The sequence below is a fragment of the Planktosalinus lacus genome (assembly GCF_014640155.1).
GTDB lineage: Bacteria > Bacteroidota > Bacteroidia > Flavobacteriales > Flavobacteriaceae > Planktosalinus > Planktosalinus lacus.
On the sequence record NZ_BMGK01000004.1, the window covers coordinates 230,685 to 288,355 of the forward strand.

Here is a 57,671-nt window from a genome sequence, read left to right on the forward strand (position 1 = left end):
GTTTCAAACCACAGCAAGCCTCCGGGCTCAGGCGTTCCGGTGGAAGGCATAATGGAAGGGTCAAAGGCATCGAGGTCGATGGTGATAAACACATTGGGGGTCATCTGGCCAATGGCGTCGTCCATCCAATCTTCATAGTTTTCCAGGTCGTGGGCAAAATAGGTTTGGTTTTCGTCCATATACTCCTTTTCGGAAACATCCATCGAGCGGATACCCACCTGAATCAGGTTGGTGGTTTGGCTGGCTTCGTGCACGGCACAAGCGTGGTTGCATTTGCTGCCTTCATACTCGGGGCGCAAATCGGCATGGGCATCAATTTGCACTACCGTAAGGTCTTCAAATGACTCATTGAACGCGCGAATAGTCCCGATGGAAATGGAGTGTTCCCCACCAAAAATGGTCACGAATTTATCCTGCTGGATATAGTTTTTTACGGTTTTGTGCACAGCTTCCACCATTTTTTCGGGAGACGTGTTTTCTGTTACCGGCGGCGCGAGGTACACTCCTTTTTTATACACCTCGCTACGGGTTTCGATGTCATAGAGTTCCATGTTTTCAGAAGCGTGTAAAAAGGCTTCGGGGCCTTTGTCTGCTCCTTTTCCCCAACTGCTGGTTCCGTCATAGGGAACAGGGATTAACACTACTTTGGCCTCGTCAATGCGGGCATACTTGTCCGGGATTCCGGCATAATTTCTCTTAGTCATTGTATCCTAAAATTTTGAGTAAGTCTTCACTTTTTTGTTGTTCACTGAATAGTTTTTTGGTAATCTTTCCGTTTTCATCCCGGTCAATTAAAATGTGTTTGGGCGAAGGAATCAGGCAGTGTTGCAGGCCTCCAAAGCCACCAATGGTTTCCTGATAGGCACCGGTATTGAAGAACCCAATATACAAAGGTTTTTCTTTTTTATACTTGGGCAGGTAAATGCCGTTCATATGCTGCTCACTGTTGTAATAGTCATCGCTGTCGCAGGTGAGCCCGCCCAGCAGGACGCGTTCATATTCATCATTCCAGCGGTTTACGGCCAGCATCACAAAGCGTTTGTTGATGGCCCAGGTGTCTGGCAAGGTGGTGATAAACGATGAGTTGATCATGTTCCACTTCTCCCGGTCGTTTTGTTGTTTTTGGTACAACACTTCATACACAGCACCGCCGCTTTCGCCCACGGTAAAGCTGCCAAATTCGGTGAAAATATGGGGCACGGGCACTTCTTCAGCATCACATACCAGCTTGATTTGATGTAAAATTTCGTCCACCATATACTGGTAATCAAATTCAAATGCAAGCGAGTTTTTAATGGGGAAGCCGCCACCAATGTTCAGGCTGTCAAGCGTGGGGCATACTTTTTTAAGCTGCACATACACCTGCATACATTTAAGCAGTTCGTTCCAGTAATAGGCAGTATCGCGAATCCCGGTATTGATAAAGAAATGCAACATCTTGAGCTGCACTTTCTTGTTGTCTTTGATTTGGCGGTTGTAAAAAGGCAAGATATTCTTATAGCCTACGCCCAGACGGGAGGTATAAAATTCAAACTTGGGTTCTTCCTCTGATGCTATGCGGATGCCTATTTTGTATTTCCCTTTGATTTCTTCATTCAGTAAGCCAATCTCTTCATAGTTATCAATGATCGGGATACAGTTTTTGTGGCCGCTGTTGATGAGGTTGGCAATGTTTGAGATGTATTGGTCACGCTTAAAACCGTTGCAAATCACATAGGTCTGGTCATCGATTTTACCATCTGCCTTGAGCTTGTTGACAATATCAATGTCAAAGGCCGAAGAGGTTTCGATGTGGATGTCATTTTTAAGGGCTTCGTGCAACACATATTCAAAGTGGGAACTCTTGGTGCAGTAGCAGTAATTGTACTTGCCTTTGTATTTGTTCTTTTTGATGGCAGACTTAAACCAGCCTTTGGCGCGGTTGATGTTGTCTGATATTTTGGGCAGATACGTAAACTTTAAGGGGGCGCCATATTCTTCCACCAGTTCCATCAGGTCGATGCCGTGAAACTGGAGTTCGTTGTCTTCAAGTGTGAATTCTTCCTGGGGGAAATAAAAAGTTTGGTCTATGAGGTCTATATATCTTGTCTTCATTCGTGTTAGTAAAATTTCGTATAAATTAATAAAAAAAGTTAGTCAATGCGAAAGTTTGTCGTATAAATTAACGAAACCATAATAAAGTTCAAATGCGAATGGGTGTTAAGACCGCAAAAACCGGTGCCGGGTTTTCGGAGGAACGGGTGAAGCTGTTGTAAAAAATTTGGTTTTTTTGTTTCAACACAACTTTTGAATGCAACTGTGTGTATCTCAAAAGACCAAATTGGTTAAAAAAAATCATAAGGCCATCAATGTGCTCTTGCTAACGTGAAACATAAATGGGTTTAGCACAGTACAAATGAAGTTAAAAAAATTTAATTTTTACTCACACGGAATAAAAAATATTTGTTTTTTACATCATCCCTAAATTGATGACTTCCTGTTTGGTCAAATGCCTCCAGTGGCCTCTGGGCAGGTCTTTTTTTGTGAGCCCGGCATAAGAAACGCGGTCTAATTTGATGACATCATAGCCTAAGCCTTCAAAGATTTTGCGTACAATATTGTTGCGGTTGCTGCTCAGTTGAACGCCGATTTCACTTTTGGGTGCATTCTCCACATAAGAAACGGCATCAATTCTCACTTTTTTGCCTTCCACAGTGGGGCCTTCTTCTATTTTCTGAAAATCTTCAAACTTCAGGTTTTTATCCAAGGACACCTGGTATATTTTTCTAATCATCAAACCGGTATCGGTGAGTTTTTTCTGCATATCGTGGTCGTTGGTAAACAACAACAATCCGGTGGTGTTGCGTTGCAGTCTGCCCACGGGCACCAGTTTGTATTTGGACGCATTGGCAACCAGACCTACAGCCGATTTATGCAGGGTTTCTTCTTTGGTAGAGGTGTCAAAGCCTTTGGGCTTGTTGAGCAGTATGTATTCTTTTTTCTCGGGGCTGATGCGTCTTCCGTCAAACTTAACCTCATCGGTCAATTTAACTTTATGACCCATTTCAGTGACCACCTGTCCGTTGACCTGCACCTGGCCGGTGGAGATATAAAGGTCGGCTTCACGGCGTGAACACATGCCGGAGTTGGCAATGTATTTATTGAGACGTATTTCGTCAGAAGGACCTTTGGACTTAGGGGCTTGTTTTTTTGGGGGTCCCTTTGGAACGAATTTTTTCTTCTTTAGTATGTCTTTGGATTTGGATTTTCCTTCTCGTTTTCCGCCTCGTTTTTCTGGTTCTTTTGCCATAATCCTAATTTTTTTGCAAAGGTAGTTTATTTTATGTCTTTCAATCAACTGTAAGTTACATAATTCTACTGAGCAGTAAGTCAACATCAATGAGCACAATACTGAGGGTTCCCACCACAATGATGAGTTTTAAAATCGCGTGGAGAATCATATAATCGAGTTTTGCCGAAGATTTCCAGAGGTAGAATAAAAAAAGCAACAGCAGGAGCACCGCCATTAAAAAATAATACTGCATAAAGCCTATGTCAAATCTGCTGAGCAACAGATAGATTGGCAGGAGCGTCAACAAGCTTAAAAAAGTGAGTATTTTTTTTGAAAACCGCTCGCCATACACCACCGGTATGGTGTGGTAGTTTTGTGTTAAATCGCCTTTGATGTTCTCGAGGTCTTTGACGAGTTCGCGCATGGAGATGATCAAAAACAAAAAGGTGGCGTGCACAAAAATGACCAAAGCGAAGTTTTGATAGTAAATAAACACCGCAAAAAAGGGTGTAATGGCCAGCACCGAAGCCGTTAAATTACCAATAAAGGGGTATTTTTTGAGCTTGTGTGAATAAAACCAGATAAAGAAAATGTAAAGCGAAAAGAACAGCACGGCCTTAAAAGAGATGTAACTCGCCAGGATTACCGAAAGGAAATTCAGTACAAAATACCCTGAGAGCTTGGTGTTTTGACTGATAAAACTATCGAGATAAGTTTTGTTGGGCCGGTTGATCAAGTCCTTTTCAGCATCATAAAAGTTGTTGATGATATACCCCCCGGCAATCGCCAAGGCAGATGCCAGCACAATGACAAATAAGTTGGGGTCCAACAACACCTGAAACAAAGGTTTCCCGGGCGCCAGGATGTAAATGGACGTGAGGTACTGCGCAATGACGATGATTAAAATATTGTACCCCCTAACAACAGAAAAAAGGCTCAACAACTTGAGCAGGAACTTTTTTTGTTTGCGGTTGAGGAGAGCCATGGGAGTTTAGACGTTTGGTTTGAGATTGAGTTTGTTCAAAGGTAATAATTTGTTATGGTATTATTTTATATCATTAAAATTGAAAATGGTATATTTATAAAATATAATCCTTTCAAGCGGAGTTTATTTTAAAATACAATATGGAGAGCAATCATTTGTAGGTGATTATTGAACATTAAATTTAATCAACATGAAGTCAATTTTTTTAACCTTAACTGTACTCTGTCTATTTCTAAGCTGCACTGATTCTGACGATAGAGAAAAACAAGAAACCCCATTAGTGGGAACTTGGCAAATGATTGAAGCTTATGAACCTTATGGTGAAAACCCGGATGGAAACTGGTATCCAGTAGAAAATGGCCATTTTTACACTTTTAATGAAGACGGCACTATGAGCAGCAATCGTTTCAATTGCTCAAACGGTGTCTATGAAATAGAAACGTACGAAAATATAGAACATAGAAGAATTATCTTTTCATTTAATTGTGAAAATGGTCAACAAGTTGCCAATTTTAGAATGCCATTCATTGAGACCTATTTATTTTTAATTGATGAAATAAGCTGTGATGAAGGATGTGCTGAGAAATACGTTAAAATTACTAACGAATAAGATCTCAAAACTATAAACCACCTCTAGTTATGACAATTCAGCGTATGGTGAGTTTTTTATTTAACTTAACTGATACTACGCGATAGAGATTATTTAAATGCAAGTGCTTATTCAATATTAAAATATATAAATAATGAAAACAACATATTTAATTCTTATTACCCTCTTATGTATAACTACTGCTTGTACAAAAGATGAAAGCGATAAAGAGATGGATCTTATTCTTGGGAGTTGGGAATTGAAAGAAATTTATAATAATGATGGGAGTTCAAGCAATGGCGAATGGCAACCACCCAATACCATTTATAAGTATACTTTTTTAGACGACAACACTTTTACGTCAACCAGATTTATAGAATGTGACTATGGCACTTATACATTTACTGAAGACACTATTGAGTTGAATTTTGGTTGTGAAAATTTTACCACTGGTATAGAAAACCCGCCGGGAGTTTTCAAAGAAAACTATACGTTTGAAAACAATCACTTAATTCTTGTCCCAACTTATCTATCATGTGATGAAGGATGTGGATTGAAATTTAAAAGAATTCAAAACGAGTAATTATACCCGCTTCCAGTTATGACATTCTAGAAGTTGTTGTGTTTTTATTTAGCATAACTGATACTACGGGATAGAGATTATTTAAATGCAAGTGCTTATTCAACATTAAAATATATAAATAATGAAAACAACATATTTAATTCTTATTGCCCTCTTATGCATAACTACTGCTTGTACAAAAGATGATAAAGGGCAAGGAGATATCAATATAGAGGGCGCATGGGAAGTTAAAGCAACTTGGGATCCCTATCCTGAGGATTCAAATACTAATTGGTTTGTTGTAAATTCTGATGTTGATTATTATCATACAATCACTTTTCAAGATGGTTTATTTAACTTCAATTTAATTAATCAGCAAGGTTATGAATGTTATGGAGAATACACATTTGAATATGATAATGAAATTAATAAATACCGGTTATACTTAAATTTAAGTGAATGTAATTTAGGAATTTATGGTTGGATTATATTTTCAGAGTCTGTTGTTGAGCTTGAAAATAATGAATTAATAGTTTTTGAAGGAACTAATGCCTGTGATGAAGGTTGTGGTTTAAAATATAAGCGACTACCTATATAAGTTATGCTAACAGCGATAACCCATTGGATTGATGAGGGATGTGGGTGGAATTTAAAAGAATTCAAAGCAAATAAGTATTCCCGCTTCCAAATATTTAAAAACTATAAACCACTTCGAGTTTATAATCTTTTAGGGCGTTTTTGGCTTTTTCAAGGTCTTCGGTAAAGCCCAGGATATAGCCACCGCCACCGCTTCCGCAAAGTTTCAGGTAGTAAGCATTGGTATCGATGCCCTGCTTCCAAAGTTTATGGAATTGCTTGGGGATCATCGGTTTGAAGTTGTCCAGCACTACATGGGAGAGTTGCTTGATGTTGGAAAACAACGACTTGACATCGCCTTTGAGGAAATCGTCCACACAGGCATCAGTATGTTTTACAAACTGGTCTTTCAGCATGGCACGGAACCCTTCCTGTTTCATGTTTTCCATAAAGATGTGCACCATCGGTGCGGTCTCACCGGTCACCCCACTGTCCAACAAAAACACCGCGCCTTTCCCTTTTTTCAGTTGAGAAGGAATGCCTGCCGGCTCGATATTGTCATGTGAATTGATGAGTATGGGTAAACTCAAGTAGCTGTTCAAAGGGTCCAGTCCGGATGACTTGCCGTGGAAAAAAGATTCCATCGCACTGAAAATCGCTTTGAGTTGTAATAGTTTTTCGCGGGTAAGGTTTTCGAGTACGGTGATTTTGTTGTTGGCATATTGGTCATAAATGGCCGCTACCAATGCACCGCTACTCCCCACGCCATAGCCTTGTGGAATGCTGCTGTCAAAATACAGACCGGCTTCGATGTCCTTTTTTAAACTGTCTAAATCAAAAGTGACCAAGTCAGGTTGTTCCTCTTGCAAGGTTCCCAGATAATCGGCAAAGCGTTTAAGGCCCTGATTTGATTTATGCGTCGCCACGGTGTGGTGTTCATCAATCTTTAGAGCGCCGTTGTAAAAATTATAAGGAATGGATAAACCTTTGGAGTCTTTGATGATGCCATATTCACCAAAGAGTAGAATTTTAGAGTAAAAAAGGGGTCCTCGCATTAATGTTTAATTTAATAGTAAAGATAAAGAATTTCTAACAATACTACATATTTTGATGCAAAGATACTTCTTCTTCTCTATTAATATTAAAAAAATAACTTAAAAATTTAGAACTTTATTTTCTGTAACTCACTAATTTTTAGTATATTTAGTGACATCAATCTCATTTTACTTTTGAGAACTTCTATTAAATATCTGTCTTTACTTCTTCTTTTCATTCCTATTTTCACATGGGGTCAAACACATATTTGGACCGGAAACGGGGGTGACACCAATTGGTTCAATGCTTCAAACTGGGATGCAAACACAGTTCCTGATGCTTCCAGCGAGGTATTGATTCCCGACGGATTTACAGTTGATATCACCACAAACAATGCTTCAGTGGGTTTTATAACCATTCAAGCCAATGCACAATTAGAAGTCAATAACTCCATGACCATCACCACCGGAATTGACATACTGGAAGAGGGCTCTTTTTTATACACCTTAGGAACGCTTTCGGGTGATGCCACCATCACCAATCATGGTACCTTTGAAATTACCGGGGTTCCCAATAAAATCATTAACCAATTGACCATCAACAATGAAAACTTGCTAACGATTACAGATACCGGTATTATCAATGTGCGTGAAAATATGAGTTTCAATAATGCTGAAAATGCCATGATCATAATCAATGGAAGTGGCGGTGCCTGGAGTTCAAATGAAACAGGTGCCACTTTTAATAATTTTGGAACTTTTAAGAGAATGGATATAGGTCAATTTGGTGTTTTTTATTTACTTCTTACTGTCAACAATCACGGCACCATAAATGTCGGAAAAACCCAACACATCTTAGTTTTGGGGCCTCAAAATTCCCTGAATAATTTTGAAACAGGCATATTGACAGGTGAAGGTTCTTTTGACATCACTGCACCTTTTACAAACAACGGAACCATAAGGCCTGAGGGCAATCAGGCTGTTGAGCTCGACTTTGTCAATACATTTTCGCTCTCTCAACAATCGGTCATAGAACTGGATATATTTGGGAACCTGCCTGAAGAATATGATAAACTGGAGGTAATTGACGAACCTTTTATAGAAGGCAACATCGAAATCACCTTACACTATGAACCGGAAATTGATGATACCTTTACCATAATCACAACCAGTTTTGGGATTACAGGATGTGATTTGCCTCCATTCATTTTTGCCACTCATCAAGGGTTCTTATATGAGTTTGAGGTAACTTGCACTTTTGACACGGTCAATCTTAAGGTTATTGACAAAGTGTTGCATACTGATGAATTTGAACAGATAAACCTCAGCGCAACCCCCAATCCGTCTCGAGGCATTTTTAATATTCAGTTTGGCGAAGTTATTTCTGAAGTTGAACTCTCCCTTAGCAACATATTGGGACAAATCCTTTCTAAAAACACTGTTCAAAACACAGATACTTATCAACTCACTATCGATGGCGCCCCAGGCATCTACTTTATCACTGCGAAGACTCCCACAAAGACAGAAAGCTTAAAGTTAATCAAGAAGTAATTTTAACGGCTCCTTGACCTACTTCATCATGTATAAATTCGTTGTTTTTACAATAAGCTGAAAGCTCGGTTTCTATGAATTCTGAAACCAACTCTTTTTCTCCTTCCGGATACAACACATGTACATTGGCTCCGGCATCGAGGGTAAAGCACACCTTACTTCCGGTATCCTTACGAAAGCTCCAAATGCGGTTGATAATCTCCAGGGTGTTGGGTTTCATCAGGATAAAATAAGGCATCGAGGTCATCATCATGGCGTGCAGTGAAAGGGCTTCGCTTTCCACGATGTTGATGAATTCGTTCAGGTTCCCTTCTTTCAATACCGGAATCAGTTTTTGCATATTTGAATTCGCTTGCGCGAAACGCTCTTCAGCAAAGGGGTGGTCGTACATCAGGTTATGACCCACCGTGCTGCTGACTTGTTTTTCGCCTTTATCTACCAGTAGAATGGTATCCTGATAGTTGGCAAAGTTTTTATGTACTTCAAAAGGATATTTTGTGCCGAAAAAGTGACTGCTCCCGGGAATTTGCGGATGCTCGCCCCATACAATCAGCGGACCTTCAATACTGCGACATGCGCTCCCGGAGCCTAAACGTGCCAGGAAAGAGGCTTTTTGATTGAAATATTCGCGGGTCATTTCTCCTGACCCGGTCGCTGAGCGGAGCGATGCACTGAGCCTGTCGAAGTGTCGAAGCTCCATTTCCATTAAACACAACGCCAGAGCACTCATCCCGCTGGCGGAAGAGGCAATGCCACTGCTATGCGGAAAACTGTTGGTGGTTTCCAGCCGGAAACTATAGTCTTTTAAAAAGGGAATGTAGGGTTCTATACGTTTAAAGAAAGTTTCTATTTTGGGTTTAAAACCTTCTTCCCGCTTGCCATCCAGATAAACTTCAAAGTCAAAACCCGCTGTTGTTTTCGGTTCATAAAACAAGGTTGTTTTTGTAAGGCAGTTCGATAACGTAAAACTGATGGAGGTGTTTTTGGGCAACTGTTCGCCATACTTCCCCCAGTATTTGACCAGAGCAATATTGCTGGGTGATTGCCAGCTTACTTTACCTTTTTCAAGGGTGTGGGTATAGGGTTTTGAATAGAAATTGTGTTCGGTCATAGCGGGACAAAGATACATTATTCTTGTTTTAATTTTAAACATTCCGAAACTGAGCACTGCTACTGATCACTGAACACTTTTTCACCACAAAGGCACAAAGTCACAAAGTTTCACAAAGAAGACGATTCAACTTAATCATCGGATATCGCACGCGCCACTAAAACACCGCCCGTCCAACAATTCTGAAAATTAAAGCCCCCGGTAATGGCGTCGATGTTGAGTACTTCACCTGCCAGGTACAGGTTTTTATGAAGTTTGCTTTCAAAGGTCTTGAAATCGATTTCTTTTAATTCCACACCACCGGCAGTGACAAATTCTTCTTTAAAGGTGCTTTTCCCATTGACTTCAAACCGGCTTTGGGTAAGTTGGTGGGCCAGGTTTTGTAACTGTTGTTTGTTGACTTCAGCCCATTTGGTTTCGGCATCAATTCCGGAAGCATTGACCAGGCTTTGCCAAAGGCGTTTGGGCAATTCAAACTGCAGGTACTTTGCTACCAATTGTTTGGCGTTGTTCTTTTTGATTTCTTTTAGTTGTTCCAAAGTTTCGTCAAAACTCAGGTACTCCAGCCAATTGACCTGTAGCGTAAATTTATAGTCTAGTGCATTCAAGTCACGTGCTCCCCAGGCGGAAAGTTTTAAAATCGCCGGACCGCTCAACCCCCAGTGGGTGATGAGTAACGGACCTTCACTTTCAAGGGTTGTCCCCAGAACTTTTACAGAGGCTTGAGTAGAAACGCCCGGCAAGTCAGTAATGCGGTTGTCTTTTATGTTGAATGTAAACAACGATGGCACCGGAGGGACAATGGTGTGTCCCAAACCTTGCAGCAGTTTCCAGATTTTGGGATTGCTCCCGGTGGCGATGACCAGGTGTTTGGCCTGAAAACTCCCTTGTGTGGTTTCCACGTTCCAGAGGTTATTTTCTGTAGCAACTTCTTGGACTGAATGATTTAGTAATACATCAATGCCCAATCGGTTTGTTTCGTTTAAAAAACAGTCGATAATGGTTTGTGAATTGTCGGTCTCAGGAAACATCCTGCCGTCTTCTTCAATCTTCAGCGCAACGCCACGTTTTTCAAACCACGCGATGGTATCGCCGGTCATAAAGTTATGAAACGGCCCGAGCAGTTCTTTTTCCCCGCGGGGATATTTTTGGGAAAGTTCTTTGGGAATGAATTCAGCGTGTGTGACATTGCACCTTCCGCCACCGGAGACACGCACTTTGGTCAGCACTTCCTTACCGCGCTCCAGGATGGCGATTTTAAAGTTAGGGTTTAGTTCTGCCGCATTGATAGCGGTAAAAAACCCGGCAGCGCCCCCGCCGATGATAATTATGTCATAGTGCCCGTTCATCTATTCGTTTGCATAGTGTTCACAAAGCTGCAAGGTGCTTTTGATATCTTCCATGGAGGTTCGCGGGTTTATTAAACACATACGCAACACCACTTGTCCGTTTAAAATTGTAGTAACCAAAAGGGCTTCCCGTGAGGCCACTACCTTTTCAGATATTTTCTGGTTGATTTTATCGAGTTGTTTTTCTGATAACTTCCCGCTGATGGGATGGTACCTGAAATTGATAATTGCCAATGTAGCCGGGGAAACCACTTCCCAGGTGTTGCTTTTACGCAGGTATTCTTCGGTATTCTCTGCCAGTTTGATGTTGTAGTCAATCGCTTTTCGGAACGCTTTCAACCCAAAGGTTTTGATGGACATATAAAACTTCAACGCCCGGAAACGACGCGTCAGCTCAATGCCGTGGTCATAAAAATTGATTTCTGACTCGTTGCCTTCTATATCACGCAGGTATTCCGGTTTTTCAGTAAAGGTTCCTTTCAGCCATTTGTGGTTTCTTACTAAGAGACACCCAATTTCATAAGGCTGGTAAAACCATTTGTGTGGATCGACGGTAATAGAATCTGCTTTTTCGATTCCGGCGAGCAATTGTTTTCCGTTTTTGGCCAGAATCGCAGCACCGCCATAGGCAGCATCGATGTGCAACCATATTTTCTCTTTTTTACAGATGGTTGCCAGTTCGTTAAGCGGGTCCACCGTTCCGGTATTGGTCGTTCCTGCAGATGCGATAAAACAGAAAGGTTGCAAACCTTCGATTTTATCTTTCGCAATAGCGTTTTTTAGTTTGTTGACGGCTACTTTAAATTCGCCGTCTGTGGGAATGATCCGGATTTGCTCTTTTCTAAAACCCAGAACGCGAATGGCTTTGATATTGGAGGAATGCGCCTGGTCTGAAAGATAGATAACCGCTTTGGAAAAATCGTCACCACATTTCACCTTGCGGGCAGTAGCAATTGCTGTAAGGTTAGCCATCGAACCCCCACTGGTAAAGATACCCCCACCTCGTTTTACGGGAAAACCATACATTTTGAGTAGCCAGTTCATCGTGACAATTTCCATTTCGGCTGCTGCCGGGGAAGCTGCCCATCCTCCTGAAAATATATTAAAGCCACTGGCCAAAGCATCACCCATCGCACTTATAAAGTTGCTGGGTCCGGGAACAAATGAATAGGATTTGGGATGGCTCACCACATTGCTTTGGGTCATCACTTTTTGAAGGACAAAGTCCAGAACCTCTCGGGCATCGGTTGGCTTTTCAGGGGCGTCTTCCAGAAACAAAGTGTCCATTTCTTTTCGGGAAGCAGTTGCTACCGGATATTTCTCATTTTGGGTATCAAAATGTTCCACAATGGAATTGACTACCGCATTGCCATAGTCCTGCATTTCTTCTTTGGTAAGTTCTAATTGTTCTGCTTTCGTTAAGATCACGGCTTCATTTTTTTAGGAGTTGCAAAGTTAACGCTTTCCTTTTTAGATAAAGCTGATTTTAAACAGAAATGGATTCCGGTTAAGGTCGAGTCTTTAGGGTTTGTAACCAGAAAACCGTTGGTTTAAGATTCAACCCCATTAATACCCTGAATGAACCAATGATAAGGTTCTATGATTCAAAGTCGCTTCCCCGGCATCCACTTTCCAACGCACTTCAATGGATTCCCCGGCAGTTATAGTAACCACAGCCTGAAGAGAGACTATTGCGTTTGGCAAATGAATTGTTCTACTGGAATTTACTACCTCAACCCCATTTTGATACATACTGTAAGTAGTCCTACTTGTGCTACTTGTTGTACCTGCAGGATATTCTTCCCCGGTATGTGTTCCGGTCATTGTCAAATCTCCTAATGCAGTGCCCACATCTCCCGTAGTTGTAGCACTTGCTACATCTGAAACCGCACCAGAAGAACTCCACATCGCAAATGTGGAAAGAACTCCCAAACTAACAGGAGCAATACCCGTTGAAGCGGTAAGAACAACGTTAGCCCCAAGGGATACTGCTCCCAGCTTTGTAAACAGCCTCCCCTCAAGGTCTGAATCGGCACCAAAAGACACTGCACCGGCACCGGTTCCACCACCAAGCATAGTGCCTTTCATTATGGTGTTAGCGGCCGTAGACATGGCTTCATTTGAAACCCAGAATATATTTTCCGGTTTTGCACCTCCTGTCAATACTATGGTGGTACCCACTCCGGTAGTAAAGGCCCCGGAACCTCTGATAATAAACACCGAATTGGGGTCTCCACCCCCATCCATCGTAAGTATTCCGGCAATGGATGGTGCTCCATTCACGTCATAAACCCCGGGAGACAAAACCTCCCCACTACCAAAAGTTAGTGCGTGTGACACTCCGCCCGGGTATGCCATTAATTCGTCATATAAATTTGCAGCATCAATAACCCCTTGGTCTGAACTAAATGTCTGACTGCTGGATAATTGGGCATTGAATAAAACCAGGTAAGTCCCCGAAGGAGGAGAAATCGTCATTCCGGGCACTAATAAATAAGAAGTAGATGTGGTACTCACACTCTCACCTTCCGTAACCGAGTCAATCATAGGTCCGTCCTGACCTTTAATACCTATCCAATTGGGCACTGAGGGAGTTCCCACATTTATTTGTCCATCATTTAAGGTCAAATTGTAAATCATTAAACCGGAGGCCGGAAGTAAGATAGCATCTCTTTGCGCTGTGGATAATCGCGGCATTAAAAGTCCTTTACTGTTGGAAGAAACATCAAGGATAGAAGAGGCATCCGGCGTGATAGTGCCAATGCCAACTTGAGAATAATGACCGGTTGAAGACAATACTAATAACAGGATTAAGAAAGGTTTTATAGTAATTTTCATAAGTTTTTTATATAAATAACAGTTGGATCTTATTTAGGCTAGCGTTTATTTAGTGTAAATAAAACAGGCCAAAGATTGTATCCGGATAATAAATAGTACTAACTGTAAAATGTGAGGTTGGTGAATTAAAAAACTCAAGGCGAGAGGATCAATAGGGAACCAATTAGTTTGAATTGATTTCTTTAAAAGTGAAGTTCAGAATTTTTTATTGAAATCAAAAGCCTTGAAGCGTCAAAAGTAGACTATTTAAATGAATATCAGATTGTTAAATTCAATTATAATATATCTTTTTTTGATTTGCTATTTGGAGGAAATAAGAATTTGACAGTTAAGACATTCTGTTGGGGTTAAACTTGTTTTAGGCATAAAAAAATCCGGAAGGGCTGCTTCCGGATTTAGGTTATTTTTGGAATGGCAGTTGTTATTTTACAACTATCTTTTTTACTGTTTGGTGCTCTGTTCCGTCAAAGGCAACAAAATAAACTCCGCCAGTCAAATTAAAGTTGATTGTATTGGTTCCTTCCACCACTTTCTGTGTAAAAAGTTCCTGGCCTGAAATACTGTAAAAAGTCACCTGTTCAAAATTGTATAGGTTTTGGAATGTGATTTTGTTGTTTGCCGGGTTCGGATATACTGAAAGTGAACTTAATACAGGGTCGTCAGTGCTTAAGTTTTCACAAAAAACAGGGTCAAAAATGACTTCGCCTAAAGTGGGGTCATCTTCAATATGAAAAATAACATCTTCGGCTTCAGCAAGTGTACCTTCACCTTCTTCTACCCAGCAGTTGTGCTTGGCAGAAATGGTGTTAGGGCTGTTGTTGTATATCGCATAAGTTTCACCACCATTTCCGTTTTCAGAAAACACATTCAAGCCGGGGTTGTCCAGGTCATCACCCAGGTTGGCATCTACTTCGCCCTGAATGGTGATTCCCCAAAGGTTTCTTCTGATTTCGTTTTCGGTTACGTCTACAGTCATTCCACCGGCAGGTGCATTTAAATTGATTCCACTACCTCCCAACATGGGGTCTCCCTGAGTGTCATTGTCTTCTATGACATTGTTTTTAATCAAACCGTAAGTGTTATTCCCTATTAAGGTAATTCCATAACGATTGTTGGTAATGGTATTCCCTTCAATAATCGCTCTCAATGCTCCACCAACAAGATTGGCCACAGCAATTCCACCAGCCTGATCCATTGCTATATCACCAATGATCGTGTTGTTTAGTATTTTCAGGGTGTCATTCAATCGGGTAGCTCCCATATTGATTTGAGGGCGGTTTTGATTGGCTTGATTGTTTCCTTCGATATAATTTCCGTTAATAATGGCAGACACCTCATTGTTGGCACCGGAACTCAAGGCAGGAGTTTCGTTAAACAAAAAAGAGTTGTTTGTAATGACCGGAATTCCTCTTGACATAGACACTACTGCTCCTGTTGAAACACCACCTACATTGAATTGAAGTGTAGCGTTATTGAGTGTAAATGTTTCAGTTAAAACTCTCAAGCCGCCACCATATTCAATAGTAGCATTTTGAATGTCAATTACCGAAAATTCTTCAAAACGAAAACCATCGTAAGGACTTTCACTATCAACAGCTGTAACAAGCACTTCATCTGCTGAAACGTTGAATTCACCAAAAACGGTGACTCTTACTCCGGCTTTAATTTCCAGGGTTAAGTTTGAATCGATTCTAAGAACATCACTTTCTGAGATGGTCAAATCTTCCAGCAAAGTATAAGTAGTTCCTGAAACAGTAATCGTAGCAGGGCTTTCTGTTACTATGTCATCCAAAGTCCAGTCAACCCCTGTATCAGGAGTCGTATATTGTGCAAATGAAAGGCTTATGGATAGTAAAAGTAAAAAAGTAGAAATTTTTTTCATTGGGTAAATATTATTTGGTTTGTAATAAGCTCCAAAGGTAAAGTTTTCCGAGAAAGTCAAAAGGGTCTTATAATAGTTTTAACTTTCATTCTTTAACTGTATTTTTGCTCCAATTTTAAGCGAAAGCCAAGACAGATGAAATACCATTTCAACGACATAGAAGCCAAATGGCGGAAGTACTGGGAAGAAAACCAAACCTTTCAAGCCCAAAACAATAGTGACAAGCCAAAATACTATGTTTTGGATATGTTTCCTTATCCATCGGGAGCGGGACTTCACGTGGGGCACCCGCTTGGGTATATTGCCAGTGACATTTATGCACGCTACAAACGCCACAAAGGGTTTAATGTGTTGCACCCCATGGGCTATGACTCTTTTGGCCTTCCGGCGGAACAATATGCCATTCAAACAGGACAGCATCCTGCAATTACTACTGAAACCAATATCAACCGGTACAGAGAGCAGCTGGACCGCATCGGGTTCTCCTTTGACTGGAGCCGCGAAGTGCGCACCTCCAACCCTGATTATTACAAATGGACACAATGGATTTTCACCGAATTGTTCCACTCCTGGTACAACAAAGACACTGACAAAGCCGAACCCATAGAAACGCTTATCACGCAATTTACCAACGAAGGCAATGAGCTTGTAAACGCTGTTTGCGACGAAGACATCATCCCGTTTACTGCTGAAATGTGGAACGCCTATGATGAAGAGCAACAACAAAAAATATTATTACAATACCGCCTCACCTATCTCGCTGAAACCGAAGTCAACTGGTGTCCTGCACTGGGAACCGTTTTGGCCAACGACGAAATCGTAAACGGTGTCTCCGAACGAGGCGGGCATCCCGTGGTGCGTAAAAAAATGAAGCAATGGAGCATGCGCATCACTGCCTACGCCCAACGCCTGCTCGACGGACTTAACCGGATTGACTGGCCACAACCGTTGAAGGATTCGCAGACGAATTGGATTGGGAGGTCGCAAGGAGCTTCTGTGAAATTTCAAATTCCAAATTCCAAATTCCAAATTTCTGTATTTACTACAAGACCTGACACCATCTTTGGTGTTTCGTTTATGACCCTTGCTCCTGAACACGAACTCGTTGAAAAAATCACCACTCCGGAGCAAAAGGAAGCGGTGGAAGCCTATATCGAGCAGACTGCCAGGCGCAGTGAACGCGAGCGTATGGCTGATGTAAAGACCATTTCGGGGGTGTTTACCGGGGCGTATGCTGAGCATCCGTTTTCAAAAGAGCCTATTCCTATCTGGATTGGCGATTATGTGTTGGCGAGTTACGGCACCGGTGCTGTGATGGCTGTGCCTTGTGGTGATGAGCGTGATTATGCTTTCGCCAAACATTTTAACATCCCTATTCCTAACATCTTTGATCAGGACATTTCTGAAAATGCCTTTACCGAAAAAGAAGGGTTTAAAATTGTCAACTCTGATTTTCTAAATGGGCTTAGCTACAAGGAAGCGAATGAAAAAGCTATTGAAGCACTGGAAAACATAGACCAAGGCACCGGAAAAATAAATTACCGATTGCGCGATGCGGTGTTTAGTCGCCAGCGGTATTGGGGCGAGCCTTTTCCCATTTATTATGTAAACGGATTGCCCAAAACCATCGACCCGGAGCATTTACCCATTCAATTGCCCGAAGTGGAAAAATACCTCCCCACCGAAGATGGCCAACCGCCTTTAGGCCGCGCTGATGTCTGGACCTGGGATGCTGAAAAGTCTGTCGTGGTCAGTAATGAGTTGATAGACAATGAAACGATATTTCCATTAGAACTCAACACCATGCCCGGTTGGGCCGGAAGTAGTTGGTATTTGTTCCGCTATATGGATGCGAATAACGAGGACGAACTTGCAAGTCGGGAAGCATTGGACTACTGGCAAAATGTCGATTTATACATCGGTGGCAGCGAGCACGCCACCGGTCATTTGTTATACTCTCGTTTCTGGACCAAGTTTTTGTATGACCGCGAATTTTTAAAAGTGGACGAGCCCTTTAAAAAGCTGATCAATCAGGGGATGATTTTGGGGGAAAGTGCTTTTGTATATGTTTTACAGCCAAAACTCATAAGTCCAAAAGGCAATGACGATATTAATGTAAATGCTCAAGTACTGATTAGTAAAGAAGTATATGAAGAAATAAATGATGGTGGCAATATCGAATCCCTTCCAAAACCATTATATGATTTTGTTTTTGAAAATGTCAAACACTTTCAAGAATATAACCTTAGAGCAAAAGATTACAAAATAAATTTTGTATGTTTTAAAACAACGATTGATGTAAAATATGTCAACATTTCTAATGAAATTAATTTGACTGGCTTTAGTGAAGATGAAAGATATAAAGCATTAAAAAATGCAAGTTATTTTGATGGAGAAAAAGTCATTAATAATCAAGATGTAAAAGTTGTTCGCGAAGTCGAAAAAATGTCCAAGTCCAAATACAACGTCGTCAACCCCGACGACATTTGCGACCAGTATGGCGCCGACACCTTAAGAATGTATGAAATGTTCCTAGGTCCGTTGGAGCAAGCCAAACCTTGGAATATGGCCGGCATCACCGGTGTGCATAGTTTTTTGAAAAAGTTCTGGAAACTTTATTGTGATGACTACGGGCTTTTGGTTACAGACAGCCCCGCTTCCAAAGACAGTTTAAAAACCCTGCACAAAACCATCAAAAAAGTGGAAGAAGACATTGAGAACTTTAGTTTTAACACTTCGGTTTCTACGTTTATGATTGCGGTGAATGAATTGACGGCTCAAAAATGTACTTCGCGCGAAGTGCTGGAACCCTTGGCTGTTTTGATTTCGCCTTATGCACCTCATATCGCTGAAGAATTGTGGAGCAAACTGGGGCATACAGAAAGTATTTCAACCGCTCCTTTCCCTGAGTTTGATGAAAAGCACCTGGTGGAAAGCACCAAGGAATACCCTATTTCGTTTAACGGAAAAATGCGTTTTACACTGGAATTGCCTTTGGATTTACCCAAAGAAGAAATCGAAAAAGCCGTAATGGCCCACGAAAAAACGCAGCACTATCTTGAAGGTCGCACTCCTAAAAAGGTGATTGTTGTTCCCGGGAAGATTGTTAATATTGTGGGGTAAGACGAAATGACAGCCCAAAAAATCGGCAGGATTTTTGGTGTATGTGAAACAATAAAATTTAAACAAAGAACAAAACAATGATTGGATATTATATTTTAGCGGCACTCATTTTTGGAGTGAGCTTGTATGTAAGCAACCGCTTAAAGAGCAAGTTTAAAAAATACTCAAAAGTTCATTTGCAGAATGGCATGAGCGGTAAAGAAATAGCAGAAAAAATGCTGGCTGATCACGGCATTCGTGATGTACAGGTTATTTCCACCCCGGGAATGCTGACAGACCATTACAACCCGATGAAGAAAACCGTCAACCTGAGTGAAGGTGTTTATATGCAGCGCAATGCCGCTGCAGCAGCCGTTGCTGCTCACGAAGTGGGGCACGCCGTGCAACACGCACAGGCTTATTCTTGGTTGGATATGCGATCCAAACTAGTGCCGGTGGTAAGTGTGGCTTCGCAGTATTCACAATGGGTGATTTTGGGTGGTCTGGTCTTAGCTGCAGGAACAGCTTTTGGAAACACCCTTTTATTGATTGGAATCATAATGTATGGAATGGGAACACTGTTCAGTTTTATTACCCTTCCTGTGGAATATGACGCCAGTAACCGTGCATTGGCCTGGATGACCAATAAAAACATGCTTTCTCAGCAAGAACATGCAGGGGCCAAAGATTCGTTGAAATGGGCAGCACGCACTTATGTAGTAGCTGCTGTGGGTTCACTGGCTACCTTACTCTATTTTATTATGATCTATCTCGGAAGGGAATAATTTTATCAAATCACAAATCATAAGCACCAAAACCCATAAAGGTTTTGGTGCTTTTTTATAATTTAATCTAAATTGACTTATCCGTAAATGTTATCAGGGTTGTAGCCCAGGTAATCCAATTCATATTCTTTAAAGATAATACCATACGCCTCCAACTCTTTTAAAATGGGTTCATAAACCTCTTTTGTGATAGGTAGTTGAACGCCCGGCGTGGTAATCTCTCCATTGAGAATTTTGAGCGTGGCGATGGCAACGGGCAATCCCACCGTTTTTGCCATAGCTGTAAAAGTCTGGTCATCACCTTTTATCACCATATTGGAATCGATTTGATGCTTTTTACCATTGAGTTCATAACCAAATTTGTGGTACATCACAATCATATCTTTGTCTTCGGGTTCCAGCATCCATTTGTCCATCAGGATTTTTTGGAGACATTCAGCCGGAGTGGCATTTTTGAGACCTAATTTTTTGTTGGGGTTAAAAATATCCAGTTCCACCAATTTATCCCACATCAAGTCATCCTGATCAATTTTCAGACTGTGGCGTAGTTTTAATTCCACTGCGTCTGTGGGAGAATAAGGTAAAAAGAGGTTGACAAATTCACGGTAACTCATGTTTTCGGTTTTCTGAAGTCGGTAAGAATCATCAGTCATTCCCAGTTGCACAAACATATTCCAGGCCTTACTGAAGCCCACCCGACGAATGGTTCCCCTGTAAAGGGTGAGAATATCTTCCAATCCATAAATTTCACGATACTTAAGTGAATTCCTGTTGGCATAGCCTTCAAAACGGCCATAACCGTTGATATCTAAAAACTCGGTTCTTCTAAAGAGTCTGTGGTAAGGAATGTATTTGTATTTTCCTTCCTGAATAAATTCGGCTGCACCACCCTGTCCTGCTAAAACGACATTGCGCGGGTTCCATGTAAATTTATAGTTCCAAAGATTGGTATCGCTTTCAGGAGCTACCAGTCCGCCACAAAACGATTCAAAAAGGAGCATCTTTCCTCCTTTTTCGCGAATGCGGTCTATCACCTGCATCGCACTCATATGATCAATCCCCGGGTCGAGACCAATTTCGTTCATAAACACCAACTCTTTTGATTTCACTTTTGAATCTAAATTGAGCATTTCATCACTGATGTAGGATGCGGTAACTAAATTTTTGCCAAATTCTAAACAGTCCTTGGCAACCTCAATATGATAACGCGCGGGAAGCATTGAAATAACGATATCTGCATTATCGATCGCCTCTCTCCGTTGTTTGTCATGAAACACATCAAGCACCATCGCCTTAGCATTTGGGTGGTCATTCAAAAGTGTATTTGCCGATTTGATATTCACATCACCAACAGTCAAAAACAATTGTTCCTCTTCTGATTTATCAAGCAGGTATTTGATCAGGCTACTTGCCGAACGGCCGGCACCAATTATTAAGATATTCCTCATTCTAATTATGTAAATTTGTATTAAGTTTCATCAGGTTACGAATGTACTAAATTGTGAACGTTTCAAAAAAAGAAGTATGCATAAAAATACAGTTATTTTAGGGGTTATATTTGCAATTCTCGCCGTTGTTTTAGGTGCCTTTGGTGCCCATGGATTAAAATCAATTTTATCAACTGAAGCACTGGCTACTTTTGAGGTGGGTGTGAGATATCAAATGTATCATGCACTGGCGTTGATTGTAGTTGGCCTTTCGGGAAAATTAACCGGGAAAATTGTATACACCCTAACAACCTTTTTTACACTTGGAATTCTCTTGTTCAGTGGGTCGATTTACCTGCTTTCGCTTCAAGATATTTTTACTGTAAACTTTTCCGGAATTGGCTTTATCACTCCTTTGGGCGGCACTTGTTTTATCCTTGGATGGTGTTATTTTTTGTGGAAAATTATTACGTTAAAGTCGATATAAATCTTCATTATTTAAGGGTTTTCTAGGTAAATATTTTATACTTTTGTAACCCACAACAAACATTTAAACAAAAGTTATGGTCAATAGTAACCAAGCAACTAAAACGATTTCGTTAGAACAATACGGAATCAAAAACGCAAAAGTTAACTACCAACTCTCTCCGGACGAACTCCACAAAATCACAATCGAAAAAGGCCAAGGCGTTGAAGCAAATTCAGGTGCACTGGCTGTCAATACTGGTGAGTTTACTGGACGTTCACCAAAAGACAGATTTATTGTAAAAGATGCTGTTACCGAAGATAAAGTGTGGTGGGGAAACATCAACATCCCTTTTGATACTCAAAAATTTGACAAACTTTACAATAAAGTTGTTGATTACCTTTCTGAAAAAGAACTTTTTGTGAGAGACAGCTATGCCTGTGCAGATCCCAATTATAAATTGAATATCAGGGTAATCAATGAATACCCCTGGTCAAACCTGTTTGCTCACAATATGTTTTTAAGGCCAGAAGAAAGTGAATTAACAACATTTGATCCAGAATGGACTGTGGTGAATGCGCCCGGATTTAATGCAGACCCTGAAGAAGACGGTACCAGACAACACAATTTTGCAATCTTAAACTTTACTAAAAAGATCGCCTTGATTGGCGGTACCGGTTATACAGGAGAAATCAAAAAAGGAATTTTCTCTGCACTGAATTTTATATTGCCCGTGTATAAAAACACGCTACCAATGCATTGTTCTGCCAATGTGGGTGAAAATGGGGAAACAGCAGTTTTCTTCGGACTTTCAGGTACCGGAAAAACAACTTTATCTGCTGACCCAAACCGAAAATTGATTGGTGACGACGAACACGGCTGGACGGCAGAAAACACAATCTTCAACTTTGAAGGCGGTTGTTATGCCAAAGTGATTAACTTAACTGAAGAGCAAGAGCCTGACATTTTCAGAGCCATTAAAAAAGGTGCCATTCTTGAAAACGTGATTATGGATAAAAATGGTGAAGTTGATTTTGAAAACATCACCATAACTCAAAACACACGTGTGAGTTATCCAATCTATCACATAGACAACATTCAAATTCCCTCGATTGGCCATAATCCAAAAAATATATTCTTTTTAACTGCCGATGCCTTTGGTGTATTGCCTCCCATCTCAAAGTTAACTCCGGGTCAGGCTGCTTATCACTTCATAAGTGGTTACACAGCAAAAGTAGCAGGTACTGAAGCAGGTGTGGATGAACCTACACCCAATTTCTCTGCGTGTTTTGGAGCGCCATTTATGCCGTTACATCCAACAGAATATGCCGAGATGTTAAGTAAAAAAATGAAGGAGACAGGAGTGAATGTATGGCTTGTAAATACCGGGTGGACCGGAGGTCCCTATGGTGTTGGAAGTCGTATGAAACTTAAATTTACACGTGCCATGATTACTGCAGCGCTTGAGGGTGAGCTTGAACATGTTGAATTTGAAAATCACCCATTATTTGGACTATCAATGCCCACTTCTTGTCCCAATGTACCCGATGAAATTTTAAACCCAAGAAACACCTGGAAAAATCTTAAATCTTATGATGTACAGGCGAAAGAACTGGCAGCTTCCTTTAGGGAGAACTTTGCCAAATTTGAATCTTATGCCAATGCGGAGATTATGGGTGGAGCGCCGATGGGATAATTAAAATTAAAACAAATAAAAAAGCGGCACTTTTTCAAGTGCCGCTTTTTTTATAACTATATACCTTTTACTTTTTCTTGTTAGCTTCAACAATATATTTCTCCAATGCCATGGTCATTGAGGGTGTCTCAGGAGTGGGCGCATGAATATCAACGCGCAAACCGCTTTCTTTGGCCGCCTGAACAGTGGTGTTACCAAACACGGCAATACGGGTATCGTTTTGTTTAAAATCAGGGAAATTTTCCAATAGTGATTTGATTCCGCTGGGGCTAAAAAATACCAGGATGTCATAATACACATCTTTCAAATCTGAAAGGTCACTTACCACTGTTTTATAGAATGTGGCTTGTTTCCATTTTACTTTCAACGAGTTTAAGATTTCGGGTACTTCCGGTTTTAAAACGTCTGAACAAGGCAATAAAAAATTCTCATTTTTATATTTTTTGATCATCGGTGAAAGTTCTGAAAAAGTGCGCTTGCCAACATAAATCTTTCGTTTTCGATAGACCACATACTTTTGCAGATAAAAAGCAACGGCTTCAGACAGACAAAAATACTTTAAAGTATCGGGCACTTTAAATCGCATTTCTTCAGCAATTCTGAAAAAATGATCTACAGAGTTTCTACTTGTAAGAATGATTGCGGTATAGTTGTTTAAATCAACTTTTTGCGCTCTAACATCTTTACTGGAAACACCTTCAACATGAATAAATGGTCTGAAGTCAATTTTTACTTTTTGCTTTTCAACAAGCTCAAAGTAAGGTGAGTTTTCGATTTTAGGTTCTGGTTGGGAAACCAAAATTGTTTTCACTTTCATAAACCTGGTTGTTTTTTTAGTTAAAAAACCTCACTGCGTCATTACTATTTTATAGATCACAAAATAGGGTGAAATTTCAAGTGCGCAAAGATATAAAATAAAATAAAACAAATGGTTGCTTATTAGCTTTTCATAAGTTTTATAACTGTAAAGGAGTGAAATGAGGTTTAAAAGTAACACTATTACTAAAACAGCAATAAAAGCATTGGTGCCCGCATTGACTGCATACATAAATAGCATATTTATCAACAGTAATAAAATGGCTATCAGGTTTCTATAGGTCAATTTGTGATATAAATATTGATTGATATGGGTGTCTATCGAAAAAAGATTTGCGATTAGCTTTTCTATGTAAAACTTTAATCCTATAAAAATTGTATAAAACCCTGAAATCTGAATAAATACCAATGTATCTTGAAGTGTGACCGATTCAAAAAAATGAGCAAAAAATAAAAATAAAAATAAGGATACAGAAAGTATTTGAACCAGTAACAACAACACATTGAATGGTTTAAATATTTCTGAGTTTTTTCCTTGTACCAAAAAATATTTATTAGAAACTATCAGAAAAATAAATTCATTAAATCGCGGACTGTTTAAAAGTTTGGCTGCTGCCATCAATACAAAACACGCAAATACCAGCAAGGTCATCCAGTCAGGTATTGATATATTTTGCAATAGTATAATCACATTAAACATTTAAAAACGCAAATTTACTGTAAATTAAGAGCAAAATTATGGTGGTTATAACATTTTTTAAACTCCACTTCAAATTAAAATTAAGTACATTTGCGCAAAATTTTAGGGAATGTCCAAAGCATTAGTTGTCATACCTACTTATAATGAAATTGAGAACATTGAGCGTTTGCTGCGAAATGTTTTTTCACTTCAGCGAAAGTTTGAAGTACTTGTTGTAGATGACAACTCACCAGACCTGACCCATCTCAAGGTAAAAGAACTCCAAGAAGAATTTACTGAAGATTTGCATCTCTTGATAAGAAAAGGAAAAAGTGGTTTAGGCACAGCTTATATTGAAGGATTTAAATGGGCTTTAGCAAGAAAATATGAATATATTTTTGAAATGGATGCCGATTTTTCTCATAACCCCAACGATTTAATCCGGTTATACAATGCTTGCGATAAGCAAGCGTTTGACGTTGCTATTGGGTCGCGTTATGTAAAAGGAGTAAATGTTGTAAACTGGCCTATGAGTAGGGTTATGCTTTCGTGGCTGGCTTCAAAATATGTGCGTTTTATCACTCAGATGCCCATTTTTGACACTACCGCGGGTTTTGTTTGTTATCGCAGGAAAGTTTTGGAAACCATCAATCTTGACAAAATACAATTTGTGGGTTATGCGTTTCAAATAGAGATGAAGTTTAAAGCTTATTTAAGTCAATTTAAAATTATTGAAGTGCCAGTGATTTTTACAGACCGCACTAAAGGAGAGTCAAAGATGAGTGGGGGCATCATCAAAGAAGCAGTTTTTGGGGTCTTGTCAATGAAATTTAAAAGTTTATTTAACCGCTATGAAATTTAATTTATGCACACTGTTTTAATAAAAAACGCAAAAGTTGTAAACGAGGGCAGCATTCAAAATTGTGATGTGCTCATTCAAAATGAAGAGATTGTAGAAATTGCAGACAGCATCAGTGCAAAGTCATCAGATACTCAAATTATAGATGCTGAGGGCAATTATTTATTCCCGGGAATAATTGATGATCAAGTGCATTTCAGAGAACCCGGACTCACCCACAAAGCAACCATCGAAACAGAATCAAAAGCTGCCATTGCCGGGGGTATCACAAGTTTTATTGAAATGCCCAACACAATACCACAGGCCACAACCATAGAGTTGCTCGACGATAAATTTGAAATCGCCAAAAAAACTTCCTGGGCAAACTATTCATTTATGTTTGGGGGAACCAATGACAATTTAGACGAAATTTTAAAAGTAGATCCAAAAAAAGTAGCTGCTTTAAAAATCTTTTTGGGTTCATCCACCGGTAATATGCTGGTTGATGACCCCAAAGTGCTGGAAAACATTTTTTCCAAAACAAACTTGTTGATTGCGGTTCATTGTGAGGATGAAGCCACTATTAAATCAAATTTAGCTACTCATATTAAAACCTTTGGAGAAGATATTCCAATGGAGTATCATCCAAAAATAAGAAGTGAGGAAGCTTGCTATTTATCTTCCTCAAGCGCTATTGCATTGGCTAAAAAAACAGGCGCTAGACTGCATGTTTTCCATCTTTCAACAGCAAAGGAAACAGCTTTGTTTGACAATAAGTTACCCTTGGGAAAAAAGAAAATCACTGCAGAAGTATGCATTCATCATCTTTGGTTTAGCGATGAAGACTATAAGGAAAAGGGAACGTTTATAAAGTGGAATCCGGCTGTAAAAACTACTTCAGACCGTGAAGGTTTGTGGAAAGCCTTGCTGGATGACCGTATAGATGTTATCGCAACCGACCATGCACCCCATACCCTTGAAGAGAAGAAAAATGTGTATACAAAAGCTCCTTCCGGTGGGCCCTTGGTTCAGCATGCTTTGATCGCTATGCTAGAGAATTATCACCATGGAAAAATAAGCCTTGAAAAAATTGTCGAAAAAATGTGCCACAATCCGGCGATATTATTTCAAATTAAAAACAGGGGTTTTATCAAAAAAGGTTTTAAAGCTGATTTGGTTTTGGTAGATTTACATGCTCCCTGGACGGTGAATAAAAGTAATATTTTGTATAAATGTGGTTGGTCGCCTTTTGAAGGGTTTACTTTTAAATCAAGAGTAACACACACCTTAGTGAATGGTAAAGTGGTGTATAACAATACAAAATTTGCAAAAACAAGCAATGCGCAACAACTTGAATTTAACAGATAGTCTTCAATCACTTTATAAGACATTCGATCTCTTCTTTTGGGGAATGGGCTTTTTATTTTTGGTGAGTTGTCAAACTATTGAAAAAAAAGAGAAACCCCAAAACCTGATTCCTAAAGATAAAATGGTCGAAGTGCTTATTGATGTGCATTTGTTTAATGCTGCAAAAAGTGTGAACCGCCTCCCGCTTCAGCAAACCGGTATGACACCTCATCAGTTTATATATGAAAAACATGATATAGACAGTCTCACTTATGAGCAAAGCAATGCTTACTATGGTGCTGACCTCGATACATATGAAGCAATTCACGCAAAAGTCAAAGCACAACTTGAACAAAGAAAAACCGTGGTAGACACTACTATTGCACAAAAAAAAAGAGCCCAAGACTCTTTAAAGTTTATTCAGGACTCTATTAAACTTCAGAGATTAAACATTAAATCTGATGACCCTCCGGTAATCCAATCCATTCAAGAAATAAACCGCGATTCAATTTAAGTTGTTTTATCCTTTAAAAAATTTTCAGCACTTGTTTTAATTGTTTCTTCCAAAGGAATGAAGTTATAATTTAATTTGTTTACGATTTTAGCATTACTATAGAGCCGTTTTTTTGACAAGGATTCTGCCGTTGTTTTAAAAAGCATTTGTTTGGTGCCTGTGAGTAGGCTTTTAATATAATCCAACCTGCTAATCAAAGAAAGCATCCACGGCTGAAGCAGTTTGCCCGGCGGTTTTTTATTTAAAGCCAGTGCCACTTTTGTTAAGAGCTTTTGATAAGATGTGTTTTCTGAGATAAGTATAAAACGTTCATTTTTACAATCACTTTTCATCAGCTTCAAAGCAATTCTTACAACATCAATGACGTCCACAAAACCCATTTCCCCTTTTGTGTGGTATGAAAGTCCGTTATAAACCTTTTTGAACAATACACCGGTTCCTTTATTCCAGAACCCACTTCCTAAAATTACCCCGGGATTAAGAATAACTGCATCAAGACCTTCCTGAGTTCCTCTCCATACCTCCATTTCAGCACCATATTTTGAAATGGCATACACATTATTGTCCTCATCCGGATTCCAGTTTTGATCTTCAGTTACTGCTCCATTTGTAACTTTTCCCAATGTAGCAATACTGCTGAAATGACACAGTTTTCTTACATTAAAAGACAAACAAAGATTTACGATATTGGCTGTACCTTCTATGTTTGAATTTTTGAGTTTTTGAAAGTTCTTTGGGTCAAAACTCACATAGGCAGCAGCGTGGTAAACAACTTCAACATCTTTAAATGCAACAGTCAATGCAGGAATATCATTCAGGTTTGCTTCTACCCATTCAATATGATTAAAAATAGTATGGGGTTGGTTTGTAAAATATCCGAACAGCTGTTTTACAGCTTCCAGGTCACTGTTTTTTCTGTGAATAGCTCTCACTTTGTGACCCTCTTGAATTAAAAAGTAGAGCAAATGTGCTCCAACAAGACCTGTTCCGCCGGTTACTAATATCATTTTACTAAAATACTCTTTTTTGAAATTCTGCTTCATCTTTTAAGCGATAAATCTATCTTTGCAAAAACATTTTTCAGATGCCGAATAATTTTGTAACAGAATTGCAGTGGCGTGAAATGATTCACGACCTAATGCCAGGAACAGAAGAATATTTAATGCAAGAAATGCGCACCGCTTATGTTGGGTTTGATCCAACAGCAGATTCTTTACATGTAGGGCATTTGGTGCCAATTATGCTTTTGGCTCATTACCAAAGAGCAGGACACAAACCCATAGCACTTGTGGGGGGAGCTACTGGTATGATCGGTGATCCATCAGGCAAATCAACTGAGCGCAATTTACTTGACGAAGAAACCCTCAAACACAATCAAAATGCAATAAAAAAGCAACTCTCTCAATTTTTGGATTTTAATTCCAAGGAAGCCAATGCAGCCGTATTAGCAAACAACTATGACTGGATGAAAGAATTCACCTTTTTGGATTTCATTAGAGATATAGGCAAGCATATTACCGTAAATTACATGATGTCTAAGGACTCTGTAAAAAAACGGCTTACCGGTGAAGACAGTGAAGGCATGTCATTTACAGAGTTTACTTATCAACTGGTTCAGGGTTATGATTTTCTGGAGTTATATAGAACCCACAACTGTACCTTTCAAATGGGTGGAAGTGACCAATGGGGAAATATCACTACCGGAACAGAGCTCATAAGACGCATTGCCGGTGGAAAAGGCTATGCGCTTACCTGCCCTTTGATAACCAAGGCTGATGGGACTAAATTTGGAAAAAGTGAAGGGGGCAACGTTTGGCTGGACCCTAACCGCACGTCACCATATAAATTTTACCAGTACTGGCTGAATACAAGTGATGAAGATGCCGAAAAGTACATTAAGATATTTACTTTTTTATCAAAACAAGAAATTGAAACCTTAACCGAAGAACACAAAACAGCGCCTCATTTAAGACAACTTCAAAAACGCTTATCTGAAGAGATGACTGTTATGGTGCATTCACAAGAAGAACTTGAAAATGCCATTACGGCATCAGGTATTTTATTTGGCAATTCAACTTCTGGAGATTTAAAAAAATTAAACGAAGCTACATTTTTGGATGTTTTTGATGGTGTGCCTCAAGCTGAGGTTTCTCTTACAGTGATCCGTGAAGGTATAGATATTATTGCGGCATTGTCTGCAGAAAGTGGTTTTTTAAAATCAAACAGTGAAGCCAGAAGAGCATTGAAAGAAAACTCAATTTCTGTTAATAAAGAAAAAGTAACCGAAGATTATACACTTTCAGAAAAGGACCTTATCAATTCAAAATTTGTTTTGCTGCAAAGAGGAAAGAAAAATTATTTTATCTTAAGGGTTGTTTAAAGAAAGAAGCCCTTGGAAGAGTTTTCCAAGGGCTTCAATCAACTAACTAACCAAAATGTGAAAGCCTGAAAAAGGGAATTAATAACATTCATAGAACTTTCACACTATCAGTCGCCAACTTGTATTTTTTATTACATTTTTTAAGAATAAAATAACATATCCTGTCATAATACTAATAAATTACACCCTCTAATATCGCTGGAATCAAACCTGCCAAGGACTTCAAAGCTACCATCATTGTAAATTTTTCCCAGATCCTGAGTTGCTATAAAAGAACAGGAGTTATAATTAGCAAGATCAATAACATTTATGCCACCATTTTGATTTTGAATTAATGTGAGTGCATCTTCTGTATCCCGAGTGAATACCTTCATCCAGGGTGGTGTGAAAAATCTCCCGTTCCCTCTGGAATAAGCCTGTGAAAGCAATTCAGTCATTCCATATTCACTGTGAATTTGAGAAACACCAAATCCTTTTTGTAACAAAGAATGCAATTCACTTCTCACTAACTCCTTCCTTCTGCCTTTCATTCCGCCGGTTTCCATAATTACTGTATGCTGTAAATCAAAGGAATGTTTTTCTATAAGATCAAGCAATGCAAACGAAACTCCTATCAAAAGTATCTTTTGACCGGAACTGTCAAGTGTGTGTAATTTTTCAGCAAGTAATTCATATTGATTCAGGTAAAACCCACTTTCTGGGTGACGGCTTTGTAGAATGAAATCATTCACCATGTAAATTAATGAAGACCCTTGTCTTTCAAGGTAAGAAGGCAATAGACCAAGTACACAATAGTCTTCGATCGCCCCATAAAAATGGTGAAATGCCTTTCGGAAACTGGATTCATAAACACTTAAATCTGTAACATAGTGTTTACTTGTTTTTAAGCCCGTAGTACCGCTGCTGCTGAAAACTGCTTCGTGTTTACCGGCAGTTGAAAGAATTGTCTTTGACTTAAAAAATTCGATGGGAAGAAACGGGATATCCTCAATTTTTTTAATATCAGCCGGATGTTTGTACAACAAGTCACAAAATGACCGATACACAGTGTTGTTATCAAACTGATATTGAAAAACCTCCAAGGCTTTCTGTTCAAAATCCTTTGCGGAACTGATTGTGAAAATTGAATCCAAATTCATTTATAAGACAGACTTACATAAATAAAAAAAGCTTCCGCAATTTACGGAAGCTTTTCAAATTGTTTAAGTTATAAACCTTAGTTTACAATTAATTTTTTTGTAGAAGTTGAATTATTCTGTGTAACCTGAACTAAATAAATTCCAGATTTCAAATTAGAAACATTCAATCTATTGTCTGAAATGGTTCTAGAAAGTACTTGCTTTCCTAATACATCAAAAACGTTCACCTGAATTGGTTGGTTTGTATTTGTCTGGATTGAAACCACGCCATTTCTAGTTGGGTTAGGATATAAGTTGAAAGATGTTTCTAAGTTATCACCTAAAGAAAGTGTTCTGGTGTAAGTTCCAATTGGCCAAGGATTCGCAGCAGTACTGTTTGATGTTTCACCGTCATTGGCATCAACACCACTGAAAAACCAGCTGTCAAGTTCAAAAGTTGATCCATCAGGACCCGTGTCGTCAATTCTGTAAGCCCAACCATCAAGATGGTCCCAAGGTTCACCTGATCCATCTACATCAATATCACCAAGTATATCAATTACATCCCCGGTAATGTTTCCTCCACCATCATCTACAACATTGCCAAATAGTTCAATAGCATCATCACCATTTATATTAGCAACCTCACCAACAAACGTTGGCGCTACATCAAAATAATTTTCAAATTCTACAGCTTCAGAAGCTACCCAAATATAATCGCCTGCAGTTGCAGAGCCTTCAAAAACTAATTCAACTCCATCTGTACCGCCACCGTTATTGGCAGAACCAACACCATAGGCACTTAAATCAGGAATATCATTAATCACATAAATTTCAATTGCTTTTGGAAGACCACCCGGAAGTGGACCGTCAAACACACCTGTCAAGACCATATCCTGAGCAGACATATTTACTGCAAATAATATTGCAAATAATAAAGTAATTTTTTTCATTGTTTAAGATGTTTAATTAAGTATGCAAATATATAAAGATTGATTGTTAAATCTATGAAAATAGTAGTGTTTTTAATGTAGGTTAACGAAAAAATAACATGTTAAAATACGCTTTTTGTAAATCTACTTATAATAGCCTCACCCAATTATAGCAAAAATACTGCCATAAACCCCATGTTACTTTAATGTTATTATTGCAATTTCTCATTACAAGAAAAAACAATTTAGTTGTATCTTTACTTTATAAAAATATTTTCTTAATTATTTTGAAACATGAAGAAAAAAGACATCAAAATTTTATTGGTTGATGATGAACCGGACATTTTGGAGATTGTTGAATACAACCTCTCCTCAGAAGGATATCAGGTATTCACAGCTGAAAATGGTGTTGAAGCCATTAAAAAAGCTAAAAAATACCAACCACATTTAATCATACTTGATGTAATGATGCCCGAAATGGATGGCATTGAAGCTTGTGAAAATCTAAGAAGTATCCCCGATTTATCTGAAACCATAATCACTTTTCTAACAGCCAGAGGAGAAGATTATTCTCAGGTAGCCGGATTTGAAGCAGGCGCAGACGATTACATCACTAAACCCATCAAACCAAAAGTTTTAGTCAGCAAAGTGAAAGCTTTATTGCGAAGATTTAAAGAAACAGGTGCTGAAGAGTCAACCGTAAATTTAGGTAACTTAACCATCAACCGTGAAGAGTATAAAGTAATCAAAAACAAAAAAGAAATAACGCTTCCGCGAAAAGAATTTGAACTCCTTGCACTACTAGCTTCCAAACCCGGAAAAGTTTTTAAACGTGAAGACATCCTTGATAAAGTGTGGGGCAACGAAGTGGTGGTTGGTGGCCGCACCATTGATGTGCACATCAGAAAACTGAGAGAAAAAATTGGCGATGACAGCTTTAAAACTGTAAAAGGTGTAGGCTATAAATTTGTTGTTTAATGACAAAAAAAATCAAAACAACATATCGTTTTGCCACAATTACCTCACTTTATATAACACTCATTTCCTCATTAAGTTATAGTGTGATAAGCATTTTAAACGAAGCGTTTATATTAACACACTTTCTGATATTTAGCGCAATTATTTACATTTTTTCATTCATCATTATTCAGCTCAGAGTCAAGCGATTCATATTCAAACAAGTAAAAAAAATCTACAATAATGTGAGTTTGCTGGATGCTTCAACACTTAAGCCCAGGCAAATTACAACCGATATGGATTCTTTGACAAGAGAAGTTGAGAAATTTGCCGAAAACAAAAAACTCGAAATCGAAACCCTTAAAGTGCGTGAAGAATACCGTAAAGAATTTATGGGCAATGTGGCACACGAGCTCAAAACGCCCCTCTTTACTGTTCAGGGATATATTCTGACACTACTTGATGGTGCCATGAAAGACAAATCGGTTAGGAAAAAATATTTACAAAGAGCCAGCAAAGGAGTAGACCGCCTCATTTACATTGTAAAAGATTTGGATATGATTACCAAGCTCGAGATGGGAGATTTGGTGCTTAACAAAGAAAAATTCAATATCATTGAGCTGGTTCAAAATGTATTTGACCTGCTGGAAATGAAAGCTGCCAAAAAAAATATCACACTCACTTTTGACCGAAAGTATGACAACTCCATTTTTGTCAATGCAGACAGAGAACGCATTCAACAAGTGGTAACCAATTTAATTGTCAACTCCGTTAAGTATGGTAAAGAAGGAGGCACTACTGAAATCAGCATCGAAGATTTAATCAAAAATAAGGTAATTGTTAGAATAACCGATAATGGTGAAGGAATTGCCAAAGAATATCTCACGCGTATTTTTGAACGCTTTTTCAGGGTTGACAAAAGTGGTTCACGTAAAGAGGGTGGCTCAGGATTGGGGCTTTCAATTGTTAAGCACATCATCGAAGCTCATAATGAAAAAATCTATGTAGAAAGTGAACTTGGAGTGGGCTCAGAGTTTTCTTTTACGCTCGAAAAGTCTAAATAACGAATTAAAGTCAACTTCCTGCTCCAAATTTTTTAAGCCACTGTAGTTTGCTATTTTATTTAATTTTTTGACGGTAAAGTCCTCTTGATTACAAAAAGGCACCACACCACTTTCATCCAGTCTTTTTGCCAAATATTCCTGTTCATATTGTCCCGGGGTGGGAATAAAAAAAGCTTTCTTTTCCATTACTGCCAAATCCATTATAGTGGTATAACCCGATCTTGAAATTATGAGTTCGCTTTCATTGATTGCCTTTTCAAGCGCTTTAGTACTCATAAAATTATATATCCTAAAGTTGCCCTTGTTATAACATTGTTGCTTTTCTTCTACTTTACCTAAAACAAAAAGCACTTTTTTGTCGGTTCCGTGCAATTCCTTCATCAACTTTTCTTCTAAATATGTGCGTTGCGGTTCGGGTCCGGAAAGTAGTGCAAGAATATCATACCGCTTCCTCAGGTGTAATTTGTTCATTCGGCTCAAAGGGCCCATATAACTTACCCCTAAAGGCAACTGTTCGGGGTGTCCCAATTTACCTGACAAATTTGCGGACCCCGCTAAATCGGGCACCCAGCACACATCAAACTTTCTAATAAAATCAAGATGGAGTTGTGTGCTCAACCAAGTAGTTGCACCAGTTAATACACTGAGCTGATGAGTTATAAAAGCTGACGGAATATTTTTATTTCTCACTCCTAATCTGTTGTCTGAGATAATTCCCTGAATTTGTTGATTGGCAACTAACTTTTTAACCAGCTTTTTTTCTGCTTTAATAGCTTTGAGCATTTTGGGGCTATCCAGCAATAACTTCCACTTAAATCCTGAAGCACTTTTAGAATAGGTGATATTGTAGGAGGGCAGTTCAATCGTTTCCAGTTCAGGAAATTCTTTTCGCAGCAATGCCAATGCAGCACCATCAGAAGCCAAAAGTGGTTTGTAATTGGTATCCAGTAAAGCATTAATGATAGGTATACAACGCGTAGCATGACCCAAACCCCAATTTAACGGAGCAACTAAAATTGTTTTCTTACCCTGCATAAAAACAAAGGTAATGATTATTGCAACTGCTTAGTATTTCCTTAATTTTGCCAAAACTTTATATAATTGTTGTGGGAAGTAAAAACAAACTCAAACGTTTTAAAGAAAACGAAACTTTTTCGAATGTCATTCAACCCACACGGGAAGAATTGACCAATGGCTCTTTTAGTTACAAAGGAAAATGGAACGAAACCTTTTTTAAAAACATCAACCCAATTGTTTTGGAACTGGGCTGTGGCAAAGGCGAATATTCAGTAGCGCTGGCACAACAAAACCCCGATAAAAATTTTATTGGCATAGACATCAAAGGGGCACGCTTTTGGCGCGGAGCCAAAACAGCATTGGAAGAAAACCTCAACAATGTTGCATTTGTGCGCACACAAATTGAACTCATCGATTTGGTTTTTGCTAAAGAAGAAGTTTCTGAAATATGGATTACGTTCCCCGATCCGCAAATCAAGTACAAACGCACCAAGCACCGAATGACCAATGAAGATTTTTTATCACGCTATAAAAAAGTGCTCAAACCGGATGGTATCATTCACTTAAAAACAGACAGCGAGTTTATGCACGGCTATACACTGGGCTTGCTTCACGGCTTAAACCATGAAGTGCTCTATGCCCATCACGATGTATACGGAAACGAATATAGCCCTCAAGAGGTGACCAATATTCAAACGTTTTATGAAAACCAGTATTTAGAGACCGGAAAAAAAATAACCTATATCAAATTTAAACTCACCTAAATAATTTTAATTATATTCACTCGGTAAACGAGTTTCATGGAAGTCCTTCTGTACTTTTTTTTCGGTTATGTCTTTGCGCTCATCGGTGTCATTCCCCCCGGTTTGTTGAATATGACAGCAGCAAAAATAAGCATCAAAGAAAACCGAAGAAATGCCTTGCTTTTTTCTTTGGGTGTCATCACAATCGTAGGGCTTCAAACCAACATTGCATTGCTTTTTGCCAGATATTTAGACAAACACCCTGAAGTGATTGAAATGCTTCAGCAAGTAGGCCTCGGAATCTTTATTTGTATTACCATCTACTTTTTATTCATCGCCAAGGAAAAGAAACCCGCAACACAGCCCATTGCATACAAATCAAAAAGACACCGCTTTTTTCAAGGCTTACTGCTGGCAAGTTTAAACTTATTTCCCTTGCCTTATTGGGTGTATCTAAGCATTACCTTTTCTTCTTTTGGCTGGTTTGAATTTTCCAAACCCTTCATTGCGTTTTGTGTGACTGGTTCTATAGTTGGCACCCTAACTATGTTAATTGCCTACGCACATTACTTCAATTATGCCAAGAAAAAACAACAGGAAATCAAACTTAACATCAATTATATGATTGGTGGCATTACAGCATTGATCTCGGTAATTACTCTTATTAAAATTCTAAATGATATGTAATGTCCGGCAATGACAGCAATTTTTTTTCAAAGGTTTATGAAGTGGTCAAGCAAATCCCTTATGGACGGGTAACTTCTTATGGTGCCATTGCAAAGCACATTGGTGCAGCTGGCAGTGCTCGAATGGTGGGCTGGGCGATGAATGCTTCTCACAACTTACCCGATATACCCGCCCATCGCGTGGTGAACAGGAAGGGCCTCCTTACCGGTAAACACCACTTTGACGGCACCAATTTGATGCAACAATTATTGGAAAGCGAAGGCATTATTGTGATTGAAAACCAAATTCAGGATTTTGAAAAGGTTTTTTGGGATCCTGAGAAAGAACTGAATTAATTAACCCTTTCAGGGTTTACCAAAAAATCACTGCTTTACAAACTTTTTACTCACCCGTTCACGGAGTTCACTTTCAAACACCACAAAATACAAACCTTGTTTTATTGCTTTTACATCTATAGTTGAATTGTTCGTTTCAAGAAAATGGTTTTGTAACAGTTTGCCGTTGATGTCATATATAGACGCTGAGACTATTTGGTTTGAAGTGTTGTCTATGTTCAAAATTTCTTTGACAGGGTTGGGGTATAAGGCAAAACTGTTTTGATGAAAGGATGAGTTAATAAGAAGAGTTATGCCTCTATATGTTATCCAATCATCTTCAGCATTAAATATGGTTAATAGCCTATGACTCCCAAAGTCTTCTATGGTATAATTAAAAGGGTTTTTTGGCGTCCCATCTGTCTCTAAAGGCAAATTGAAATAAAAACTATTATGTAGATCAATAAATGCTAAATCCCCTGGGTCTGTACAATTACCCGGCGTGTAAGATTCAATATTTAATAGTGAAAATTGGGCTTCATTTAAATCAATAAATGGAACCGAAAAAAACTCAAAACAATTTCCATAAGTGAACTCAAATACATCTTCACCTGAAATCGAAGATTCAAACTGTGAGACATGATGCTCTTCTTCAGGAATGGTTAAACCATTAATTTCCCCTTCAAGTAAATGCCAGGAATCTTGTAAAATTAAAGATTGTGAATAAACTGCTCCTGATCCTTGATGCAGTAAAAAGCCCTGGAAACAGAGTGTAATAATTAATCCCTGGAAAATGTTAATTAATTTAAATTGAAAGCTTCTCATGAGTTCAAGGTTTTTAATTTTGATTAAATTTTTGGCTCCTTGATTAACAACTTCACAATCTAAATTTAGTGAAAATATTTCTATAAGCTTTTTGGTTTGTATTAAAACCAGTGTTAATACCATTTAAAAACCGCCATAACCCTAAACAATACCCCCATAAATCAAATAAATCAAACCCTTTCACAAAATCAAGTTTTCCTTGTATATTTGCACTTTAGAATTATTCTATATAAGCTACTGAAAAAGAAGTATGAAGTTAGACAAACAACAAATTTTAAGTGCCCTGGAAACCATTACCGTTTCCGGTGAAGGAAAAAATATGGTGGAAAGCGGTGCCGTTCAAAACGTCATCACCTTTGCCGATGAAGTGATCGTTGACCTATCACTTAGCACTCCGGCAATGCATATAAAAAAGCGTGCTGAAAGCGACGTTGTCAAAACCATTCAGGAAAAAGTGCATCCCGACGCAAAGGTCAAAGTCAATATCAAAGTCAACGCGCCTGAAAAACCCCAAATAAAAGGAAAAAACATCCCCGGAATACATAATATTGTGGCCGTAGCTTCCGGTAAAGGCGGTGTTGGAAAATCAACCATTACGGCAAATATAGCGGTAACTTTAGCCAAAATGGGCTTTAAAGTGGGCGTGCTCGATGCCGATATTTATGGTCCTTCCATTCCCATTATGTTTGATGTTGCCCAGGAAAGACCCTTATCAGTCAATGTGAATGGGAAATCTAAAATGAAACCTGTTGAAAACTATGGCGTAAAAGTGTTGTCCATCGGTTTTTTCACCCAGCCTAATCAAGCAGTGATCTGGAGAGGACCTATGGCCTCAAAGGCACTCAATCAGCTTATTTTTGATGCAGACTGGGGCGAGCTTGATTTTATGTTGGTGGACTTACCTCCTGGCACCGGTGATATTCATCTTTCAATAATGCAGTCGTTGCCCCTCACAGGTGCAGTGGTAGTGAGCACGCCTCAAAATGTAGCCCTCGCCGATGCCCGCAAAGGAGTCGCGATGTTTCAGCAGGAAAGCATCAATGTACCCGTTTTGGGAATTGTAGAAAACATGGCCTATTTCACCCCTGAAGAACTTCCGGATAACAAATATTATATCTTTGGAAAAGAAGGTGCTAAAAATCTGGCCGAAGATTTGGAGGTTCCCTTTTTAGGAGAAATGCCACTGGTTCAAAGCATCAGGGAATCCGGTGATGTGGGACGACCCGCTGCGATGCAAAACGGCACGCTTTTAGAAAAAGCTTTTGAAACGCTTACGCGAAATATTGTACAGGAAACTGTAAACAGAAACGAAAACCTTCCGCCTACACAAGCCATTCAAATAACCACTATGGCCGGTTGCAGTGCTGTAAAAAAATAAGCTATGACAAATCAGGAATTAAAAAGCAACATCGAAAAAGCCTTGGAGGAAATCCGCCCTTTTTTACAAAGTGACGGAGGTGACATCAGTTTAATATCAATTGATGACGGCAAAAGTGTAACCGTTCAACTTCAAGGAGCTTGTGTGGGATGTTCTGTCAATCAAATGACTTTGAAAAGTGGTGTAGAAATGACCATTAAAAAATATGCTCCACAAATAGAACGCGTTATCAATCTGGAAGGTTAATGGAGACATAAATCATTTCCTCAATTTTTAGTTCACTTAATTTTGCAATTTACCACAGAAAACAATTCAATGATTAAAACAGATATACTTATAATTGGAGCTGGCCCCACAGGACTTTTTGCAGTTTTTGAAGCCGGTCTTTTAAAGTTAAAATGTCACTTGATAGATGCACTACCTCAACCCGGAGGACAACTTGCAGAATTGTATCCCAAAAAACCCATTTATGATATTCCCGGTTTTCCTGAAGTTTTGGCGGGTGAATTGGTGGACAACCTGATGAAACAAATTGAGCCCTTCCAACCCGGTTTTACTCTGGGAGAACGTGCTGAAACCATTGAAAAACAAGAAGACGGTTCTTTTATTGTCACTTCAACCAGCGGATTGAAGCACCAGGCTTCTGTAGTCGCCATTGCAGGCGGACTTGGAAGTTTTGAACCCAGAAAACCACTCATTCCCAACATTCAACAATTTGAAGAAAAGGGTGTGGCTTATTTTATTAGAAACCCCGAGGTTTTTCGCAATAAAAAAGTAATCATTGCCGGTGGTGGTGACTCAGCTTTAGACTGGAGTATTTTCCTTTCTGAAGTGGCTTCAGAAGTGACCCTGGTTCACAGAAGAAATGAATTTAGAGGCGCTTTGGACTCTGTTGAAAAAGTTCAGGAACTTAAAAAATTGGGCAAAATTACTTTAATCACCCCTGCAGAAGTTGTCGGTTTAAGAGGCAATGAACATTTGGATGCTGTGGTGATTCAAAAAGCAGACAAAAGTGAAGAGACCCTGGAAACTGATTATTTCATTCCACTTTTTGGGCTTTCTCCAAAACTGGGACCCATAGCAGACTGGGGACTTGAAATAGAAAAAAATGCGATTAAGGTAAACAACTCTCTGGACTATCAAACCAACATTCCCGGCATTTATGCTATTGGCGATGTGAATACCTATCCCGGAAAATTAAAACTGATTTTATGTGGTTTCCACGAAGCCACGTTGATGTGTCAAAGTGCTTACCAACGTATTTTTCCTGATAAACGCTATGTGATGAAATATACAACTGTGGGGGGTGTTCACGGATTTGACGGCAGTAAGAAAGAAGCTCCAAAAGCAGTGGTCAAGTCAATTGATTAAATTCTTTAAGATTCAATGTCAGACATAACAATTTCAATCACAGACAGAGACGGTGCTATTCACGAAGTGCAAGCTCCCACAGATATGAACATGAACCTTATGGAAATTGTGCGTTCATATGAACTCGCTGCTGAAGGAACAATTGGCATTTGTGGAGGAATGGCGATGTGTGCTTCGTGTCAATGTTATGTTGAAAGTAACCATGAGCTTCCTGAAAAAGGAGATGAAGAAGAAGCTATGCTTTCCGAAGCATTTTTTGTGAAAGATAACAGCAGGTTGGGATGTCAAATCCATATCACTCCGGAACTGGATGGTTTGAAAGTGACATTAGCCCCTGAAGAGTAATTTATTTTTTCTTTTTCCCATCTGTACTGAATAGATAACCAAAAGGTTTCAACACAGGAATATTGTTCAGCAACACATTTAGAATTCCAAAAACCGGAATTGCCAAAATCATCCCTATCACACCCCAAAGTAAGTTTCCCAAAATTATTGCAAGGATGACAAAAAAGGGATGTACGTTCACTTTATCTCCCACTACATAAGGTTCAAAGATGTAACTTTCCACAAATTGGACAATAGTAAAAGTTATCAATATTCCAATCAATACACTTATTTCCCCGTTTATCACAAAACCAAAGGCCACGGCGATAATCATTCCAATAATATTCCCTATGAATGGAATTAAAGTTAAAAAAGCTGCAATAACACTCACAAGAATAAAATTATTAACTCCTGATATTCCCAAACCAATGCTATAAAGTATTGAAAGGAAAAAAATTAAAATCAGTTTCCCCATTAAATAATCCTGACCTATGGATGAGGTCTTATTGAAAATTTCATGAACTTGTTCTTGTTTTTCGTCTGGAAACAACCTTAAAATGAACTCCTTGTATCTTTTTCTGTAATGAATTAAAAAGAAAATGTAAATAAAAACCAACAAATAATCAGTCACAAATCCAAAAAAAGATTTTGCAAATGCAAATGCTTTTTCACCGGATTCTCCACGCATTAATACGGTGCCTACATTATTTTCCTCTTTATATTCCTCTACTTGTTCTTTCTTAACAGAAGTGTATTCATAAATCAGATTTTCAGCCTGTTCAATTTTTGGCTTCATATTTTCCTTTATCTGTGCCCAGTCGTCTACAAAACTTTTGATTTGAAATGAGAGGACTGCTATGAGTCCAAAGGAAAAAAGCAATAATAAAAGAGTACTTAAAAGGGAAGCAACCATCTTGTTGATCTTCCATGCTTCGAGTTTTCGGCTCACTGGTATAACAAGTAATGCGAGTATGGTAGCTGTTACCAATGGTGCCAAAAAGACTTTGGCTTCAACAAGTCCCAAAAATAAAAAGTAAAGACCTACAACAACAGCTGTTGAAATTAACAGTAAATTTTTTCCCCTTTCCATGTATCTAATTTAATTCATGGAAAAGATACATAATTTAGATTAAAATAAATGCCAAGGATTACTTAAAAGCATTCAACCCCGTGATATCCAGACCTGTTATCAATAAATGGATGTCGTGAGTGCCTTCATAAGTTATCACACTCTCCAAGTTCATGGAGTGACGCATAATACTGTATTCCCCCGTGATTCCCATACCTCCAAGTATTTGACGGGCTTCACGGGCAATATTGATGGCCATATCCACATTGTTGCGTTTTGCCATTGAGATTTGTGCAGAAGTGGCTTTACCTTCGTTTCTTAACACACCTAAACGCCAGGTTAACAATTGCGCTTTGGTGATTTCTGTAATCATTTCAGCGAGTTTCTTTTGTTGCAATTGGAATTGACCAATGGGTTTTCCAAACTGCATTCGCTCCTTTGAATAGCGCAATGCCGTGTCATAACAATCCATGGCAGCACCAATGGTTCCCCAGGCAATACCATATCGAGCCGAATCCAGACAACCCAGTGGCGCACCCAAACCGGATTTGTTGGGCAATAAGTTTTCTTTAGGAACTTTGACGTTGTCAAATATCAATTCGCCGGTAGCTGAAGCACGCAGCGACCATTTGTTGTGGGTTTCAGGGGTTGAAAAACCTTCCATACCACGTTCAACAATCAATCCGTGAATTCTTCCACTTTCATCTTTGGCCCATACTACAGCAACATGAGCAAAAGGGGCGTTGGATATCCACATTTTGGCTCCATTTAGCAAATAATGGTCGCCTTTATCTTTAAAGTTGGTGGTCATTCCGGCAGGGTTGCTCCCGTGGTCAGGTTCAGTCAAACCAAAACAGCCCATCCACTCCCCGCTTGCCAGTTTGGGAAGGAATTTTTGACGTTGTTCCTCAGTGCCATATTTCCAAATGGGATACATCACCAATGATGATTGTACAGAAGCCGTGGAACGCACACCGCTGTCTCCTCTTTCAATTTCCTGCATAATGAGACCATAAGAAATTTGATCTAAACCGGCACCGCCGTATTCTTCTGGAATGTATGGGCCGAAAGCACCAATTTCAGCCAACCCTTTGATGATTTGTGTGGGAAATTCCGCCTTTTGGGCATACTCCTCTATGATAGGCGAAACATCGCGTTTTACCCACTCACGTGCGGCATCACGCACCAATTTGTGCTCATCACTTAAAAGTTCGTCAAGGTTGTAATAATCTGGTGCTTCGAAAAGATCTGGTTTCATCTGAATAAATTATTTGATAGACAAAAATAGGTATTGGTTCAGTATTGGGCAATGATAATCTTGGAAATATTTTGAGAATGTATAGCTGCTAGGTCAAAAGCCGGAAGACCGTAAAAATCAAAATCACAACCATAATTAATGTATATATCAGTTTATTATGCCTGGCCAGCCAATTGGGCAGGTAAATGTCAAAATTGTCTTTGGTTGAATTGGAATACTTCCTGGCCCAAACAGTAAGCGGGCAATACATTTTAAATGCTAGTAGTGCCAATCCTTCAAGCAAAATAATCCCAAAAGCTATCCACAGCCAAAAGTCAATTTTGTTGACAATGACAGTATACAACATATAAAAAATAACCACATTAAAGAAAAGCCAGATGGCGGTGTGGATAATTTTAATGAGTTTTAGTTTTTCTTCTTTTGTCATAATAAAACTTCCAGGATGAATTTTTTAAAATTAACCTTTTAAAGTTTCAGGTAAAAATCTTTCACCAACTCCTTAAATTCATCAGTATAGTGATGACGGCTGATTTCAAGGACAAGCTCTTGCGCATCGATGGGTTTGTCAACAAATGAAAACTGGAGCAAACTGCGTTTTATGGACGCTGTTTCAGTGCCCCGAACACGTGTGATGCGGTTGGCAAAAAATGATTTTGTTTTCGCGAAAGTGATGAAATGCTCCTCTTCTGCAAAAGGAATCACTACCACGAGTTCACCATTTTCAGAAAGCAATTGGGAAGCATAAGTGACTAAATCTTCAAACGGCAGACTATCATAAAAACGTGCTTTTTTTCTGTTTTCCGGAAGATCAACTTCTCGTTCGTTAGGCACAAAAAATGGTGGATTGGAAACAATTAAATCATATTTTTCATCTTCCGGTTCGTCAGCAAACTCATCGAGAGAAGCGTGAAAACAAAAAAGGCGGTCTGCCCAGGGGGAGTTTTCAAAATTCTCCACACATTGCTCATAGGCATTTTCGTCGATTTCAATAGCGTCAATTTGTTCGGCGGCACTACGTTGCGCAAGCATCAAGGCAATCAAACCGGTTCCTGCTCCAATATCCAAAATGGTTTGGGGGTTGTTTTCCAAAGAAGTCCAGCTACCAAGCAACACCCCGTCTGTACCCACTTTCATGGCACAACGATCTTGCTCTACAGTGAATTGTTTAAATGAAAAACTCATTTTGGGTTTTAGAATTTGGTGCTTGAGTTTTCTAGAGATACATTTCAATCAACCCTTCGGGTGTATCTAAAAGCAGGGTTTTGTTTTTCTTATCCACTTTTTTGATAAAATCATCATTTACGGGAATCAAAATTTGCTTACCGTCACGATCAATTTCAAAAAGTGCTTGAGCAGCGCTATCGTTGACGCCTTTAACAATACCTATTTTTCCAAAGTTTACATCTTCAGCGGTAAAACCAATGATCTCGTGGTAGTAAAACTGTTCATCGTCCAGTTCGGGAAGGAAGCTCAAAGGAAGATATATATCCAGTCCAATGATTTCATCGGCTTTTTGTTCGGTATCAACATCTTCAAAACGCACACGCAGCAAGGTAGATTTGTGCAACCCGCTTTGTTCAATAAAAAAAGGAATCAGGTTGTTGTTAAAGTCAACAAACACTGATTCCAATTCTGTGTACATTTCGGGTTCGTCTGTATCAAGCTTGATCAAAACCTCACCCTTAAAGCTATATTTTCTAACGATTTTGCCTAGGTAGAAACATTCTTCCTTTTGCATCGTTTAATGAATTAAGCTTCTTTTTTCTCTTCTTCTGCTTCTTCTTTTGCAGGAGCCTCTTCAGTTTTAGGAGCTACCTCTGCTTTTGGAGCCTCTTCTGCAGAAGCTTCCTCAGTTTTTGGAGTAGTTTCCTCAGTTGCAGGAGTTTCTTCAGCTTTAGTTTCAGCTTCAGGAGTAGCTTCCTGAGTTTCCTCAGTAGCTTCTTCTGTTGCCTCTTCAGCAGTTGCTTCGGCTTCAGCCTCAGCGGCAGCAGCCATACGTTTTTCATTTACAGCTTTTTCAGCGGCAAGTGCATCTGCTTTTGCTTTTGCTTCAGCTTTAGAAAGTCCTTCTTTTTTAGCAGAAACTCTTCCTGCTTTTTCCTCTAACCAAGCCTGAAATTTCTCTTCAGCTTGCTCTTGAGTTAAAGCGCCTTTAGCAACACCTCCCAACAAGTGTTTTTTCATCATAACACCTTTGTAAGATAAAATTGCTCTGGCAGTGTCTGTAGGTTGAGCTCCATTTTGAAGCCATTTTACAGAACCGTCAATGTCAAGGTTAATCTCTGCAGGGTTGATGTTTGGATTGTAAGTTCCTAATTTTTCAAGATACTTACCATCTCTAGGTGAACGGGCGTCAGCAGCCACAATCCAGTAAAAAGGTTTTCCTTTTTTACCGTGTCTTTGTAATCTAATTTTTACAGGCATATTTAAATTAATTTTTGAGGTTCTCGACCTCGGTTATAATTGAGGGCGCAAAGATACTATAAATTTTATATTTACGATTTAAAAAAGAGCAAATTAAGATTGAAAAGTTTAAATAAATGCTTTTTTTCATTAGGTTTGTAAAATTATATAAGGAAACTGAAATTCTTTCGTTTTATAAAGAAACACCTTTTACATTAAATTTATGAGAACCATTATGCTATTTTTACTTGCAGCTGTTGCCCTGATTGGCTGTGAAGATGTTCAAACAAACAGTCCTGCGCTTCAAGCCAGTTTAAATGATGAATTTTACAAATCCACCGATGTAAGAGCTCAGCTAAGTCCTGATGGATCCCTTGTGATTCAGGGAATGACCGATCTTGAAAAACTAACTATTACGCTCAGTGGCTCATCAGAAGGAGTGTACACACTTGGCGGTAATGGTACAAACAGAGCCGTATTTGAAGACTTTTTGGGCTCAATTTACACAACCAGACCTTTTGGAAATGGTGAAGTTGTTATAGAAAACTCTGCTGACAATACTTTTTCAGGAACATTTAAATTCAATGCTTACCGGTTTGGTCTTGACACTCTTAATGCTCAGCAAGGTCATTTCTACAAAGTGCCAATTCTTGATGCGCCCATTGATGATGATGATGACCAACCGATGGAGCTCAATGCCCTTGTAGATGACAACAACTTTAATCCCTCAATTATTACTGCTGTTACTGAAGGCAATACTATTGTGATAAGAGGTGCTAACCAAAATGATGCAATTACTCTTCAGGTGCCAAGCGATATCAATACCGGAAATTACCCTGTTGATAATGAGGCAATCACAGCAACTTATACACTGGATGGAGCTCAATTGGCCACAGAATCAGGTGAAATAACCATCTCTGCACACGATACAGAATTTAATCTCATCGCAGGTACTTTTTCATTTCAAACAGGAGATCCTGAAAACATTCAAATTACAGAAGGCACTTTTAGCGTAAACTACTAATGTTTTCAACATATTTTTAAGAGCGTGTTAAACTTAAATTTAACGCGCTTTTTTTATAAAAAAACTCCATTGTTAATAACTAAACTTTTATTTCAGGGGGAAGAATTCGTATTTTTAAACCTTATTATTTTCTATAAAAAATGTTGTATGTACCTGATTTTTGATACCGAAACCACGGGATTGCCAAAAAACTTCAACGCCCCAATCACTGATACAGATAACTGGCCGCGTTGTATCCAAATCGCATGGCAATTGCACGATGCGATGGGGAATCTTGTCGAAAGTCAGGACTATTTAATTCAACCCGATGGATTTAACATTCCTTTTGATGCAGAAAAAATTCACGGCATCTCTACAGAATTGGCACAAAAGGAAGGAATCCCGTTAAATGAAATGCTATCCCTTTTTAATGAAGCTTTGACCAAAGCCAATTTTATTGTGGGGCAAAATGTAGGGTTTGACATCAACATTATGGGCGCTGAGTTTTACCGAAAAAGCATCCCAAACAAACTCATTGAGCTTCCGGTCTTGGATACCTGTACAGAACGCACTGCACAACTCTGTCAAATACCCGGTGGGCGCGGAGGAAAATTTAAACTACCCACTTTAACCGAATTACACGAGTATCTGTTTAAAGAACCTTTTTCAGAAGCACACAACGCTACAGCAGATGTTGAAGCAACTACCCGATGTTTCCTGGAACTGGTAAGAAGAGAGGAGTTTTCTGTCAAAGAGCTTGATGTACAACCCGATTATTTTGAAAAATTTTCTAAAGCAAATCCCAAACCTATTGAGCTCATTGGTTTAAAACACATCAATCTTAAGAAGGCTTCAGAAAAAATAAGGAAAGAACTTGAGAAAATAACTGATACAGATGTTTCTCATGAAGATATTAAGCAAAATGTAGCCGATTTAAAAGAAGTTCCTTTTGCTCATTTACACAATCACTCTCAGTTTTCAATTCTGCAATCCACTTCCAGTACCCAGGATTTGGTTAAAGCAGCAGCAGAAAACAACATGCCGGCACTTGCCATCTCTGATACCGGAAACATGATGGGGGCCTTTCACTTTGTGCAGGCAGTAGCCAACCACAATGCCAGAGTTACAAAAGAAGCAGAAGAAAATCAGGAAGAACCCCAAACCATTAAACCCATCGTTGGTTGCGAGTTTTTTGTTTGTGAAGACCGTTTAAATAAAAACACCAAAGACCACGGCTATCAGATTGTTTTTCTTGCTAAAAACAAAAAAGGCTATCACAATCTGGCAAAAATGGCTTCTCTTTCCTATACAGAGGGATTTTATTATGTCCCCCGGATTGACAAAGAAATTGTAGAAAAATATAAAGAAGACCTCATTGTGCTTACCGGAAGTCTTTATGGTGAGGTGCCCGGTAAAATACTCAACGTTGGTGAAAACCAGGCTGAGGAAGCTTTGTTATGGTGGAAAAAACAGTTTGGTGAAGATTTATACATTGAACTGATGCGCCACAATCAGGAAGATGAAAACCGGGTGAACCCTGTGCTTATTGATCTTGCCAAAAAGCACAATGTTAAAGTTGTGGCCACCAACAACACCTACTATATCAATCAGGAAGACGCCAACGCACATGATATTTTACTCTGTGTAAAAGACGGGGAAAAACAAGGTACACCCATTGGCCGTGGAAGAGGCTATCGATATGGATTGCCCAATCAGGAATATTATTTCAAGAGTACCGAAGAAATGAAAGCACTCTTTAAAGACCTTCCCGAAGCTATTTTCAATATCAAAGAAATCATTGAAAAAGTCGAAACTTACACCCTCGCGCGAAATGTGTTACTACCCAAGTTTGATATCCCTGATGAGTTTATTCAGGAGAATGATGAAGATGGTAAGTTGGGTGAAAACGCTTATTTAAAGCATCTCACATTTGAAGGTGCTAAAAAACGTTATTCTAATCTCACAACTGAAATTCAGGAGCGACTCGATTTTGAACTTGATGTCATTGCCAATACCGGTTATCCGGGATACTTTCTGATTGTCCAGGACTTTATAGCTGAAGCCCGCAGGATGGGAGTTTCAGTAGGCCCCGGAAGAGGTTCTGCAGCCGGATCTGCTGTAGCATATTGTTTGGGGATTACCAATATCGACCCCATTGAATATGACTTACTTTTTGAGCGTTTTCTAAATCCTGATCGTGTAAGCATGCCCGATATTGACATCGATTTTGATGATGAAGGGCGCAGTAAAGTGATGGATTATGTAATCGATAAATATGGAGCAAATCAGGTAGCACAAATCATCACATATGGTACCATGGGTGGAAAATCGGCTATCAGAGATACTGCCCGGGTGCTGGACCTTCCCCTGAGTGATGCAGATCGTTTAGCTAAACTGATGCCTGCGATGACCAAACTTCACAAGATTTTTGGTTATTCTGAAAGCGAACTCCGCAAAGCGTTCAGGGCAGAAGACCTTGAGAAAGTAAATGAATTAATCACAATCTCTCAGGGAAATGACCTTCAGGCACAAACTATAAATCAGGCGCGTATTTTGGAAGGTTCCGTTAGAAATACCGGAATTCATGCCTGTGGTGTTATCATCACTCCCGGTGATATCACAAATTATGTACCGGTAGCCACTGCAAAAGATTCTGATCTGTATGTCACTCAGTTTGATAACTCAGTAGTAGAAAACGCCGGACTTTTAAAAATGGACTTTTTAGGCTTAAAAAACCTTACCATAATCAAAGATGCAATTGAGTTAATAAAAATAAAGCGAAACATAGAGCTGGACCCGGACACCTTTCCGCTGGATGATGAAAAAACTTTTGAACTCTTTCAGCGTGGAGAAACAGTAGCAACTTTTCAGTATGAATCTGCCGGAATGCAGAAGTATATGAAAGACCTAAAGCCTACTGTTTTTGCAGATTTGATTGCTATGAATGCACTTTATCGTCCGGGTCCTATTGAGTATATACCCAGTTTTATCAGAAGGAAAAACGGTGAAGAAGAAATCACTTATGACCTTCCTGTAATGGAAAAATTTTTGAAGGAAACCTATGGAATCACGGTATATCAAGAACAGGTAATGTTGCTATCGCAGGAACTTGCCGGGTTTACCAAAGGTGATGCCGACGTTTTACGGAAAGCAATGGGTAAAAAAATCTTTTCGGTATTGGAAAAAATGAAGCCCAAATTCCTGGAAGGAGGAGCTTCCAATGGACATCCTGTTGAAACTTTAGAGAAAATTTGGAAAGACTGGGAAGCCTTTGCGAGCTATGCATTCAATAAGTCCCATTCCACTTGTTATGCATGGATTGGCTATCAAACAGCTTATTTAAAAGCCAATTATCCGGCTGAATATATGGCTGCAGTGCTCTCCAACAATATGAATGACATCAAAGAAGTAACTAAGTTTATGGAGGAATGTAAGCGTATGGGTTTACAGGTTTTGGGACCCGATGTGAATGAGTCTTTTTACAAATTCACTGTTAACGATCAGGGGGCTGTTCGTTTTGGAATGGGTGCCGTGAAAGGAGTTGGCGGCAATGCCGTTGCCACAATTGTCGAAAATAGAAAAGATGGAAAATATAAATCAGTTTTTGATTTAGCTAAACGCGTTGATCTGAGGTCGGCCAACAAAAAAGCGTTTGAAAATTTAGCTTTAGCCGGTGGGTTTGACAGTTTTGACACCCACAGAGCACAATATTTACACGATGAAGGTGATGGAATTCTCTTTCTTGAAAAAGTGCTTCGTTACGCTGCCAAATATCAGGAAAATGAAAATTCATCGCAAATCAGTTTGTTTGGTGAAGCCAGCGAAGTTCAAATTCCCGAGCCGGAAGTTCCCCCTTGTGATGAATGGGGAACTATGAAAAAATTAAAACTCGAAAAAGAAGTGGTTGGAATTTATATTTCAGGGCATCCACTCGACGATTTTAAAACCGAGATGAACACCTTCTGCAGAAATAGAATTGCCAACTTTTATCAATTGGAAAAATTTATTAACAAAGAACTCATTTTTGGTGGCGTAATCACTGATGTTCAGCATCGGGTTTCGAAAAATGGAAAAGGCTGGGCCTCTTTTATGATAGAAGACTACAGCGATTCTTTTGAATTTAGAATTTTTGGTGAAGAGTATCTCAAGTTTCGCCACTTTCTTATTCCAAACGGGTTTTTATTCTGCAGGGTTTTTGTTAAAGAAGGCTGGATCAATAAAAACACCGGAGAAAAAAGCGATATTCGCATTCAGTTCAATACCGTCCAATTACTTCAAGACGTTTTGGAAAACCACTCAAAAAAAATCACAATTCAGTTGAAGCTCGATGAAATTGTGGATGCACAAATTGAAGGTCTAAAAAAATTATTAAAAAATCATAAAGGGAATCACAACCTCGATTTTTATATTTTTGAACCCGAAGATGATATTCAACTACAATTGAGTAGCAGAAAGCAGAAAGTTAAAATTTCTCAGGAACTTATTGAAGCACTTGAAAAAGAAAGTTTTCTCTACAAACTGAATTAAATAATAACATTAATTAATGTTCAAATAATCAAATCTGATTTGATTTTATCAGTTTTGGAAAATAATTTGACTAAATTTGTATTCTATTAAAAAACAAAAATTATGGCATTAGAAATAACAGATGCAACGTTTGAAGAAACGGTGCTTAAAAGCGATAAACCCGTGATGGTAGATTTTTGGGCAGCCTGGTGTGGCCCCTGTAGAATGGTGGGTCCTATCATTGAAGAAATCAGCAAAGATTATGAAGGCAAAGCCGTGGTAGGAAAAGTTGATGTTGACGCCAATCAGGAATTTGCAGCAAAATATGGTGTGAGAAACATTCCAACTGTATTAATATTCCAAAATGGTGAGGTGGTAGGTCGCCAAGTAGGCGTTGCACCAAAAACCACTTATGCTGAAGCATTGGATTCGCTTCTTTAATAAATTAAATACTAAATAAAATAAAAAGGTTTAGCAAGTTGTTAAACCTTTTTTTATTTTTAGAAAAAATTAAAAAATGAGTAAACCCACAAAATGCCAGGACACCATAGACAATAAATTACTGGAAGAAAGAAAAGTATTTCTCTGGGGACAAGTAGATGACGATTCGGCCAAGCATGTAATCGACCGTTTGATGTACCTCGATGCAATCGAAAAAAAAGACATTCATTTTTATATCAATAGCCCGGGAGGCTATGTCACATCAGGCTTTGCAATTTATGACTGCATGAAATCCCTAAAAAGTGACGTGTCGATAGTATGCACCGGTTTTGCCGCCTCTATGGGCTCGATTTTGCTCTCTGCAGGAACCAAGGGAAAACGATTTATCCAGCCTCACGCCCGTGTAATGATTCATCAACCAAGTGGAGGTGCACAAGGACCGGCTAGTGATATTGAAATCACTGCTCAGGAAATTTTAAAAACCAAGGAATTGTGTGCAAAAATTCTCGCTGACAATTGTGGTCAGAAAGTGGAGAAGATTCTTAAAGATTTTAATCGTGACCACTGGATGGATGCAAAGGAGTCTGTCGCTTACGGTATTGTTGACAAAATAATTTAACAATTTCAATAAAAAAGCCCTTTCAGTGTTCAAAACTCTGAAAGGGGTTAAATCATTAATGGACTTACAAAAACAAATTAACGAAATTACAGGTTTTAAAAACCTGGAACTCCTCGCTACACAAGTGGTGGAAGGGTTTATTTCCGGTTTGCACAAAAGTCCTTTTCACGGTTTTTCATCTGAATTTGCCGAGCATAAAGTGTATAATTCCGGCGAAAGCACAAAACATATTGACTGGAAATTATATGCCAAAACCGACAAATTGTTTACGAAACGCTATGAGGAAGAAACCAACCTAAGATGCCACATTATTGTGGACAACTCTACTTCAATGCACTACCCTGAAGTAAAAGAATTCAATATTAATTCGCTAAACAAAGTTGCTTTTTCTGCTCTGGCAAGTGCAGCTATTATGAATTTACTTAAAAGACAACGGGACGCAGTAGGTCTCAGTATCTATTCAAATGAGTATGAGTTTTATGCTCCGGAAAAAGGAAGTGAACGCCACCATCAGATGTTGCTCGACAAACTCAATGAAGCCGTCACCACAAAATCCAATGATAAAAAAACCGAAACTTATCACTTTCTGCATCTCATAGCTGAAAAAATGAAACGCCGCTCGCTTGTGTTTTTGTTTTCAGATATGTTTCAGGATGATGTGGAAGAACAAAAACTTTTTGAGGCCTTACAGCATTTAAAATACAACAAGCACGAGGTTATTTTGTTCCATACAATTGATAAAGAAAAGGAACTTCATTTTGAATATGACAATAAGCCCAGGCGATTTGTCGATGTAGAAACAGGAGCACATTTAAACATATATCCTGATAACATTAAAGATAATTATGAAAAGGCCGTGAATACCTATTTTAAAGAATTGAAATTAAAATGTGCTCAATATAGAATTAAATATGTTGAAGCAGACATCAATGCCGGTTTCTCAAAAATTTTGACAACCTATTTGGTTGAAAGACAAAAGATCACTTAAAGAATTTAATTTTTTTAAATAAATTGTTTGTGTAAACTAAAATAGGGCGTATATTTGCCCTCGCTAATCAGGAAAGTGACCTGTCATTCAAAAAGAGTAAAACACAACGTTCCGTTTTTATTTTAAAACACAAAATATTGGTCTGGTAGTTCAGTTGGTTAGAATACCTGCCTGTCACGCAGGGGGTCGCGGGTTCGAGTCCCGTCCAGACCGCAACTACTTGTCAAATTGTTGACGAGATTCCCGCCTTCGCGGGAATAAAGAAGTTGTGTTGTCCGCCATTAGGCGGAAAGGCTTGTAGTAGAGCCGATGAGAAGCTTTTCGCCTTTGTGCGTAGAGCTTTTTTTGTTTGTGGTCATTTCTGCTAAACAGCAAGTTTTTGGATGTTTTTTAAGAATTTTGGGAAGCAAAAAAGTCCCCTATAATTTACCAGAGTGTCTTACTTTTTCAGATATATCTATCCAAAATCAGTAAATCAAATGTTTAATTCTAACTAATTTAATAAGTTTGACATAAATAAAAATTTATATGTATTATAAATAGAATTTATGAATCTAACTGTAAATTAATTTCAGTTTCATATCTTGATTTCCCTAAAGAATTGCAATCATTTATTTCAGAAGGTTTTATTCCTTCATATTAGTATTTAATATCTTTCAAACCATTGGAAATTTTCTTTTATTATTTTCCTTTTTTCCTTTTTTATGTGATTTAAGTATGCTGATGCAACTGGTGAGAATTTTTTGCCTTTAATCCAGATAATCTGCCAATTGGATTTAATAGGGAATCCTCCAACTGGTATAATTTCAAGGTCTCCATTCTTTAACTCGTTTTTTATTCCTATAATGGGCATCACAGAATACCCTAAACCGGCAATAACAGCTTGTTTTACAGCTTCATTAGACGTGAGTTCCATTTTTTTCAGAACTGTCAGGTTATTTTGCTTCATAAATTCCTCCATAACGTGTCGGGTCCCTGACCCTTGTTCCCTGTATATCAATGGAATTTCACAAAGAATATCACTGCAATGGTGTCCTTTTTGTAAATCCTGTCCTTTACTCCCAATCAAGAACAACTTATTTTGCATCAATACTATGCTTTCAACCTGAAGGTTTTCAGGAAGTACTGAAACAAGGGCAAAATCAATTTCATTATTTTCGAGATTTTCTATAACTCTGGATTTATTGGTCACGTCCAAAGATAGATTCACACCCTGATTTTGCTTAATGAAAGATGATAAAAAGTGTGGCATTACATATTTTCCAGTAGAGACTATAGAAATTTTCAATCGCCCCGCAAGCTGTCCCTGATAATTCAATCTTATTGAGTTGATAGCCTCAACCTCTTTTAAAATATTTTCTGCCGCTTCTGCTATTTCTTTTCCAAAATCTGTTATATAAATTTTTCTTCCAATTACCTCTGTAAGAGGTATTTCAAACTGTTCTTGTAAATTTTTTAATTGAATGGAAACTGCCGGTTGAGATAAGTGCAATTCAATTGATGCCTTTGTAACGCTTTGAGTTTGGGCTATTTTTAAAAAAACCTGCAATTGATGTAATGTATAGTTCATTTAAATATCTTATGGATTATATCAAATATATAAATTTTCGTTTATATATTCTATCGCCGAAATTTGAGGCATCAATTTTTAAACAAAAAATACGATGGAAACTTATAAATTAATTGACGGAAAATTTAATTCTGATGATGCCAAAGAAATACTTATGAACATGATAAGTAGTAAGATTCATTTTCATGCTGTCAAAGACTTTAGCATGCAAGAGCGTACAGGTGAAGCAGAAGCTTTATCCAGGGAAAGAATTAAAGAATTACAAAAAACAAAAGAGCAAATTATCTCAATAATCGAAAAAGCCAGAAAAAAGAATCTTATCCTCGAAGTACATTCATCTGTAAACATATCTTTTGTATCAAAAGAGTAGGCAAAATTATAGTGATATTTTAAGCCCATTTCGATTTCTAAGAAATAGATACTAAAATAAAATCAGAAAAATCATGAATCTTGACTTACTAATAGATAATTTAACCAGTCCGGCATTACTTTTCTTTGTTATGGGAATCCTGGCAGTTCAAATAAAAAGTGATTTAGAAATCCCCGAAAGTTCATCAAAATTTATTTCCCTTTACCTGCTTTTTGCGATAGGATTTAATGGTGGTCGTGAATTAGCTCATAGCCATTTTACTATGGAAATAGTCTGGACAGCACTGTTTGGGATAATAACTGCAGTTATTATCCCAATTTACACATTCTTCCTGTTAAAAAGAAAATTAAGTATTGAAAATTCAGGTGCCATAGCAGCTGCTTATGGTTCAATTAGTGCTGTAACTTTTGTCACTGCAGTTTCTTTTTTGGAATTACAGCAAATATCTTTTAGTGGGCACATGGTTGCTCTTATGGCTTTAATGGAAGCCCCGGCTATTGTCATAGGTGTGATATTGATTAAAATGTATAGTAAAAAAGAGCAGAATTCCCCAAAAATAAAAAGCTTGGTTAGTCATTCTTTTGCCAATAGCAGTGTGGTTATGATTCTAGGCAGCTTGATTATTGGTCTTTTAGCAAGTGAAAGTCAGGCGCAAGGCATTTCTCCTTTTACAACAGATATTTTTAAAGGATTCCTTGCTATTTTTTTGCTAGATATGGGTATAATTAGTGGAAGAAAATTAGGGGACTTTATTAAAAGTGGCTGGTTTACCACAGCTTTTGCCATAGTCATTCCGTTAATTAATGGATGTTTGGTGGCTTGGATAAGCTTTTTGGTAACAGAAGACGTGGGAGATAGATTCATGCTTTCTATTTTGGCGGCAAGTGCCTCTTATATTGCTGTACCGGCTGCAATGAAAATAGCTGTTCCTAAAGCCAATCCCGGCCTATATTTACCTATGGCTTTGGCTGTAACATTTCCATTTAATATTACCTTCGGCATGCCTTTATACTTGTCAATAATTGGAAGTTGAAATAGCTGTCATTTAAATTGAGACGATAAGAAGCTTTTCGCCTTTGTGCGTAGAGCTTTTTTTGTTTTTGGTCATTTCCGTTAATAGCAAGTTTTGGATGGTTTTTAAGGATTTTGGGATGCATTTTAGTGCCCCAAAATATTTTCGAGTGCCCCACTTTTTAAACATCATCCAACCCATGTCTCTTGGGGTTTTTTCTGAAATAGCTTATAATTGATGGTGCTGTTAATCCATGTAAGATGATTGAAAATAAAATAATATAAACCGCTATTGAATAAAGTTCATATTTATTTTTAAAAAGATCCGTTTGCATAAAAGCCCATGAAAGGTAAAATATTGAACCCACTCCCCTAATCCCTAAAAAACTGATGGCTAATTTGTTTTTTAGGGAGTCCTTTATTCCTATTAAAGCGATCATTCCTGCCAGAGGCCTTATTATTAAAACAAACACTACACTAAAGAGAATGCCTTTCCAATCAGTCATCTCTAGAATCCCATTCATTATTGTCCCCCCAAAGAGAATAATCCAAACCACTATCAAGAGCCGCTCAATCTCGTGACTAAAGTCGTGAATTTTCTTTTTGTACTTCCCGCTAACATTTTCAGAATAACGAATGCTTAATCCCGTAAAAAAGACAGCAATAAATCCATAACCGTGAACCAATTCACTTAAACCATAAACAGCAAACGTTAAAGAAAGTGCCAAAAACCCATCATAGGTTTTGATTCCTTTCCATTTTTTTAAGTGGGTTAGGATATAGCCAATAGATCTTCCTAATAAAATACCTACTGCAACACCAATAACAATTTTAAGGAGTAATTTATCCCAAAACCAATCGCTAAAACTGAATGCAGCTAAGCTCCCTGCCTGGACCACCATTACAGCGAGATATGTAAAGGGAAAAGCCATCCCGTCGTTCAAGCCGGCTTCAGCAGTAAGTGAAAATCTTATTTTATCTTTCAATTTATCCTCCCGTTCAGGATCATCTAATTGCACATCTGAAGCCAGGACAGGGTCTGTGGGAGCTAACACCGCTGCCAGTAAAAGCGACGCCGGAATACTGAGTGTTAAAAAATAAACCCCCAGTAAATATGCTGAAAGCATCGTTAAGGGCATTGTTATTGCAATCAATAATAACGGCCGCTTCCATGCTTTAAAACTATAATTGCTACCAATTTTTAACCCCGCTCCCATTAACGAGATTATGACGATGGCCTCAGAAAAAATCATCATGGCATTATCACTCCACAATAATTCTGTCCAGCCGAGTGGGGTGCCAATTAAATAAAGTAAAATACCTATGGGTAATAAAATAACTGGCGAACTCACTTTTATTTTATCTGAAATAGAAGGCAGCCAGGCCATCAGCAGCGTAGCAAAACCCAAACTGGCTAAAAGTAAGTAATGATCATTCATAAATTTAAAATTAAGGTATTTTTTGAAACACCCTTGGGTTTTTTAATAACTTTAGCAATTAAAAAAAAAGATATATGATCTACAACACCATAAAAAATAGACGTGCCGTGTTCCCGGTACAATACAATCAAGAGCCTATCACTAAAAAAGAAATTCAACATATTATTGAAGCTGCAAACTGGGCACCCACACACAAACGCACTGAGCCCTGGAGATTTAAAGTACTGCAAGGCGAAAGCTTAAACAAATTAGGGAATTTTTTAGCTGAAAAATACAAAGCCACTTCAGAAAAGTTTTCAGAGTTTCATTTCAAAAAACTCAAGGAAAACCCAACTAAAGCTTCTTGCATTATTGCCATCTGTATGCAACGTGATCCAAAAGAATCCCTACCAGAATGGGAAGAAGTAGCTGCCACAGCCATGGCTGTTCAAAATATGTGGCTTACCTGTACTGAAATGAACATTGG

Annotated in this window: 54 protein-coding genes, 1 tRNA gene and 1 pseudogene (2 of these 56 cut by a window edge); 30 read left to right on the forward strand and 26 right to left on the reverse strand. The window is 38.6% G+C overall.

Going from position 1 to position 57,671, the window contains the following annotated elements:
* The 4 genes from speB to IEV69_RS06390 form a co-directional block, all read right to left on the reverse strand.
* A protein-coding gene (speB, locus tag IEV69_RS06375; protein WP_188440630.1) for an agmatinase crosses the window boundary here: on the reverse strand, positions 1-704 show its 5' portion. Its footprint begins 181 nt before the window's first position; only the first 704 of its 885 coding nucleotides appear in the window; its start codon is at positions 702-704; its stop codon lies off the left edge, out of view.
* Positions 697-2,094: a type III PLP-dependent enzyme domain-containing protein gene (locus IEV69_RS06380; RefSeq protein ID WP_188440631.1), complete on the reverse strand. Its 1,398-nt coding sequence runs from the start codon at positions 2,092-2,094 to the stop codon at positions 697-699. The genes speB and IEV69_RS06380 overlap by 8 nt, the downstream gene beginning before the upstream one ends.
* A 355-nt stretch (positions 2,095-2,449) precedes the next feature.
* On the reverse strand, positions 2,450-3,289 hold the full coding sequence (locus IEV69_RS06385; protein ID WP_188440633.1) for a pseudouridine synthase: 840 nt from the start codon (positions 3,287-3,289) through the stop codon (positions 2,450-2,452).
* 55 nt (positions 3,290-3,344) lie between these two features.
* Positions 3,345-4,256 (reverse strand): geranylgeranylglycerol-phosphate geranylgeranyltransferase, encoded by a 912-nt coding sequence (locus IEV69_RS06390; RefSeq protein ID WP_188440635.1) that lies wholly within the window; start codon positions 4,254-4,256, stop codon positions 3,345-3,347.
* Between the two features lie 190 nt (positions 4,257-4,446).
* Here IEV69_RS06390 and IEV69_RS06395 point away from each other — a divergent pair, with 190 nt between their 5' ends.
* The 3 genes from IEV69_RS06395 to IEV69_RS06405 all read left to right on the forward strand — a co-directional run bounded on the left by IEV69_RS06395 (position 4,447) and on the right by IEV69_RS06405 (position 6,005).
* Positions 4,447-4,866, forward strand: coding sequence for a lipocalin family protein (locus IEV69_RS06395; RefSeq protein WP_188440637.1), 420 nt, complete (start codon positions 4,447-4,449; stop codon positions 4,864-4,866).
* A 133-nt stretch (positions 4,867-4,999) separates the two neighbouring features.
* Positions 5,000-5,428: a hypothetical protein gene (locus IEV69_RS06400; protein WP_188440639.1), complete on the forward strand. Its 429-nt coding sequence runs from the start codon at positions 5,000-5,002 to the stop codon at positions 5,426-5,428.
* Positions 5,429-5,549: 121 nt separating this feature from the next.
* Positions 5,550-6,005 (forward strand): copper chaperone PCu(A)C, encoded by a 456-nt coding sequence (locus IEV69_RS06405; protein ID WP_188440641.1) that lies wholly within the window; start codon positions 5,550-5,552, stop codon positions 6,003-6,005.
* Positions 6,006-6,099: 94 nt separating this feature from the next.
* Here the strand turns inward: IEV69_RS06405 and IEV69_RS06410 are convergent, their stop codons facing one another.
* Positions 6,100-7,038, reverse strand: coding sequence for a mevalonate kinase family protein (locus IEV69_RS06410; RefSeq protein ID WP_188440643.1), 939 nt, complete (start codon positions 7,036-7,038; stop codon positions 6,100-6,102).
* 174 nt (positions 7,039-7,212) lie between these two features.
* Here IEV69_RS06410 and IEV69_RS06415 point away from each other — a divergent pair, with 174 nt between their 5' ends.
* On the forward strand, positions 7,213-8,568 hold the full coding sequence (locus tag IEV69_RS06415; protein WP_188440645.1) for a DUF8693 domain-containing protein: 1,356 nt from the start codon (positions 7,213-7,215) through the stop codon (positions 8,566-8,568).
* Here the strand turns inward: IEV69_RS06415 and IEV69_RS06420 are convergent.
* The 5 genes from IEV69_RS06420 to IEV69_RS06440 all read right to left on the reverse strand — a co-directional run bounded on the left by IEV69_RS06420 (position 8,558) and on the right by IEV69_RS06440 (position 15,748).
* Positions 8,558-9,679 (reverse strand): diphosphomevalonate decarboxylase, encoded by a 1,122-nt coding sequence (locus tag IEV69_RS06420; protein WP_188440799.1) that lies wholly within the window; start codon positions 9,677-9,679, stop codon positions 8,558-8,560. The genes IEV69_RS06415 and IEV69_RS06420 overlap by 11 nt on opposite strands.
* Positions 9,680-9,810: 131 nt before the next feature.
* A complete protein-coding gene (locus tag IEV69_RS06425; protein WP_188440647.1) occupies positions 9,811-11,028 on the reverse strand; it encodes a BaiN/RdsA family NAD(P)/FAD-dependent oxidoreductase in 1,218 nt (405 codons plus the stop codon).
* Positions 11,029-12,411, reverse strand: a complete 1,383-nt coding sequence (locus tag IEV69_RS06430) for a pyridoxal phosphate-dependent decarboxylase family protein (protein ID WP_188440801.1) — start codon at positions 12,409-12,411, stop codon at positions 11,029-11,031.
* 183 nt (positions 12,412-12,594) lie between these two features.
* Positions 12,595-13,866 (reverse strand): ice-binding family protein, encoded by a 1,272-nt coding sequence (locus IEV69_RS06435; RefSeq protein WP_188440649.1) that lies wholly within the window; start codon positions 13,864-13,866, stop codon positions 12,595-12,597.
* 421 nt (positions 13,867-14,287) lie between these two features.
* The gene (locus IEV69_RS06440) at positions 14,288-15,748 is read right to left on the reverse strand and encodes a T9SS type A sorting domain-containing protein (protein WP_188440651.1); all 1,461 of its coding nucleotides are present in this window, start codon (positions 15,746-15,748) and stop codon (positions 14,288-14,290) included.
* A gap of 135 nt (positions 15,749-15,883) precedes the next feature.
* Here IEV69_RS06440 and IEV69_RS06445 point away from each other — a divergent pair, with 135 nt between their 5' ends.
* Positions 15,884-18,871 carry a leucine--tRNA ligase gene (locus tag IEV69_RS06445; RefSeq protein ID WP_188440653.1) on the forward strand — a complete coding sequence of 996 codons (2,988 nt, stop codon included), beginning with the start codon at positions 15,884-15,886 and terminating at the stop codon, positions 18,869-18,871.
* A gap of 77 nt (positions 18,872-18,948) precedes the next feature.
* Positions 18,949-19,635 carry a zinc metallopeptidase gene (locus IEV69_RS06450; protein WP_188440655.1) on the forward strand — a complete coding sequence of 229 codons (687 nt, stop codon included), beginning with the start codon at positions 18,949-18,951 and terminating at the stop codon, positions 19,633-19,635.
* Between the two features lie 77 nt (positions 19,636-19,712).
* Here the strand turns inward: IEV69_RS06450 and IEV69_RS06455 are convergent, their stop codons facing one another.
* Positions 19,713-21,083 (reverse strand): saccharopine dehydrogenase family protein, encoded by a 1,371-nt coding sequence (locus tag IEV69_RS06455; protein ID WP_188440657.1) that lies wholly within the window; start codon positions 21,081-21,083, stop codon positions 19,713-19,715.
* A 76-nt stretch (positions 21,084-21,159) separates the two neighbouring features.
* Here IEV69_RS06455 and IEV69_RS06460 point away from each other — a divergent pair, with 76 nt between their 5' ends.
* Both IEV69_RS06460 and pckA read left to right on the forward strand, forming a co-directional pair.
* A complete protein-coding gene (locus tag IEV69_RS06460) occupies positions 21,160-21,549 on the forward strand; it encodes a DUF423 domain-containing protein (protein ID WP_188440659.1) in 390 nt (129 codons plus the stop codon).
* A 76-nt stretch (positions 21,550-21,625) separates the two neighbouring features.
* The gene (gene pckA, locus IEV69_RS06465) at positions 21,626-23,224 is read left to right on the forward strand and encodes a phosphoenolpyruvate carboxykinase (ATP) (RefSeq protein WP_188440661.1); all 1,599 of its coding nucleotides are present in this window, start codon (positions 21,626-21,628) and stop codon (positions 23,222-23,224) included.
* Positions 23,225-23,291: 67 nt separating this feature from the next.
* On the opposite strand, the gene IEV69_RS06470 is transcribed toward pckA, so the two are convergent.
* Together IEV69_RS06470 and IEV69_RS06475 are read right to left on the reverse strand one after the other, a co-directional pair.
* A complete protein-coding gene (locus IEV69_RS06470; RefSeq protein ID WP_188440663.1) occupies positions 23,292-24,041 on the reverse strand; it encodes a uroporphyrinogen-III synthase in 750 nt (249 codons plus the stop codon).
* A 30-nt stretch (positions 24,042-24,071) separates the two neighbouring features.
* Entirely contained in the window at positions 24,072-24,731 is a 660-nt protein-coding gene (locus IEV69_RS06475) for a DUF4271 domain-containing protein (RefSeq protein WP_229741372.1), read from the reverse strand.
* Between the two features lie 118 nt (positions 24,732-24,849).
* Between IEV69_RS06475 and IEV69_RS06480 the strand changes: the two genes are divergently transcribed.
* The 3 genes from IEV69_RS06480 to IEV69_RS06490 are packed head-to-tail and all read left to right on the forward strand — an operon-like array spanning position 24,850 to position 27,418.
* Positions 24,850-25,581, forward strand: coding sequence for a polyprenol monophosphomannose synthase (locus tag IEV69_RS06480; RefSeq protein ID WP_188440667.1), 732 nt, complete (start codon positions 24,850-24,852; stop codon positions 25,579-25,581).
* Positions 25,582-25,584: 3 nt separating this feature from the next.
* Positions 25,585-26,925 carry a dihydroorotase gene (locus IEV69_RS06485; RefSeq protein ID WP_188440677.1) on the forward strand — a complete coding sequence of 447 codons (1,341 nt, stop codon included), beginning with the start codon at positions 25,585-25,587 and terminating at the stop codon, positions 26,923-26,925.
* Entirely contained in the window at positions 26,897-27,418 is a 522-nt protein-coding gene (locus IEV69_RS06490; RefSeq protein ID WP_188440679.1) for a DUF4296 domain-containing protein, read from the forward strand. The genes IEV69_RS06485 and IEV69_RS06490 overlap by 29 nt, the downstream gene beginning before the upstream one ends.
* On the opposite strand, the gene IEV69_RS06495 is transcribed toward IEV69_RS06490, so the two are convergent.
* Positions 27,415-28,461 carry an NAD-dependent epimerase/dehydratase family protein gene (locus IEV69_RS06495; protein ID WP_229741374.1) on the reverse strand — a complete coding sequence of 349 codons (1,047 nt, stop codon included), beginning with the start codon at positions 28,459-28,461 and terminating at the stop codon, positions 27,415-27,417. The genes IEV69_RS06490 and IEV69_RS06495 overlap by 4 nt on opposite strands.
* Positions 28,462-28,502: 41 nt before the next feature.
* On the opposite strand from IEV69_RS06495, the gene tyrS reads away from it, so the two are divergent.
* Positions 28,503-29,798: a tyrosine--tRNA ligase gene (tyrS, locus tag IEV69_RS06500; RefSeq protein WP_188440681.1), complete on the forward strand. Its 1,296-nt coding sequence runs from the start codon at positions 28,503-28,505 to the stop codon at positions 29,796-29,798.
* 164 nt (positions 29,799-29,962) lie between these two features.
* Here the strand turns inward: tyrS and IEV69_RS06505 are convergent, their stop codons facing one another.
* A complete protein-coding gene (locus IEV69_RS06505; protein WP_188440683.1) occupies positions 29,963-30,937 on the reverse strand; it encodes a LuxE/PaaK family acyltransferase in 975 nt (324 codons plus the stop codon).
* A gap of 77 nt (positions 30,938-31,014) precedes the next feature.
* Complete coding sequence (locus IEV69_RS06510) at positions 31,015-31,869, reverse strand: T9SS type A sorting domain-containing protein (protein ID WP_188440685.1); 855 nt, start codon at positions 31,867-31,869, stop codon at positions 31,015-31,017.
* 273 nt (positions 31,870-32,142) lie between these two features.
* Here IEV69_RS06510 and IEV69_RS06515 point away from each other — a divergent pair, with 273 nt between their 5' ends.
* Together IEV69_RS06515 and IEV69_RS06520 are read left to right on the forward strand one after the other, a co-directional pair.
* Positions 32,143-32,826: a response regulator transcription factor gene (locus IEV69_RS06515; protein WP_188440687.1), complete on the forward strand. Its 684-nt coding sequence runs from the start codon at positions 32,143-32,145 to the stop codon at positions 32,824-32,826.
* Positions 32,826-33,869: a sensor histidine kinase gene (locus tag IEV69_RS06520; protein WP_188440689.1), complete on the forward strand. Its 1,044-nt coding sequence runs from the start codon at positions 32,826-32,828 to the stop codon at positions 33,867-33,869. Before IEV69_RS06515 ends, IEV69_RS06520 begins: the two co-directional genes overlap by 1 nt.
* Here IEV69_RS06520 and IEV69_RS06525 read toward each other — a convergent pair.
* Positions 33,834-34,904 carry a glycosyltransferase gene (locus IEV69_RS06525; protein WP_188440691.1) on the reverse strand — a complete coding sequence of 357 codons (1,071 nt, stop codon included), beginning with the start codon at positions 34,902-34,904 and terminating at the stop codon, positions 33,834-33,836. The two genes, IEV69_RS06520 and IEV69_RS06525, sit on opposite strands and share 36 nt — an antisense overlap.
* A 71-nt stretch (positions 34,905-34,975) precedes the next feature.
* Between IEV69_RS06525 and trmB the strand changes: the two genes are divergently transcribed.
* The 3 genes from trmB to IEV69_RS06540 are packed head-to-tail and all read left to right on the forward strand — an operon-like array spanning position 34,976 to position 36,651.
* Positions 34,976-35,650 (forward strand): tRNA (guanosine(46)-N7)-methyltransferase TrmB, encoded by a 675-nt coding sequence (gene trmB / locus IEV69_RS06530; RefSeq protein WP_188440805.1) that lies wholly within the window; start codon positions 34,976-34,978, stop codon positions 35,648-35,650.
* Between the two features lie 36 nt (positions 35,651-35,686).
* The gene (locus IEV69_RS06535; RefSeq protein WP_188440697.1) at positions 35,687-36,316 is read left to right on the forward strand and encodes a LysE family transporter; all 630 of its coding nucleotides are present in this window, start codon (positions 35,687-35,689) and stop codon (positions 36,314-36,316) included.
* Positions 36,316-36,651 carry an MGMT family protein gene (locus IEV69_RS06540; RefSeq protein ID WP_188440699.1) on the forward strand — a complete coding sequence of 112 codons (336 nt, stop codon included), beginning with the start codon at positions 36,316-36,318 and terminating at the stop codon, positions 36,649-36,651. The genes IEV69_RS06535 and IEV69_RS06540 overlap by 1 nt, the downstream gene beginning before the upstream one ends.
* Positions 36,652-36,678: 27 nt before the next feature.
* Here IEV69_RS06540 and IEV69_RS06545 read toward each other — a convergent pair whose 3' ends face one another.
* Entirely contained in the window at positions 36,679-37,455 is a 777-nt protein-coding gene (locus IEV69_RS06545; RefSeq protein ID WP_188440701.1) for a T9SS type A sorting domain-containing protein, read from the reverse strand.
* 250 nt (positions 37,456-37,705) lie between these two features.
* Here IEV69_RS06545 and IEV69_RS06550 point away from each other — a divergent pair, with 250 nt between their 5' ends.
* From IEV69_RS06550 to IEV69_RS06565, 4 genes are all read left to right on the forward strand, one after another.
* Positions 37,706-38,833 (forward strand): Mrp/NBP35 family ATP-binding protein, encoded by a 1,128-nt coding sequence (locus IEV69_RS06550; protein WP_188440703.1) that lies wholly within the window; start codon positions 37,706-37,708, stop codon positions 38,831-38,833.
* 3 nt (positions 38,834-38,836) lie between these two features.
* Positions 38,837-39,079, forward strand: a complete 243-nt coding sequence (locus tag IEV69_RS06555; protein ID WP_188440705.1) for a NifU family protein — start codon at positions 38,837-38,839, stop codon at positions 39,077-39,079.
* A gap of 69 nt (positions 39,080-39,148) precedes the next feature.
* On the forward strand, positions 39,149-40,204 hold the full coding sequence (locus IEV69_RS06560) for an NAD(P)/FAD-dependent oxidoreductase (protein ID WP_188440707.1): 1,056 nt from the start codon (positions 39,149-39,151) through the stop codon (positions 40,202-40,204).
* A 15-nt stretch (positions 40,205-40,219) separates the two neighbouring features.
* Complete coding sequence (locus tag IEV69_RS06565) at positions 40,220-40,549, forward strand: 2Fe-2S iron-sulfur cluster-binding family protein (protein WP_188440710.1); 330 nt, start codon at positions 40,220-40,222, stop codon at positions 40,547-40,549.
* A 1-nt stretch (position 40,550) separates the two neighbouring features.
* Here the strand turns inward: IEV69_RS06565 and IEV69_RS06570 are convergent, their stop codons facing one another.
* From IEV69_RS06570 to IEV69_RS06595, 6 genes and pseudogenes are all read right to left on the reverse strand, one after another.
* Positions 40,551-41,618: an AI-2E family transporter gene (locus IEV69_RS06570; RefSeq protein WP_188440712.1), complete on the reverse strand. Its 1,068-nt coding sequence runs from the start codon at positions 41,616-41,618 to the stop codon at positions 40,551-40,553.
* A gap of 58 nt (positions 41,619-41,676) precedes the next feature.
* The gene (locus IEV69_RS06575; RefSeq protein WP_188440713.1) at positions 41,677-42,855 is read right to left on the reverse strand and encodes an acyl-CoA dehydrogenase family protein; all 1,179 of its coding nucleotides are present in this window, start codon (positions 42,853-42,855) and stop codon (positions 41,677-41,679) included.
* Between the two features lie 88 nt (positions 42,856-42,943).
* Positions 42,944-43,282, reverse strand: a complete 339-nt coding sequence (locus tag IEV69_RS06580; RefSeq protein ID WP_188440715.1) for a hypothetical protein — start codon at positions 43,280-43,282, stop codon at positions 42,944-42,946.
* A 38-nt stretch (positions 43,283-43,320) separates the two neighbouring features.
* Positions 43,321-44,037, reverse strand: coding sequence for a tRNA1(Val) (adenine(37)-N6)-methyltransferase (locus tag IEV69_RS06585; protein WP_188440717.1), 717 nt, complete (start codon positions 44,035-44,037; stop codon positions 43,321-43,323).
* Positions 44,038-44,068: 31 nt separating this feature from the next.
* Positions 44,069-44,593, reverse strand: a complete 525-nt coding sequence (gene rimM, locus IEV69_RS06590; protein ID WP_188440719.1) for a ribosome maturation factor RimM — start codon at positions 44,591-44,593, stop codon at positions 44,069-44,071.
* A 110-nt stretch (positions 44,594-44,703) separates the two neighbouring features.
* A pseudogene (locus tag IEV69_RS06595) lies at positions 44,704-45,279 on the reverse strand (30S ribosomal protein S16); the annotation flags it as partial.
* A gap of 214 nt (positions 45,280-45,493) precedes the next feature.
* On the opposite strand from IEV69_RS06595, the gene IEV69_RS06600 reads away from it, so the two are divergent.
* The 6 genes from IEV69_RS06600 (at position 45,494) to IEV69_RS06625 (ending at position 53,028) form a co-directional block, all read left to right on the forward strand.
* Positions 45,494-46,282 carry a DUF6252 domain-containing protein gene (locus IEV69_RS06600; protein WP_229741376.1) on the forward strand — a complete coding sequence of 263 codons (789 nt, stop codon included), beginning with the start codon at positions 45,494-45,496 and terminating at the stop codon, positions 46,280-46,282.
* A gap of 147 nt (positions 46,283-46,429) precedes the next feature.
* Entirely contained in the window at positions 46,430-50,788 is a 4,359-nt protein-coding gene (gene dnaE / locus IEV69_RS06605; RefSeq protein ID WP_188440725.1) for a DNA polymerase III subunit alpha, read from the forward strand.
* Positions 50,789-50,890: 102 nt separating this feature from the next.
* Positions 50,891-51,208, forward strand: coding sequence for a thioredoxin (trxA, locus tag IEV69_RS06610; protein ID WP_188440727.1), 318 nt, complete (start codon positions 50,891-50,893; stop codon positions 51,206-51,208).
* Positions 51,209-51,284: 76 nt separating this feature from the next.
* Entirely contained in the window at positions 51,285-51,827 is a 543-nt protein-coding gene (locus IEV69_RS06615; RefSeq protein ID WP_188440729.1) for a ClpP family protease, read from the forward strand.
* A 58-nt stretch (positions 51,828-51,885) separates the two neighbouring features.
* Complete coding sequence (locus IEV69_RS06620; protein ID WP_188440731.1) at positions 51,886-52,815, forward strand: DUF58 domain-containing protein; 930 nt, start codon at positions 51,886-51,888, stop codon at positions 52,813-52,815.
* A gap of 139 nt (positions 52,816-52,954) precedes the next feature.
* A tRNA-Asp gene (locus tag IEV69_RS06625) sits at positions 52,955-53,028 on the forward strand.
* Between the two features lie 433 nt (positions 53,029-53,461).
* Here the strand turns inward: IEV69_RS06625 and IEV69_RS06630 are convergent.
* Positions 53,462-54,385, reverse strand: coding sequence for a LysR family transcriptional regulator (locus IEV69_RS06630; protein ID WP_188440733.1), 924 nt, complete (start codon positions 54,383-54,385; stop codon positions 53,462-53,464).
* A gap of 94 nt (positions 54,386-54,479) precedes the next feature.
* On the opposite strand from IEV69_RS06630, the gene IEV69_RS06635 reads away from it, so the two are divergent.
* Together IEV69_RS06635 and IEV69_RS06640 are read left to right on the forward strand one after the other, a co-directional pair.
* On the forward strand, positions 54,480-54,755 hold the full coding sequence (locus IEV69_RS06635) for a hypothetical protein (RefSeq protein ID WP_188440734.1): 276 nt from the start codon (positions 54,480-54,482) through the stop codon (positions 54,753-54,755).
* 73 nt (positions 54,756-54,828) lie between these two features.
* Positions 54,829-55,788: a sodium-dependent bicarbonate transport family permease gene (locus IEV69_RS06640; protein WP_188440736.1), complete on the forward strand. Its 960-nt coding sequence runs from the start codon at positions 54,829-54,831 to the stop codon at positions 55,786-55,788.
* Between the two features lie 160 nt (positions 55,789-55,948).
* Here the strand turns inward: IEV69_RS06640 and IEV69_RS06645 are convergent, their stop codons facing one another.
* Positions 55,949-57,205, reverse strand: coding sequence for a cation:proton antiporter (locus tag IEV69_RS06645; protein ID WP_188440738.1), 1,257 nt, complete (start codon positions 57,203-57,205; stop codon positions 55,949-55,951).
* Positions 57,206-57,279: 74 nt separating this feature from the next.
* Here IEV69_RS06645 and IEV69_RS06650 point away from each other — a divergent pair, with 74 nt between their 5' ends.
* Positions 57,280-57,671, forward strand: partial view of a nitroreductase family protein gene (locus tag IEV69_RS06650; RefSeq protein ID WP_188440740.1) — the 5' portion only. Its footprint extends 163 nt past the window's final position; the window shows 392 of its 555 coding nt (coding positions 1-392); the start codon lies at positions 57,280-57,282; its stop codon lies off the right edge, out of view.

Excerpts from the sequence above, each read along its gene's own strand:
- IEV69_RS06575 (WP_188440713.1), bottom strand. The coding sequence starts at position 42,855 with ATGAAACCAGATCTTTTCGAAGCACCAGATTATTACAACCTTGACGAA.
- trxA (WP_188440727.1), top strand. The coding sequence starts at position 50,891 with ATGGCATTAGAAATAACAGATGCAACGTTTGAAGAAACGGTGCTTAAA.
- IEV69_RS06385 (WP_188440633.1), bottom strand. The coding sequence starts at position 3,289 with ATGGCAAAAGAACCAGAAAAACGAGGCGGAAAACGAGAAGGAAAATCC.
- dnaE (WP_188440725.1), top strand. The coding sequence starts at position 46,430 with ATGTACCTGATTTTTGATACCGAAACCACGGGATTGCCAAAAAACTTC.
- IEV69_RS06550 (WP_188440703.1), top strand. The coding sequence starts at position 37,706 with ATGAAGTTAGACAAACAACAAATTTTAAGTGCCCTGGAAACCATTACC.
- IEV69_RS06635 (WP_188440734.1), top strand. The coding sequence starts at position 54,480 with ATGGAAACTTATAAATTAATTGACGGAAAATTTAATTCTGATGATGCC.
- IEV69_RS06525 (WP_188440691.1), bottom strand. The coding sequence starts at position 34,904 with ATGCAGGGTAAGAAAACAATTTTAGTTGCTCCGTTAAATTGGGGTTTG.
- IEV69_RS06480 (WP_188440667.1), top strand. The coding sequence starts at position 24,850 with ATGTCCAAAGCATTAGTTGTCATACCTACTTATAATGAAATTGAGAAC.
- IEV69_RS06645 (WP_188440738.1), bottom strand. The coding sequence starts at position 57,205 with ATGAATGATCATTACTTACTTTTAGCCAGTTTGGGTTTTGCTACGCTG.
- IEV69_RS06460 (WP_188440659.1), top strand. The coding sequence starts at position 21,160 with ATGCATAAAAATACAGTTATTTTAGGGGTTATATTTGCAATTCTCGCC.
- IEV69_RS06585 (WP_188440717.1), bottom strand. The coding sequence starts at position 44,037 with ATGAGTTTTTCATTTAAACAATTCACTGTAGAGCAAGATCGTTGTGCC.
- IEV69_RS06615 (WP_188440729.1), top strand. The coding sequence starts at position 51,285 with ATGAGTAAACCCACAAAATGCCAGGACACCATAGACAATAAATTACTG.
- IEV69_RS06435 (WP_188440649.1), bottom strand. The coding sequence starts at position 13,866 with ATGAAAATTACTATAAAACCTTTCTTAATCCTGTTATTAGTATTGTCT.
- IEV69_RS06505 (WP_188440683.1), bottom strand. The coding sequence starts at position 30,937 with ATGAATTTGGATTCAATTTTCACAATCAGTTCCGCAAAGGATTTTGAA.
- IEV69_RS06420 (WP_188440799.1), bottom strand. The coding sequence starts at position 9,679 with ATGACCGAACACAATTTCTATTCAAAACCCTATACCCACACCCTTGAA.
- IEV69_RS06400 (WP_188440639.1), top strand. The coding sequence starts at position 5,000 with ATGAAAACAACATATTTAATTCTTATTACCCTCTTATGTATAACTACT.
- IEV69_RS06555 (WP_188440705.1), top strand. The coding sequence starts at position 38,837 with ATGACAAATCAGGAATTAAAAAGCAACATCGAAAAAGCCTTGGAGGAA.
- IEV69_RS06485 (WP_188440677.1), top strand. The coding sequence starts at position 25,585 with ATGCACACTGTTTTAATAAAAAACGCAAAAGTTGTAAACGAGGGCAGC.
- IEV69_RS06410 (WP_188440643.1), bottom strand. The coding sequence starts at position 7,038 with ATGCGAGGACCCCTTTTTTACTCTAAAATTCTACTCTTTGGTGAATAT.
- IEV69_RS06455 (WP_188440657.1), bottom strand. The coding sequence starts at position 21,083 with ATGAGGAATATCTTAATAATTGGTGCCGGCCGTTCGGCAAGTAGCCTG.
- IEV69_RS06405 (WP_188440641.1), top strand. The coding sequence starts at position 5,550 with ATGAAAACAACATATTTAATTCTTATTGCCCTCTTATGCATAACTACT.
- IEV69_RS06445 (WP_188440653.1), top strand. The coding sequence starts at position 15,884 with ATGAAATACCATTTCAACGACATAGAAGCCAAATGGCGGAAGTACTGG.
- rimM (WP_188440719.1), bottom strand. The coding sequence starts at position 44,593 with ATGCAAAAGGAAGAATGTTTCTACCTAGGCAAAATCGTTAGAAAATAT.
- pckA (WP_188440661.1), top strand. The coding sequence starts at position 21,626 with ATGGTCAATAGTAACCAAGCAACTAAAACGATTTCGTTAGAACAATAC.
- IEV69_RS06580 (WP_188440715.1), bottom strand. The coding sequence starts at position 43,282 with ATGACAAAAGAAGAAAAACTAAAACTCATTAAAATTATCCACACCGCC.
- IEV69_RS06520 (WP_188440689.1), top strand. The coding sequence starts at position 32,826 with ATGACAAAAAAAATCAAAACAACATATCGTTTTGCCACAATTACCTCA.
- IEV69_RS06560 (WP_188440707.1), top strand. The coding sequence starts at position 39,149 with ATGATTAAAACAGATATACTTATAATTGGAGCTGGCCCCACAGGACTT.
- tyrS (WP_188440681.1), top strand. The coding sequence starts at position 28,503 with ATGCCGAATAATTTTGTAACAGAATTGCAGTGGCGTGAAATGATTCAC.
- IEV69_RS06380 (WP_188440631.1), bottom strand. The coding sequence starts at position 2,094 with ATGAAGACAAGATATATAGACCTCATAGACCAAACTTTTTATTTCCCC.
- IEV69_RS06620 (WP_188440731.1), top strand. The coding sequence starts at position 51,886 with ATGGACTTACAAAAACAAATTAACGAAATTACAGGTTTTAAAAACCTG.
- IEV69_RS06430 (WP_188440801.1), bottom strand. The coding sequence starts at position 12,411 with ATGCAGGACTATGGCAATGCGGTAGTCAATTCCATTGTGGAACATTTT.
- IEV69_RS06425 (WP_188440647.1), bottom strand. The coding sequence starts at position 11,028 with ATGAACGGGCACTATGACATAATTATCATCGGCGGGGGCGCTGCCGGG.
- IEV69_RS06490 (WP_188440679.1), top strand. The coding sequence starts at position 26,897 with ATGCGCAACAACTTGAATTTAACAGATAGTCTTCAATCACTTTATAAG.
- IEV69_RS06570 (WP_188440712.1), bottom strand. The coding sequence starts at position 41,618 with ATGGAAAGGGGAAAAAATTTACTGTTAATTTCAACAGCTGTTGTTGTA.
- IEV69_RS06395 (WP_188440637.1), top strand. The coding sequence starts at position 4,447 with ATGAAGTCAATTTTTTTAACCTTAACTGTACTCTGTCTATTTCTAAGC.
- IEV69_RS06640 (WP_188440736.1), top strand. The coding sequence starts at position 54,829 with ATGAATCTTGACTTACTAATAGATAATTTAACCAGTCCGGCATTACTT.
- IEV69_RS06390 (WP_188440635.1), bottom strand. The coding sequence starts at position 4,256 with ATGGCTCTCCTCAACCGCAAACAAAAAAAGTTCCTGCTCAAGTTGTTG.
- IEV69_RS06545 (WP_188440701.1), bottom strand. The coding sequence starts at position 37,455 with ATGAGAAGCTTTCAATTTAAATTAATTAACATTTTCCAGGGATTAATT.
- IEV69_RS06630 (WP_188440733.1), bottom strand. The coding sequence starts at position 54,385 with ATGAACTATACATTACATCAATTGCAGGTTTTTTTAAAAATAGCCCAA.
- IEV69_RS06440 (WP_188440651.1), bottom strand. The coding sequence starts at position 15,748 with ATGAAAAAAATTTCTACTTTTTTACTTTTACTATCCATAAGCCTTTCA.
- IEV69_RS06515 (WP_188440687.1), top strand. The coding sequence starts at position 32,143 with ATGAAGAAAAAAGACATCAAAATTTTATTGGTTGATGATGAACCGGAC.
- IEV69_RS06450 (WP_188440655.1), top strand. The coding sequence starts at position 18,949 with ATGATTGGATATTATATTTTAGCGGCACTCATTTTTGGAGTGAGCTTG.
- IEV69_RS06535 (WP_188440697.1), top strand. The coding sequence starts at position 35,687 with ATGGAAGTCCTTCTGTACTTTTTTTTCGGTTATGTCTTTGCGCTCATC.
- IEV69_RS06565 (WP_188440710.1), top strand. The coding sequence starts at position 40,220 with ATGTCAGACATAACAATTTCAATCACAGACAGAGACGGTGCTATTCAC.
- IEV69_RS06510 (WP_188440685.1), bottom strand. The coding sequence starts at position 31,869 with ATGAAAAAAATTACTTTATTATTTGCAATATTATTTGCAGTAAATATG.
- IEV69_RS06495 (WP_229741374.1), bottom strand. The coding sequence starts at position 28,461 with ATGAAGCAGAATTTCAAAAAAGAGTATTTTAGTAAAATGATATTAGTA.
- IEV69_RS06540 (WP_188440699.1), top strand. The coding sequence starts at position 36,316 with ATGTCCGGCAATGACAGCAATTTTTTTTCAAAGGTTTATGAAGTGGTC.
- IEV69_RS06600 (WP_229741376.1), top strand. The coding sequence starts at position 45,494 with ATGCTATTTTTACTTGCAGCTGTTGCCCTGATTGGCTGTGAAGATGTT.
- IEV69_RS06470 (WP_188440663.1), bottom strand. The coding sequence starts at position 24,041 with ATGAAAGTGAAAACAATTTTGGTTTCCCAACCAGAACCTAAAATCGAA.